Source organism: Legionella lansingensis, from assembly GCF_900187355.1.
Lineage (GTDB): Bacteria > Pseudomonadota > Gammaproteobacteria > Legionellales > Legionellaceae > Tatlockia > Tatlockia lansingensis.
The window spans coordinates 115,343-173,013 of the sequence record NZ_LT906451.1 but is presented as its reverse complement, the minus strand read 5'-3'; the positions used below and the strand labels follow the sequence as shown (position 1 = coordinate 173,013).

Below are 57,671 nucleotides of genomic sequence, written 5' to 3'. Positions count from 1 at the left end.
AGGTCAAGCGACAAAAAAAATCTTCATTCTTAATCGATTTAACCACAGAGCCTGAAAACATTCTTGAACAATGTCGTGATTGGCTGAAAAAGAATCATATTGAAATTTTGAATGTTGCTGGACCACGAGAATCCAGCTGGCCAGGAATCTATCAAAGAAGCTATTCTTATCTGCATGCTCTTTTACAACATATGGATTTTAAAAGAGATTCAACCTAGTTCAAAACAACACAAGATCTGTCAACGCATCGCCGCAAGGGCAAAATTTCTATCACGCGCGCAAGCCAGCGGTGACTCACTTTATTCATTAGAATATTTGTTCGCCCATACAGTTTATCTTTTGCTTTGCAAGCAAGTAATTGTCTGAGTTTAGCCGTGCAATTTATCCTGAAGTAGGATTGCCCTGTTGAATAAACACTCACCTGATGATTAAGCAACAGTTTACCAAAGGGCACATCGCTATGCAGTACCCCGTGAATCACTCCTTGCGGCAACTCATTAAAATTCATGGTAATAAGACCCAACTCAACCACAACATCCTCTTTTCTAGTCTGTGCGTTTTGCACATCATTCCGAGTCTTATCTTTATCCATCAGCATCAAGATGGCACGTGAGTACGTATTCATCTTGTTATTTTTTTGACTGTATATCACTTTAATTTTTGCTTGTCGCTGGTAGTACTTCTCTAAAGTTGTTGTCATCAAAGGCTGGGTCAATAGAGAATCGTAGGGTTTTGGCAAGGAGGCTCGGTTAATTTTCTCTAAGGACTGTTTATTAAAAAACATTGGAAATTCATCCAAAGAGGGGCTTGTCATGGCAAAAACTGCCTTAAAACACATAAAGCCTAAAAAAAGAACTGCAGACAACAACTGTTTACTCAAAACCATCATGCCCTCTCCAGACCCTTTTCACTAACTTACAATCCCATTATGCCGCAGCAAGGCATCTATGTTTGCTGGTCGACCGCGGAATTCCTGATAGGCATCAGCAGCTTTTTTGGAGCCTCCCACTTCGAGGATAGCATGAAGAAAATCGCGCCCGGTTTGTTCGTTAAAAATGCCTTCCTCTTCAAAGCGTGCAAAGGCATCGCTGGAGAGAACTTCTGCCCATTTATAACTGTAATAACCTGCAGCATACCCACCACCAAAAATATGAGAAAAACTGTGTTGGAAGCGATTAAACTTAACGATTGGAACAACAGTCGTTTGCTCACGTACTTCTGCCAAAATGTTGGATACAAAATTGGGCTGCTTAGTAAACTCTTCATGGATACGAAAATCAAACAGAGAGAATTCCAATTGTCGCATCATCGCCATCGCTGATTGGAAATTTTTTGCTGCTATCAACTTTGCAAATAAATCATAAGGCAACGCTTCTCCCGTCGTCACATGTTCAGACAAAGGAATTAACGCCTCCTCTTCCCAGCACCAATTCTCAAAAAACTGGCTCGGTAACTCAACGGCATCCCACTCCACACCATTAATTCCCGAAGCACTTAAATAATTCACTTGCGTTAAAATATGATGCAAGCAATGGCCAAACTCATGGAATAAAGTGAGCACTTCCTCATGTGATAAGGTCGCTTTCTTATTGACAGACGGTTTCGCAAAATTACAAGTGAGGGTTGCAATGGGTAATTGCACACCGCCCCCATTGCGTTTGCGACGACTTTGCAAAGAATCCATCCAGGCACCACCGCGTTTATGAGGTCTAGCAAATAGATCCACATAGATATAACCGCGAATTTGGTCGGTCTCATCAGAAACTTGATAACATTTCACATCAGGATGCCAAACATCGACAGGTTTGATTTCCTCAAGATGCATACCATAGAGCTTCTTTACAATAGCAAATAGACCATTCATTACTTTGGGCTGAGGAAAATAAGGACGCAAATCCTCTTGGGAAATCGCATAGCGAGCTTGTCTTTTTTTCTCTGACAAATAAGCGACATCCCAAGGAGCAACGTCCTTAAGACCGTAATTTGTCAAAGCAAATTCTTTTAATTTTTCAAATTCATGTTTTGCTTGCTTATGTGCTCTAGAAGCTAAATCTTTTAAAAAATGACGAACCTCGGTCGTTGATTCTGCCATTTTAGTCGCTAAGGATAATTCAGCATAGTTGTTGAAACCGAGCAACAGCGCTTTCTCATGACGAAGTGCAAGCATCTCATCAATAACGGCTGAATTATCAAATTTATCAGCAAAAGGTCCTTCATCTGAAGCGCGAGTAACATAAGCTCGATACATTTCCTCTCTAAAGGCGCGATCTTCGGCATAAGTAACAACAGCTAAATAACATGGGAATTCGAGATTAAAGACCCAACCCGTCAAATCCTTCTCGGCAGCCAACTCAGCCGCAGTATTGACGGCATGTTCGGGCAATCCGTTTAAAGCACTATCATCGGTGATATGAATACTAAACGCTTGTGTAGCATCCAGCACATTATTCTCAAATTGATTGGATAATGCTGATAACCGCGTTTGAATCGCTTCAAAACGCTCTTTTTTTTCTTTAGATAAAGCAACACCGGATAGCTCGAAATCGCGAATGGTGTCATCCACTATCTTTTGTTGAACATTATCCAAGGCATTATTATCCAAGGACTTGATAGCATCATAAAGGGCCTGGTTATGACCAATCGCTGCCTCATACGCGGATAACTTAGGTAAGCAGGCTTGGTAGCAGGTGCGTAACTCATTTGAATTAACGACAGCGTGCAAATGGGACAATGGCGACCAAAAACGCTCTAAAGCATCATCCATGTCCTCCATGGGTTGCATGAGATTATCCCAGGTAAATTCATGGTGTTGCTTAAGTAATGCGTTAATCTGGTCCAGGTTCGACTGTAGCAAGCTATCCAGCTGATTCACAAAATTTTTAGGATCAATAGTGCTAAATGAAGGTAAATGATTTGTCATGGTTCTCAGCCTGCAAAATCATTTAGAATATCATTGAATATGATGATGCTCCAGATTAGTCCTTTATTAAGGAGCTGGGGCTTAACCCTACAATCGTTCCTTGTGTGGGCTCTAAGGTCGTCCCCTCTTTAATTCCATTTTCTTTAAACATACCTGTTTTTTCTAATAAAAGTGCGTATTGAGGTTGGCGCAACTCCATAATTCTGTTCACGGGTCTTTTCGTTTCAAGGCTCTGAACCTTATTATAAATAATACAGGTAGTCGCTAAAACAAGAACAGCGCCAATAAGAGCAAAGAGAGGATTTGTGAGTAGCGGGAGCGCAAAACACATACCAAAAAATAAAACCGTTGTATTGACTACACTGAGCATTAACCTTTCATGTTCGAATTGCATTCGTTGTTGTAAATACTCTTGCAGCGATTGTAACTCTGCAAGGTCCGCAGCTGATGTGCCATCTTGCTCCATATAGCTTAAGAGGTTGGCATATTCAACTTCAAGTCCCTTTATACGACCAAGCTCAATATATGCTCGCAACCCCGCCCAAAGCACATCAAAAAGAAACAGGCTAATGGTCAAATACATGCCTACCGGAGCCAGCGGACCTGTTAATACAAAACAATTAAGTAAACCACCTGTCAACCAGGCAGTATCATTTCCTAATTCAAACCAGCACTGCTCTAATTGCGCTTGTACACGGATATACCACGGTAGATCTTTCTCATAAGAGTCTAACCAGGAGCCCGGAATGACATGCTCTAATAGCAAGAATACATTGGTTACAAATCGAGGTACAAAAAACAACCAGGACAAATGGGTAAGCACAGGGTTTACAAATCGGTCAGCAAAAATGATGAAACGACAGAAATGATCAAATTTCTTTGCTTCTGGTAATAAAATTAACGTGGTTAAAACACGCCTGATTCTTACAGTAAATAGCCTTGGCCAGTTCAAAATAACATGAGTGCTTCTCACTTTCTGTGAGAAAAATCCAGGCGATGGCATGCTATCCTGACAGCTTTCGTCGAAGTGATAGCCTCTTTTTTTTAAGACGCTGCGATAGATACTTTGTTCATCCAGCAGTCGCTTAACCTCTCTTGGGACACTAAGATAATGGCGATAAATATGAGCCAATAGTTCTGCCATCATCATTGCAGCTGCAACTTGCTCAGTAATCTCCTCTTCCCACTCAATAGACCTTGTCTCGCTTTGTGTTCCACTCTTAATTAAACGATCAGCAAGCCTGGTACAAAACACACTATACTCAAACGTAAGAATGGCATGTTTCTGAACGAAAGGTTGAAAATAGTCGAGTTTTTGTTTTGCTAAAAAATCTCTAAACCCCCATTGCGATTCACGGCCACTGCTAGCTTTAGGAGGAGGATCGTAACCAATTTTGGATTGTATGCGTTGTAGAGCTATCCCCATAGCATTTTAAAAATTAATTTTTAACGAGACAATGATCCCAAAAAATAAACAAAAAGTAAAATTTAAACTATTTTTACTGAATTTTTAAATAAGAGCATATTTTTTTGTCCATTAATATTACAATAAATATATCGCTACCTTGCCGATTATGGTCTTCTGAGCGACAATAGACCCCCTGATGAATAGCATAAGAGTACCCATGAGTGTTTCCAATGATTTAATCAATGCCATCCGCTTTTTAAGTATCGATGCCGTCGAGCAGGCACAATCTGGGCACCCTGGCATGCCTTTAGGGATGGCAGAAATTGCCACTGTGCTTTGGAAAAAGTTCCTCAAGCATAATCCCACAAATCCCAGGTGGTTTGATCGCGATCGTTTTGTGTTGTCTAATGGTCATGGGTCAATGCTCTTGTACTCTTTGCTCCATTTAACTGGGTATGATTTAAGTATCGATGAGATAAAGCATTTCAGGCAGCTAAATTCCAAAACTCCTGGGCATCCTGAGCATGATACCCCTGGTGTGGAAACCACCACTGGCCCTTTAGGTCAAGGACTTGCTAATTCTGTGGGCATGGCCATTGCCGAACGAGTATTGGCCACACAATTTAATCGTCCTGGTCTGGAATTAGTTAATCACTATACTTATGCCTTCGCTGGTGATGGCTGCATGATGGAAGGTATCTCTCATGAAGCATGTTCTCTGGCAGGAACGTTAGGTCTCGGAAAGTTGATTGTCTTCTACGATGACAACGGGATTTCCATCGATGGCAAAGTGGCGTCTTGGTTTATGGATGATACTGCTTCGCGCTTCAAAGCTTATCATTGGCAAGTTATTGGACCAATTGACGGCCATGATCCTCAAGCAATTGAAAATGCCATTGTACAAGCGCGACAAGAAACGGGGAAACCCAGCTTAATTATTTGCAAGACCATTATTGGTTATGGCTCACCGGCTGCAGGCAGTGAAAAATCCCATGGAGCTCCCTTAGGAGCCTCTGGAGTCAGCAAGGTTCGCGAAACCTTTAACTGGCCACATCCCGCATTTGTTATCCCCGATGCTGTGTATGCCAAATGGAACCATGTTGAGCAAGGACAGCATGACGAAGCCCGTTGGCTGACAACCTGTCATGCCTATCAGCAGCAATACTCAAATGACTACCATGAGTTCCTGCGTCGGATCAATGGGGATTTACCTGACGAGTGGGCCAACGCTGCAGCCTCATTTATTGAACAATGTCGTCTCAATGAGAAAGCACAAGCGACAAGGAAAAGCTCCCAGCAATGTATCGAAACATTCGCAAAACTTCTACCCGAAATGTTAGGAGGATCGGCTGATTTAACGGGCTCCAACAATACAGACTGGTCCGGCAGCAAAGCCATCACTCCTGGCGATTTTTCAGGTAATTATCTCTATTACGGTGTGCGTGAATTTGCTATGGCAGCAATTATGAATGGCTTGGCTTTACATGGAGGCATCATTCCCTATGGCGGCACCTTTTTAGTATTTACAGATTATGCTCGTAATGCTGTACGCCTAAGCGCTTTAATGCACCAACGGGTAATTTATGTACTGACTCATGATTCCATTGGTTTAGGAGAAGATGGTCCTACTCATCAACCCATTGAACATGCTGCTATGCTACGGATGACACCAAATATACATGTTTGGCGCCCTGCCGATCTTATGGAAACTGCGGTTGCCTGGCAACTAGCCCTTGAGCGTCACAACGGCCCTTCTGCCCTGTTATTATCACGACAAAATTTACCTGCATTACAGCATGATAAGAAGCAAACAGAATATATCAAGAAAGGGGGTTATATTCTTAAGGATTGCCAAGGTACTCCGGATGCCATTGTGTTGGCAACAGGCTCAGAAGTCCAACTTGCTTTAGCGGCGGCCCAGGAAATGAAGACCCTCGGTAAAGAAATTAGAGTTGTCTCCATGCCCTGCGCCGAACGCTTTCTTTCTCAAGATTTGGCTTATCAAGAAGAGGTTTTACCCAATGCTGTCCGTAAACGAGTTGCTATTGAAGCGGCCGCCACAAATTATTGGTACCGATTTGTAGGGTTGGATGGCACTGTTATCGGCCTTGACCGTTTTGGTGTGTCGGCGAAAGCCACCGATGCATTTGCCTATTTAGGCATCACTGTTGAACATCTGGTTTCTGCCTTAAAAAAACTATGTAACTGACTTGCACAACGCGAGTCACTGTAATTTCGGAGAAGTAGTATGACGATACGCGTCGCAATAAATGGTTACGGTCGTATTGGCCGCTGTATTTTACGCTCCATTTTTGAATATAAACGGCAACATGAATTTAATGTTGTCGCAATTAATGACTTAGCTGGCATAGAAACAACCGCTCATTTGACCCGCTATGACTCCACGCATGGGCGCTTTGCAAGTCAAGTGAGCATTGATGGTGACAAGCTTGTCATTGATGGCCACCCCATTCGCGTAATAGCAGAACGCGATCCAAATGCTTTGCCCTGGGGAGAGTTAGATATCGATTTAGTACTTGAATGCACGGGGCACTTCACCCAACGTGACGCGGCCATGCAACATGTCAAAGCAGGTGCAAAAAAGGTTCTCATATCAGCCCCAGGCAAGAATTCTGATGCAACGATTGTGTATGGGGTTAACCATCAGACCATACAAGCTACGGATATTATTGTTTCTAATGCCTCATGCACTACGAATTGTCTAGCACCTGTGGTTAAAGTTTTACATGACGCGTTAGGGATTGAATATGGATTAGTCAATACAGTTCACGCTTATACCAAAGACCAAATGCTACTGGATGGCAGCCATAGCGACCTGCGTCGTGCACGGTCTGCCACTCAATCCATCATCCCAACAAAAACCGGAGCTGCCAGCGCCGTCGGGTTGGTGATCCCTGAGTTAGCCGGTAAATTGGATGGTTTTGCCATGCGGGTGCCAACGCTCAATGTTTCTGTGGTTGATTTAACCTTCACTGCTAAACGCGAGACAGCTGTTGCTGAAGTGAATGAGATTATGCGCAAAGCAAAAAGCGATATCCTACATATTTGTGAGGAACCTTTAGTATCTTGCGATTTTAATCATTATCCTGCGTCAGCGGTTTTTGATACAACACAAACCAAAGTGTTAGGTAATTTAGTTAAAGTAGTAGCCTGGTATGATAATGAATGGGGTTTCTCCAATCGCATGCTAGACACAGCCCAATTCATGATGAATCGTTAAAGGTGGACAATGAATCCAATTAAAATGAGTGAGATAAGTCTCGATGGCAAACGCTTACTAATTCGTGAAGATTTAAATGTTCCAATTAAAGATGGCATTATTACCAGTGATCAACGTTTAAGGGCTGCACTGCCAACCATCCAGGCTGCATTAGATGCCAATGCGGCTGTCATGGTCCTATCCCATCTTGGGAGACCAGAGGAAGGTAAATTCGAGAAACGGTTTTCTCTTCAACCCATTGCGGATTATTTGGCAGCCAACTTAGATTACCCTGTCCGCTTTGTGACTGATTACTTGGATGGTGTTGAGGCCAATCCTGGCGAACTGGTCGTTTGCGAAAATGTACGATTTAATGTTGGGGAGAAAACCAATAATGATGCTCTAGCTAAACGATTGGCTAGTTTATGTGACATCTTTGTTATGGATGCCTTTGGAACTGCTCACCGTGCTCAAGCCTCCACACATGGGGTTGCAAAATTTGCTCCTCTTGCCGTAGCAGGACCTCTTTTAGTTAATGAATTAGATGCTCTGGAGCACGTGCTGAAAGCTCCTGAGAAACCCATCGTGGCTATTGTGGGTGGAGCCAAGGTTTCAAGTAAGTTAAGTTTGCTTAAGCAATTGGTGACAATGGTTGACGTTCTCATTCCGGGTGGTGGTATTGCCAATACCTTCCTCAAAGCCAGGGGTTATGAAATCGGGGTTTCCCTATGCGAAGAAGACTTACTCGATGAAGCTCGAGCCATTTTAGAATTAGCTGCTGAAAAAGGCTGCGAAATTCCTTTGCCAAGCGATGTAGTGGTTGGCAAATCGTTTTCCGACAGTTGTCCTGCCTTTAATAAGGCACTTAGCAATGTTGCCAAAGACGACATGATTATGGATATAGGTCCTAACACCGTGAGTGACTATGTAGATATCATTGATGCAGCGAAGACCATCATTTGGAATGGTCCTGTAGGCGTCTTTGAATTTCCCCAATTTGCTTACGGTACGCGAGCTCTAGCTATTGCCATTGCAAATAGTGACGCTTTTTCGATTGCTGGTGGCGGTGACACGTTAGCAGCCATTGATCAATATGACTTAACTCAGCAGATTTCCTATATATCAACAGGTGGTGGTGCTTTTTTAGAATTCCTTGAAGGGAAGAAGCTACCTGCTGTTGCCATTTTAGAAGAGCGCGCCCATGCCACTGCGTCGCACTAAAATTGTGGCAACCTTAGGTCCTGCTTGCAAGGATGCTGCAGTGCTCCATGCGATGCTAAGAACAGGCGTAAATGTTCTGCGTATTAATTTTTCGCATATCAATGGTGACATTCGAGACATGGTTAGCGAAGCTCGTGCTATCGCAAATGAGCTTAATCATCCTCTAGCCATAATGGCCGATTTGCAGGGCCCTAAACTTCGCATTGGGCGGTTTAAAGAGAATAAGATCAAGCTAATAAACGGCCAAGACTTCACTCTTAATTGTAGCAAGCAAGAATTAGGAGATGAACAATCTGTTTCTGTTGCCTATCATAATTTATGCCATGAACTCAAGGCCGGTGATCATCTATTGCTTGATGACGGCCTAATCGAACTAAACGTTGTAACTGTTTCACCTCCTCTCATTCATTGTAAAGTTATTGAAGGCGGGACCTTGTATAGCAATAAAGGGCTTAATCGCAAAGGCGGTGGTCTTGCAGCACGGGCTTTAACCAGCAAAGATAAAAAAGATTTACAAATCGCCATCGATTTAGATGTGGATTATCTTACTCTTTCTTTCGTTAAAGATGCTCAGGATATTGAAGAAGCTCGTGGCTTACTATCCAAACTTGGAGCAAGAGATATTCCTATCATTGCCAAAATCGAGCGAACCGAAGCCCTACAACATCTCACAGAAATTATCAATGCCGTCGATGCAGTGATGGTAGCACGTGGAGACTTGGGTGTTGAAATTGGACCAGCAGAGGTTCCAGCCATCCAAAAAAGAATTATTGAGCAAAGCCGACGCTTGGACAAAGTAGTGATTACCGCCACGCAGATGATGGAGTCAATGATTCACCAGCCACAACCCACTCGAGCTGAAGTATCTGATGTAGCTAATGCGATTCTGGATGGCACTGATGCAGTTATGCTCTCGGCAGAAACAGCCACAGGTAGTTATCCAGTCAAAGTGATTACAATGGTGGATAAGATATGTCGAAGCGCTGAAAAACATGCAAGTTTTTTTTATAATGCCGAGAATGAAACGTGTCATTATCAGCGAGCAGATCAAGCCATTGCGATGGCTACCATGCATGCTGCTAATCATTTTCCAATTAAAGCCATCGTTGCTTTGACAGAATCTGGGGCCACAGCCATTTGGATGTCTCGACAACATAGCCTTGTCCCCATTTATGCCGTTACAGCAAATCGACGTACAGTCGGTCGACTTAGCCTAGTAAATAATGTTTTTCCCATTTATCTTGATTATCATTCTTTCTCACAGGAACGTCTTAATGAAGAAGTGATCAAATTCCTAGTGGATAAGAGATTAGTTACACAAAATGGCTATGTCCTATTAACAAGAGGACATAAAATTGGCGAACCTGGTGGCACGAACTCCATGCAAATTGTAAAAGCGACAACATAGTCCTATCATTCAACGTAGCTTGCAGACTGCTTCCTTATCTCCTATATATCAATAAATACATAGATAAGATGATTTAAAATGGCAACCAATATAAGAAGTCAATTAACGGATCTGATCATAAAAAGATTAAATGAAACGAAGGAGCAGTTGAAACGAGAGTTCTTTTCTGAGCATCATATAAACGTTGCTCGTCATTTTGCACTTGATAATCTTCTTCCAACCGAAATTGCTGAGAGAATTTACGCTAATTTTCCCAAGCCAAGTGAAATGCATCTACTAAGAATTTCTGGAAAATTAAAGTTAAAATACAGCCACTTAAAGGATGTATCCAGCTTATTGCGAGATATTAATTCTGCCATTCAAGATCCTCGCGTTGTCGCTGTGATTGAAGAGATAACAGAGATTAAAAACCAAATTCCTGATAGATCACGGTTTGCTGGTGGAATTAGTACATTACTCAAGGGGTATTTTCTTAATCCTCATTTAGATAATTCGCATGACGTAGATAGGAAATACTATCGAACAGTTAATGTACTTTATTATGTGTCTCCTAATTGGCGGCTTGAAAATGGTGGGAATTTTGAACTATGGGACAAAGAGATCAAAAATCGCATTATTGTGCCTAGTCTTTTTAATCGCCTGGTTGTCATGGAAACAAATCGTACATCATGGCATGCTGTAAACCCAGTTCTATGTGACGCACCTCGATGTTGCGTGTTTAATTATTTTTTTTCTGAGCAATCTCCTGAAGGTGTAGAGTATTTTTTCAATAAGAATTCATTTAGAGCTCGGCCAGAACAAAAAATTCGTCGCGCCATTGAACATGTTAAGGACGCTTTCTTGAGCTGGTTTTAACGCATTGCTGAATTGCGTCAAAGCGTCAAATTATTTGTTGCCGCCGGACTTAAGAGAAGCTAAAAAGATCAAACTAATCTGCCGTTTCATGTGTCTTGCGCGATAAACCTAATTTTTCTTTTAAGCGCGCAACAGCATCCGGATCAAATTGCCGAGAGATCTTATGTTTAACAACAACAGCGGGACGGGCAGGAGTTGGCGAATTTTGCACACTGAAAGCTGGTGCACGCTCCGGGAAATAAGATACTGGTTCTAACGAACCAGAGTCGTCGGATTGTTGAGAAGATGGTTTTGAGCTAAATTGCATTTGAGTGGTTTTTCCTGGAGTGGCTTTGCGCATGTTACGAGTACTTTTTTCCACACGTTTTTTGATTTTAATAGCCGCTCTTTCTGCTTCATCCTCAGTTACCAGACTTACAGGATTGCCTTGTAAATCAATTCGCATTTCACGTGCTTTAAGACAAGTTAAATAATCAATCCGTCGCGTAAATAAAACAACGGCTTCCCGCAGTTTACTTTTTGATATACCAAACTCGGCTGCCTTATCCGCAAAGGCTAAGATATCATTCATGATGCCCATTTTTAACGGACGAATCCTTAACGTGTTGTCAAACGCTTGCGGAAAAGTAGCTGTGAGCCACAATAAAGCCTCGTTACGAGCTTTTTTGGATTTATTTTTTTGTGCTTTGTTAAGTATTGCGGTGCGGGGATGAAGTTCTTGCCTTCTCATGCTACTACCTTTGTTAAATAAATCGTAATGTTATAGCAAAGACAACGCTGAATTGAAGCAAGGTTCGGATAATGATAAGGGTTGTAGTTTGCCATACAATGGAAAAATAAAAATCTCTGAGGAAATGCGCATACAATGTACAGCGTTTACTCCCCATTTGCAAGCCTATTCCTTAGCTAAAATTTCAGAAAAAATGCGACCAAATGACTAGGCAACATCCCTAACGTTTTTCCAGAATGAAAAACGTTAGGGACGTTGCCTATAATATGAATTAGCCGGATTGATTAAACATAGGAGGTTATTATGCCCCCCCTTAAAAGAAAGGCAATAAAAAAAACAAAAGACGGTATGGAATTTGAAGGATATCAATTTCAAGATGATGCGTATGTTAACCAAATGGCTTATGTTTTTGGTGGGGAGGATGGGGAAAGGGCTGCAAAAAAAATACTGGAAGAGGCAGAAAGGAGATTCCCAAATCCAGTACAATTGGTAGAAAAAAAGAAATTCATAGAAGATGAAATTAAAAAAAGATCACAGGAGATCGACTCAAAGTTTCAGAATGGAATAGAAGATGTTTTTAGATCATTATTAAGCGATAAAAAACATCCAGCGAAGGGGAAAGAAGCTGGAAAAGATTTAATGTTTAATTTAATGAGAGGGCTTGGGTTAAATGTTGATGCTGATAATGTGCAGACACATTATGATCCTGGACCACCTGCAGTATTTCAAATTACTTGGATTAATCGTCCAACTGAAAACCTTAAAAATGAAAACTCAAACATAAACAAGCTTGCAAATATGTATTCAGATTGCTTGGCAAAAGACGAAAAAGATAGATTTAATGAAACCTGGGGAACACATAAATCACATGCAATGAACGGTGAGCCCAAAATGGAAAAGTCAGAATTCCTTAAGAAAGCTGATGAATCATTTCAAGACACTCTTAATTCTCTGAAAAGTTCTGATAAACAAAAGGATGTTCAAGAGGAACATGAGGAAGGTTTGTCACCTCCTAACTTATGACGGCTAATGTAATAACTCATCCCCAACCCGAGTCGACAAAATATGAGCTGTTGCATAAGTTGCCAATTCCGTGGGTGGTTCGCCTTTATTATGGTGGCAATCTTTTCCTGGGTTTCTAATTAAAATTAATTGTCCAAAAATTCGCTAAGCGCCAAAAAGAGATATACTGTAAATTAAATCAATATTGTATACTTCTAAATAATTCAATATAAGGTAAACTAGCAATGCTTGGTCGACTTTTTTGGATGTTTATCGCTGTTTTTTTTCCGTGGATTATTTTACTGCTAGACGATAACCCTGGCGGAGCTTTGGTTGCCTTAGTCATGCAAGCCTCCGTGATTGGCTGGATCCCTGCGAGCATATGGGCTTTACGCATCGTTCAGGAAAGTACCCCTCCTCAAGAGAACAAAAAAGACTCGCAAAAATAATCTGGGCTTTTCATCTTGGAGATAGTATGGCTATTCGTGTAATTGTTAATGGTGCACAGGGCAAAATGGGACTTTTAGCCTGTGAAACCCTGAGAAATCATCCAGACTTTGAGCTTGTTGCTGGCTTAACACGAAATGACAATCTTCGCCAAGCAATTGCCGATAAGAAAGCAGACATTGTAGTCGATCTAACCCGCGCTGATTGTGTTTATGAAAATAGCCTTTCTATTATTGAAAGCGGCGCACATCCTGTAATTGGGACGAGTGGGTTAATCAGTGACCAAATGAAAACCCTAAAATCGCTTTGTGACAGAGACAAATTAGGGGGGCTTGTTGTCCCAAATTTTTCGATTAGTGCCGTTTTAATGATGCGTTTTGCAGCAGAAGCCGCCCGATTTCTACCCCATGTTGAAGTGATTGAAATTCATCATCAGCAAAAATTTGATGCTCCTTCGGGGACCGCTATGAAAACAGCGGAGATGATAGCAGCTGCACGTGAAAAAGAAGTCCTCCTACCAGACAGCCATGAATTGCTGCCAGGGGCTCGGGGTAGTTGCCACCAAGGCATTCATATTCATTCTTTACGTCTTCCTGGGGTTGTTGCTCGTCAACAAGTTATCTTTGGTAATAGTGGGGAAACATTGACGATCAGTCATGATAGTATTGACAGAGTTTCTTTTATGCCAGGTATTATCCTGGCGTGTCAGAACGTTAAAAAATTAGACTCTCTTTACTGCGGATTGGAGCATGTATTGTAATTCATCCTTTTAATCAAGACGATTTTCTATTCCCACATATGGACATCCTAATCATTGACTATAATGTCAATATCTGATTCAACATGATTACTTTATGACCAAAGAAGATGCAACGACCAACGGGTTGCAGGGACAGCCAGGTTCCAAAAAGGAAATCTCTGCAACAAGCAATCAAACGCCGAGACTTATTTTCTATGAGGATCCAGGCAATTATGAAATTCGCCTCACCAAACAAGAATTAGCAGAGCTAAACAAAATAATTAAAGGATTGCCTTCCTCCACCCAAGCCGCCCACAAAGAAGAACATCATGTTGAGCGCATCAATTCCAAATATACGTTACTGTTTACTGAATCTGGCTATTATCTAGTCGGAGAAGGCAGGCGAAAAAATAAAAAAAATAGCTTCTTGGACTTAAGAACCGATTATGGTAGCACTGCCAAAATGTGTATAAAACTAGAAGAGAAAGACGGAGATTATATTTTATCGAATAAAGTTTACACTGCTAAAAAACATAATGCAGCGTCAGAAAATAGGGAAAAAGAAATTGCCTTAATGCAGAAAATCTATGGCTTGGGTGAAATTATATTCACTAGAGAAGAAAATCAAACCTACTTAATCATGCCCAAAATCCCAGGCCAGGAGTTAGGTAAGTTGGATTTCAAGAATCTTGATGAGACTAAATTCAAGGAGATGATCGTTAATACAATTACGGAACTTGTACGGATCAATGCTAAAAAAATACTGCACAATAATCTCAACCCATATGATATTTTTTATGACAAGGATTCCCAACGAATTTATTTTTCTGGCTTTGGTGCCGGTTCAGAAGTGGATAGAATTGATTTATATTCTGATTCGCAAGCTCTTACGTTTACTTTACAGACTGTCATAGATAATTATCTTCTTAGTCATATCACTTCCCTGGATTTAACAACCGATGCACAAGATAGACGAGTAGAGCTGACAACTTCCCTGGCTGAAAGGATAATAAGAATTGTACATGAAATAGATTCTCCTGATGATACAACGCTCCAAAAGCGCATCCAATCTGCATTGGATAATGCATTATCCATCGTTAGAGTGAGGCTCGATAGCGAAAGCCTGCAATCATTGCCCCAAGATGAGCTGGTTAATCTAATGTTTAAAGCCATCAAAATTAACGATGAAAAGAGTCTCAAAGAATTTTTGCCCTATTGTAACGAGGATACTTTAAATCAATATAGAGATAGGGAAGGCATGACCTTACTTCAATGTGCCGAGTATAATCAACGCACAGAAATGATTAATGATTTATTAGAGGCTGGGGCTAGCCCAACATACTTACAAACGCCATCTTAAACAATAAATCACCAGATCGGATGGTTATTTTTTCACTATCAAAATAACTTAGGTATAATGTTTTGCAAGCATATTACAAGTTAAAATAGGGATAACCAATGCTTGAACAGTCAGTGCGTCCACTCTATCAAAAATGTCTTGTTGATCCGTTGGCGAGAAGGATTACTCACAAAATTGGCCCTTTGCCTGTTACCCTGCTCTCAGGCGCTTGCGGCTTGCTCTTTATCCCCGCCATCATCTTAAATTATCCTTTGATTGCAATTGGTTTTTTATTAATCTCTGGCTATTGTGATACCTTGGATGGCACACTGGCTCGTTTGCAAAACAGTACCTCTTCGCTTGGCACTGTTTTTGATATTATGATGGATCGATTGGTAGAGTTTAGCGTCATTCTGGGACTATACCTTGTAGCACCCGAAGAGCGCTCCCTGGCCATTATTCTGATGTTGGGTAGCATTTTACTCTGCATAACCAGTTTTTTGGTGGTCGGTATATTTACGCCCAATGACTCCCAGAAAAGCTTCCATTACAGTCCTGGACTCATGGAACGGGCTGAGGCATTTATTTTTTTTATACTTATGACTATTCTTCCCCAGTACTTTATATTATTGGCATTCTTATTTACTTTCTTAGTTAGCTTGACAGCAGTCATTCGATTGAAGCAATTTATGAAAGCCCAAACTGCGGATAGCAAAATCACTTTATTCTGACAGAGGTAATATATGCGCCCAGGAATTATCGTTACACTATTATTGCTCAATTTAAATCCTGCCTATAGTGCCACAGCACAAGCGATCTTTGCCGGTGGATGTTTTTGGTGCGTAGAAGCGGATTTTGATAAAGTTGCCGGGGTTTTGGCAACGGAATCAGGATTTGACGGTGGAACTGAGAAAAACCCAACCTACCAATCCGTTTCATCTGGTAAAACAAATTATGCCGAGGCTGTTCGGGTAACTTTCGATCCGAATAAAGTCAGTTACCAGCAATTGGTGAACTATTTTTGGAAGCATATTGATCCTACCGTGAAGGATAGTCAATTTTGCGATCACGGACGCCAATATCGTAGTGCTATTTTTTATTTGGATGAGGGGCAAAAAAGGATTGCCTTAGCGAGTAAGCGTGAAATAGAAAAGAAATTTCCTCACGTCTATACTGAAATAGTCCCCTCGACCCATTTTTATCCAGCAGAGGAATACCATCAAAATTACTACATAAATCATCCTCTACGCTATAAATACTACCGGTACCGCTGTGGTCGAGATCAACGAGTGCAAGAGGTATGGCAACATGAGAGTCCGTAATTTTTTTCTTTTAGCCAGTTTGCTCCTTTTTGGTAATAGCATGGCAGCTACTTTTGATAAGGCAAAAAAACTCAAAGAATTGACACCGCTGCAGTACCAAGTGACTCAAGAATCTGCCACTGAAAAGCCCTTTGACAATCTTTATTGGAATAACAAAGAAGAAGGGATTTATGTCGATATTGTCTCTGGAGAACCGCTTTTCAGTTCCGCTGACAAATATGACTCAGGTACGGGCTGGCCTAGCTTTAGTAAACCCATTGATAACCAATTTATCATCCTAAAAACAGACAGAAAACTCTTCTTCATCACACGCACAGAAGTCCGTTCGAAAATCGCCGACTCTCATCTGGGACATGTTTTTAAAGATGGACCACTACCCACAGGCCTTCGTTATTGCATGAATTCAGCAGCATTAAAATTTATTCCCAAAAAAGACATGGAGAAAGAAGGTTATGGGGAATACCTTAAATTGTTTGATAAGAATCAGTGATTAGACCGGAGAACCAGGAATCCCGCGTAAGACCTGGACTCTCCAATGACGACCGATAATTCCTGGTTTAACTTAAATAGCAGTAACTTCAGGATTATGCTACGTTAGATCATACTAAACTAAAAAGGAATTGGGGTGAGTACTCTTCGAACGTTTCTTTTGATCGCATATATGATTTTCCTGTCGATGATTGCTATGGCCCATACAGCCCCAAAACAGCCTATTATTTGCAATAATACCTATGCACTTTGTAATGCCGCAAGTTGTCAGCCCATACCAGGATTGCAAGCTAAAGTACTTTGTCATTGTTCCATTTGGCAAGGAAAAAATATTGGTTTCTCAGAATGCTCAGCGAGGAAAGAACAACAAACCCCTGATGGTGAGACAGCGTTATTATCTACTTTCTCATTTGGGGGTGGTCACTACAAATATATGACCTGTCCTGCAGACATACCCTGGGCCAATTGTTTGGATCACCCTTGCCTGGTTGATAAGCTATCTCCTGATGAGCGGCGGGCTTATTGTACATGTGATTTAGTTCGTGGCCAGACTTACGTGACTTTTGCTGGGAAGTGTAATACAACAAATTGTGATAAAGCAATTTGGTCAGGAGCAACGGTAGAAGGCAATCAACAATTGATGGCCGAACTAGCAAAAATGCCTGATATTCATGTCGAACAAGCCATGTGTTCGTCAAAGATTGAACATTGATTTTAGTCAACAACAATCAAGCAAAATATGAGTCAACCGACCTATTATTAACTCTTAAAAGGAATGCATATGCAAGACAGTGGGGTTGTGGAATCTATGTTGGAGGAAGACCGCACTCAACAGACAGAGCAATCGGCTCCCCTTGGTGGTGATAAAGATGTAGGAATAGAAGGACCGGAAAAAAAACGTGTGGGATGGGATATTTCTAAAGAGAACTTAGGGAAGATATTTCAGCGTGAAGATAAGGGGCAAGTCATTATTTTTAAAAAACAAATTAGTAATAGAGATACCCCCCTACAAGACTTTATAGAGCTACTCAACACTAAACCAAATGGCTATTGGTTACTTCGTGAAAGCCGAGTAACCGGGATGATTAGTGTCAGCTATAAAGAGAAAGAACAAGTTAAACATACACGATTTGCATTTGTTGGCGATCACTGGGAAGACGTTCCAGGAAAGGACATCGAGACATTTCTAGCTAACGCTTCTTATGAACAACTTATGCGAAGCAATATAGCGGACCGATGTGACGACTTACTCGACAAGATATTTTCTCTCTTACCTCTTACCGTAGACAATATTATTGTTCCTACTAATAGCGAAGCATCTGAGGAAGCCGCTTATTTAGGATATACGAGCACCCACCAACCTTATGCCGCCCCCATTGAAGAAGAACCCAAAGTAATTTATAACAACCCCGTTGATGCTTTACAGAAAGTGGAGCTTATATTGCAACAGCTAATCTCTATTCTGAAAGAAAGCGATCCTGCAAAAAAAGAAAACATCAATCCGTCGCTTGCACATCTGAGGAAAATTAACACTGAGCTAACAATCACTCCTAAGGACTTGATGATCCAACTAAGCCATGCAAAAGCATTCGCAAAAGGACCACACGCAGAGGCGACAGCAAAATTGCGCGATTGTTTTGAAGAGTGGCTTGAACGATGCAATCTTCGTGATAATCTTTTTTGCCCTGTCACTCAAGGGTTATTTGAGGAACCTTATTACATTGTAGAGACAGGACATGTCTATGATGCAGCAGGAATTTTTGATAAAGGTGTTTTACTTAGTAAATGCCCTCTGACTCAGGTACCTATTGAGAGGTATCCTGTGCACCTCAACGGCTATCGCAGAAAATTAAGTCATTGTTTGTTGCAATTTTTTGAAGCACTACAGCTGGTCAAAAATCTTGACTGCAGTTTAGATAAAAACGATACAGAAGCACAAGCTCCTGAGGCCGGTAAAAAAGGACTTCGATCATCTTCTTTCTTTACACAAAATGAAGACGCTGAAGTAAAAAATGAAATCGGTACAAGTACAAACCATTCTCTTCCTTTGTAAAGTTTGTTGAAAAATTCATATGATCATCGGAACTAGCTCAGTGTGGCAAGGGATCTCAAGCTGAGAATAATGATTAAACTACCTACTAATATCATTAATAGATTTGTGGACAAAATGCGAACCATATAGGCAGCAATAGGAGCAGCTATTCCCCCACCAACAACTAAACTCAGAATGATTGGCCAGTGCTTAATGCCAATCGTCAGAAAGAAAGATGTAGAGATGGTAAGCGTCAACAAAAATTCCGCCAAATTAACCGAACCAATGGTATAACGAGGAGGTTCACCTTGCACAAGTAACGTCGAGCTAACGATAGACCCCCAACCTCCTCCTCCGGCTGCATCCAAAAATCCACCAGCCACACCCAATAGAATTAAGCGTGGTGTTTTTTTTGCAGGCTTTTCCCGCTTCATCAAGTCATAAGCTATGTAGTTATATATTTTTTCAGATAAATCCGTCTTACGAAGTGCTTTATAGAGAATAAAAATACCCATGAGCAACAGGTAAGACATGATAAAAGGTTTAATGATTTGAGTTGGTATACGAGTTAGTAACTGCGAACCCGCGATACCACCAAGCATCCCAGGAATGACTAAACGACGAAAAAGGCTAAGATCAATATTTTTGAACATCATGTGTGAGAGTCCAGAAACACCAGTAGTGAAGACTTCCGCTGCATGCACACCCGCGCTGGCAATAGGAGGAGCAATACCATATGCCAAAAGCACAGTCATACTGATAAGACCATAGCCCATGCCTAATCCACCATCGATTAACTGTGCCGCAAATCCAATTAAGGCAAAAATCAAATACTCACTCATTGCTGTCCTGATTTAGTAAATAAATTGTTGGGTATTGGAACGAAAAATTTCTCCTTTTATCTCATCAAGTACCCTAATTTGCTCTTCGGCAGATTTTGGATCTTTACATAAGTTTAAAAGCGCTGTGTAGACCCTCTGAATTTCTGTTGCACGTAGCCAATTATCCTTTGGTCTTTGCCCTATATCAAAATAAATTTGGGCAAGTTTATGAATTAAAGCGTTCTCATCGGTACCTGGGCAGTCAAGAATTTCTTTAATCGCTTCAAACCCAATAGGAGCCTTTGGTATTTTCGTCGCCCTAGACATTGGATTAATAGGGAATAGTGAGATACTCCAGGTTTTACTACGCAAAAAAGTCGCTTCCCCACAAAGAATAGCTAAGATACTTAATACTGTCTCTCTGTTTCTCTTAGATAAACTGAGAGCCGAAAATAGACAATTGCTATAGTTCGGAGTGATTAATGTATCAAGCGCTCCTATGCGTCCCACTTCGTTATTTGTAGCCAAAATGTCACTATTCAGAAGAGCATCCTTCCCTTGTTTTTTGCAAATAGCAGCAGCGATGTCTTTCGGCCAGTAATTTGCAGGAGTTTTTATACCGTCAGAGCCATCTGCATTTTGGCCTGCATGTTCATGTCCATGTCGTGAGACATCAAGGGTTGCAACTAGCTCAACAAACTCAGCCCTATCCGTTCCAGAATCGCTCATACTAGGCCAACGACCTTTTAGTTGACGATAAAGCTGCATGGCTATTGTGTGTGTTTCTACAACTTCTCTACGATCTTTACCACTGACACAAGAGCCGTAACTCTTTCCATTTGCATGCCCTATCAGTAAATTCTCTAAAGAACTGAGAAACAACTCTCTACCATAGTAATCAAAAATAGTCGCTGTTCCGTAAGAGGAGTTTAAAACAGCTTGATACTCCTTAGCCAAGGCCTGCAAATCCAATAAATTTTCTGCATACTCAGCAGATTTTTCCTGCTCAACTGCCTTTTTTCTTAAATTTAATTGGCTAGCAAATAACAACTGCCAATCACTTGTGCGTAATAGTAATTCATAATTTTGTCGGAACAAATCCGATAAGGCGTCTTTAATGCTTTGCTCTTCGCTATCCAGATGCTCAGGCAATGATAATGCTGAAGATATCTTATTTTTTACCAGGACATCCTGAAAAGCCTCCGCAACAATGTGTTTAATTTTGTTTGCATCCCAAGACAAGGGAATCCCAGGCAATGACTTAGTCATCAGGATAATATCAGCGACATCTAGAATAGCGAGGCAATAGGGAGCATTCGCTGGTGTGTAATGCAGATATCTATCCATATTAAGTGGATGATTCGTCGAGCGAATAAACTGACCATACTCTTTTTGAAAACTGGCTATGGTCTGTAGTCGCTGTTGATCCAAATAATAGTCCGGAATCTGCTTTTCGAGGAATTTGACTGGGCTAATTAGCGTTTGAATTAATAAAGCTTGATCAGCATCAGCAAAACTAGCAATTCTTGCCAAATTTCGTTTAGCATGAAGTTCTCTAACCTGGATAGGCAATTTCCTAACATCACGAGAAGCCAAATGACTGGAACGTAACCGTGGAGGATACGTTTTGACTTTTTTGCCTTCATCATTAAGCAAGAAAACGTTTGTCTGGCAAAGATTGGCTACTAAAGGCAGTCTACGCAACCGGCTAGGTACAAATGAAATACAATCTTCTACACGAGCGGCACTTCGTAGTACACCTCTAAGAAAACGTTGCTCATAGTCTTCTAAAACTAAAAACCAATAAGGGAGTGGTCTTAATTTTTTTAGTTTCTCGGCATTAAAAATATCAGGATTTGACTCCTTTGACCTTTCTTTCCACTCACGAACACGACTGTTAAATTCGCTGAAGCTTCCATCAATTTTTGGTACACTATACCCTGACTCACAGAAGATTTTTAACAACTGTTGATGTTCCTTCTTTAAACCAGTAAACCACTGAGGAAACTCATTCTTACTGATGGATATCAAGTCACCCTCAAGCTCTAAACCATGATCATGCTTTATCTTTGACCATTGCAGATCAAAGTCATTTAAATTCATTTTTATCTTGTTAAGCACGTCAGCATTCGATTCAGCAGCTAAAAGATAAGCAGGGATACAAGAATGAAGATACAATTGCCATACAGAAGGTAATTTACGAAACCAGCCAGGTGGAGTTGATAAAGAACTTTCTTTTATAGTTCTAAATTCTTGCAAAGTTGTTTCAGAATAAGGAGGCAGTTGCTCTTCCCACCGCAAAACAAATTCTATGGAATCATTCAACTTTATGGGGATTAACGTGGCTAAATCCGGCCGCCCTTTCTTCATAATCACGTATTGTTCAGCTTTGTTTAAAAGCTCAATAGCAGCATGAATTTTGCCTCCTTCCTTGTCTTCATAAGGATAGTTATCCACGAGAGCATTGAGGAGTAGAGCTGTATATCTTGTCAGAGTATCTTGGTAAGCTTGGATGGGAATCACCTCTCCTACGGGCAAAGAACAAAATTGGCGACACCAAGCCGCATAGCTCAGCAAAGCTTCTTTTTTTTCTGTCAAGACAGGAATGGTATCCAATATAAATGTAAAGGCTTGCTCAAGACTGTCTATCCGACGTTGATAACTACGCTTTAGATCTGGTACAGCAGGGTAATTCTCAATTTCAAACTCCCCAAGAATTTCCCTTAAATTCGCTTTTAGTTGACCGGGAAGCTCCATCCCTACTGCTAGACGCAAAATTGTTTTGTGTACCATATCCACTATCCCTTGCCTGCATCGGTTGTTTATTATTAAATAAATCAGCGTACTTAACAATTTCTTGTAAACCATTTTTACAAGATATTCAATGCTGTTTCATGTTAGACTAATCTTTCTTGCAGCTGAAGGACAAAAAGGAATGAAAAAAAAAACAGGGGAATACACTGGTTCTTCTGACTTAGGCCTTAGTGACGCCATTCAAGATGCCTTACAAAAAGCGGGTGAACATACTAGGATAGAAATAATAGAAACTATCAGTTCTTGGATCAACGATGACAAACGTTATTATCAAGTCATCATTAATACATTTACAAATTAATATGATGTGAAACTTTTCGAATCCTCGTGGTTTGACCAGGACCCATGCTAGCTAATGGATACCACGGTAATTCATGGTTTTAGAAAACGTTGTACATCGGGTAATTAACATGTCCTAAAAGGAGTTTAAAGATGGGCTACACGGTACCTCATTACATCGGGGGTAAAACATTTACTGCTACAACCTCTACTTCGCATACGATATACAATCCAGCCCTCGGTGAAGCCATAGGGCAAGTTTATTTTGCTGATAAGTCCCTTTGTGATAAAGCCGTTGCGACCGCAAAGGCAGCCTGGCCCGCATGGGCTGAGACTACTCCAATAAAACGATCACGCATTTTATTTAAATTTAGAGAACTCCTGGAAAAGCATCAACTTGAATTGGCCCGCATTGTGACGAGGGAACATGGAAAAACACTTGAGGATGCCAAAGGATCTGTGGCGCGTGCCATTGAGGTTGTAGAGTTTCATTGCGGCCTCGTCAATCAATTACAGGGAGATTTTTCAGCCGATGTATCTACCCATATTGACTGCCATACCTTGCGACAACCTTTAGGCGTTTGCGCAGGTGTGTCGCCTTTTAATTTTCCCGTCATGGTACCTGTTTGGATGATGATTCCAGCCATTGCCTGTGGAAATACCTTCATTTTAAAACCATCTGAGCAGGATCCATCTGCACCGGTGCGCTTGTTGGAGTTACTATCTGAAGCGGGGTTACCGGATGGCGTTGCTAACTGTGTGCAGGGGGACAAGAATACCGTTGAACAATTGTTAACGCATCCAGATATCTGCGCCTTTACAGCAGTTGCTTCAACGCCTGTAGCTGAGGCCATTTACAAAAAAGCAACCGCACATGGAAAACGCGCTCATACGTTTGGCGGTGCTAAAAATCATTGTGTTGTGATGCCAGATGCTGATCTCGATCAAGCTGCTAATGCGATTGTCGGTGCTGCTTTTGGATCGGCTGGTGAACGATGCATGGCTATTTCTGCGGTGGTCGCGGTTGGTGATCAAACGGCAGATAAATTGCTAGATAAATTAATCCCTCTGGTAAAAGCGATTCGAGTTGAGGCTGGAGATACGCAGGCTAGTGATATGGGCCCTTTAATTAGCAGCACTCACAAGCAAAACGTTATCGCTGCCGTTGACCAAGGGGTTACTGAAGGTGCTGAATTGTTAATAGATGGTCGCTCCTTTAAACATAAAGAACACCCTGAAGGCTATTTCCTTGGACCTTCATTATTTGATCATGTTAAGGAAACCATGTCGATTTATGAAAATGAAATTTTTGGTCCTGTGTTGGTTATATTAAGAGTACCTACTTTCGAGGAAGCATTGTCTTTGGTAAATCGCAATCAATATGGGAATGGAACAGCTATTTTTACTCGCGATGGTTATACTGCTCGGGAGTACAGTCAACGAGTACAAGTAGGCATGGTTGGTGTTAATATTCCCATCCCAGTACCCATAGCCAGCCATCCTTTTGGGGGCTGGAAGCACTCGTCCTTTGGTGATACCAATATGCATGGAATGGAAAGCATTAATTTTTATACTCGCCGAAAAACGGTTACCAGTAAATGGCCCGTCACCGACCTTGGCGAAAGCACATTCGTCATGCCAGCGAATAAGTAATGTCAGGGTCTGTTGACATTTCGCTAGCTTGAGCCAAAAAGGCTTGATTTTCGAGCACCGCAGCGCAGCATACATAAGAGTATGTGAGTAGCGGAGCACAGAAAATCAACCATTTTGGCCAAGATAGTAGAAATGTCAACAGACCCTATTTTAGGAGAGAGGAATGGCACGAATTGGTTTTGTTGGTTTAGGACATATGGGTTTACCGATGGCTCTTAATTTGCTAAAAACTGGTCATGTAGTAACCGGCTTTGACTTACAAAAAGAGGCGGTCGCAAAGCTGATTAGCGCCGGCGGCAAGGAGGCTCAAACTTTACAAGATGCTGCTTTAAATCAAGATATTATCATTACCATGTTGCAAACCGGGGAACAGGTAACCCAGGTTTGCTTAAGCGAAGATGGTCTTTTTAGCAAAGCGGCCCCCAAAATATTATACATTGACTGTTCTTCCATCGACGTTGCAAGCAGCAGGAAAGTTCAATTGCAAGCAAAACATAAGGACATCTTAGCAGTGGATGCACCAGTTTCTGGAGGTGTAGCCGGCGCTCAAGCAGGAAGTTTAACCTTTATGGTTGGTGGTCTTAATGAAGCCTTTGAAGCAGCGAAGCCTATTTTGGCAGCCATGGGTAAAAAAATAATTCACACAGGGGCAGCAGGGAGCGGACAAGCAGCAAAAATCTGCAATAACATGATTCTCGGAGTATCCATGATCGCCATCTCGGAAGCGTTTGTTTTGGCAGAGCATTTGGGTTTGTCCCCGCAAAAATTATTTGAGGTGGTAACAAACTCATCAGGTCAATGTTGGGCAATGAGCCAATATGCACCAGTGCCTGATGTATTACCCAATACCCCCGCAAACAACAATTATCAACCGGGTTTTACTGCTGCCATGATGCTGAAAGATTTAAATTTAAGTCAAAATTCCGCAGATATCGTTGGCTTAAAAACACCAATAGCAGCACGAGCAACTGCGATTTATCAACAATTTAATGATGAGGGTTTAGGTCATCTGGACTTCTCGGCAATTATTAAAGCCATCGCAAAAGAGCAGGTGTCTCATGACTAAACAATCCTTCGACTACAAGGAAAATGCTTTAGAGAGCTTCTGGGCCGACATCGCCCATAAATATGTAAACTGGCTTGAACCTTGGGAGAGTGTTATTCAAGGCCGCTTTGACCACGGCACTGTTCGGTGGTTTAGTGGCGCAAAACTTAATGTTTCAGAAAACTGTCTAGACAGACACTTACCAACCAAAGCCAAGCAAACTGCTCTTATCTGGGAAGGGGATGAAAGCCAACAGCAGCGAAAGCTAACTTATGGCCAATTGCATGAAGAAGTGTGCCTGATGGCAAATGCACTGAAAGCTTTGGGTATTGGTAAAAGCGATCGCGTAGGCATCTATTTGCCCATGATACCAGAGGCAGTGATTGCCATGCTTGCCTGTACGAGAATAGGAGCAGTACATACCGTTGTATTTGCAGGATTTTCTCCTACTGCCTTAAGGCAGCGCTTGCAGGCTGCAAATTGCAAATTACTTATCATTGCAGATGGTTATTATCGTGGAGGTAAGCATTTTGCTCTAAAAAAACAAGGCGATGAAGCATCTAAAGATCTCCCGCTACAGACTTTAGTCGTCAAACATAGCGGCGAACCTATTCCTTTCGACCATCAAAGAGATCATTGGTGGCATGATTTGCAATTGCGAGTCAAGGCTGATTGTCCTCCAGAGGCAATGAGTGCTGAGGATCCTCTTTTTATTCTTTATACCTCTGGAAGTACCGGTAAACCAAAAGGCCTGGTTCATACCACTGCTGGTTATCTCGTGCAGGTCAGTTACAGTTACGACCATATTTTTCAATCGTCTACGAACAAAATATTCTGGTGCACTGCAGATGTAGGGTGGATAACAGGTCATAGCTATTTGGTATATGGACCCTTAGCCAACGGGGTTACTTCAGTAATTTTTGGCGGGATCCCGACATGGCCAAATCCTGCGCGCTGTTGGGAAATGATTGATAGGTATCAGGTTAACGTGTTCTACACAGCACCGACTGCTATTCGAGCTCTAAAGCGGGCAGGTGATACATGGTTAGAGACAACAAGCCGTAAATCCTTACATTTGCTGGGAACAGTCGGCGAACCTATTAATCCCGAAGTATGGCAATGGTACCACCAGCAAGTAGGTAGAAGACAATGTTCTATAGTAGATACTTGGTGGCAAACCGAAACAGGGGCCATTATGATTTGTCCTCAGGAGGATCCAAGTAAAGCGAAGCCTGGCGCCGCAAGCCAACCTCTGCCTGGGATTTTCCCAGTACTTCTTGATGATCAGGGGAATGAGATTAAAGGTGTAGGGGAAGGATCATTAGCCATTAAATACCCCTGGCCTTCGATAGCAAGAACCATTGCAGACGATCATGATCGTTATCTTAAAACCTACTTCAAGAATGGCTATTACATCACCGGAGATGGCGCACGCCGTGATGAGGATGGTGATTATTGGATCACAGGGCGTATGGATGATGTTCTTAATGTTTCTGGACATCGCCTAGGAACAGCTGAAATTGAAAGTGCACTTGTTTCTCATCCTAAAATTGCCGAGGCAGCTGTGGTTGGCATGCCCCATGAGATCAAAGGACAAGGGATTCATGCCTTCGTGAGTTTGCAAGAGGGAGAGGAACCTTCTGAGCAGCTTTATGAGGAGCTGATAGCTATGGTGAAAACTGACATAGGTGCTATCGCTAAACCCGATGCGATTAGCTGGGTCACCGATTTACCCAAGACTCGCTCTGGCAAAATCATGCGGCGTATTTTACGAGAAATAGCCTGCAAAAAAGTAACAGAACTCTCAGATTTGGGTGATTTATCCACCTTGGCTAATCCTCAAGTTGTTAAAGAACTGATACAACAAGAGATATAGTTTTCCCCTCACCCTACCCTCTCCCACAAGGGAAGAGGGAAAAATTTGTATCTGGGAGCTCTACCAAGCAAACCATTCATTGAGTTTTAAAATCAACTCCTCAAGCCCCTCTTTTTTAAGTGCTGAAAAAGCTTGCACACTAATTAGACTATCCATCAATTCATAATATTTACGCACCTTAAGCACAGTATTCTTCACTTCGCTGCGACTTAATTTATCGGCTTTTGTTAGAAGAATATGAACAGGCAATTGGCGTGACAAACACCAGTCAATCATCGTCTGATCAAGTTCTTTCAAAGGATGTCGGCAATCCATCAACAATACCAGGCCTTGCAAACATTGTCGTACCTCTAAATAGTGGGCTAAATGTTTTTGCCAATCCTGCTTTATTTCTTGAGCAACTTTGGCATAACCGTAACCGGGTAAATCAACTAAACGGCGGGAATCATCCAGAGTAAAGAGGTTAATTAATTGTGTACGTCCAGGTGTTTTACTGGTTCTTGCTAGTTGTTTAATCCCGGTCAAGCAATTAAGCGCACTTGACTTGCCTGCATTAGAGCGACCGGCAAAGGCAACCTCAAAGCCTTCATCCTCAGGTAGTTGACTAACGCGAGCAGCACTCTTTAAAAAATTTGCACGCGCGTAGGGATTGATTAACATCGTCTTAATTTCATTTTGGGATTTTGAGCAAGCAGTGTACCATTAAATAATCAGAACCCTTGGGAAAAGCATGAAAAAAATTTTGTTCGCAGTTGTATTATGCTGGGCATCTGCAATCAATGCTGCTGCCGAGCAAACTAACACCGTAGTCGAAAAAACTGCTCTTTGCGTTGCCTGTCATGGACAACAAGGCATAAGTGTCAATCCACAATGGCCTAACCTTGCAGGACAACATGCGAGTTATCTTCTCAAGCAATTAAAAGACTACAAGAATATTACTACACGCAATGTACCAGTAATGACAGCGATCGTTGCTAATTTAAGTGATGCGGATATGGCTGCCTTGGCAGAATACTATGCCAAACAACCTTTAGGTGAAGGGGCCACCCCTGAGAAATACTTAAAGAGAGGAGAGCAGTTATATCGTGGAGGGGATTTTAAAAAACATATCACCGCTTGTATAGCTTGTCATGGTCCGAGAGGAACAGGTAATGGTCAAGCTGGTTTTCCGCTATTGTCAGGTCAACACGCACCTTATACCATACAACAGTTACAAGCGTTTAAGGATAAAAAGCGTTCAAATGATTTGAATGCTATTATGCGAGACATCAGCGAGCGCATGAGTCAGGAAGATATGGAAGCCGTAGCTTATTACATTCAAGGTTTGCACTAGAGAGAGATTAGATATGTTAAAACGTTTGCTTTTTATCGTTTTATTTATTCCTGTGGTGGCTTTTGCCGAAGAATTTATTGCTGGCAAAGACTATGAGTTGCTTAAAGGAGATGCCCCCACTCAAGCATCAGCTAAAGTTAGCATCACGGAATTTTTTAGTTATGGTTGTCCATGGTGTTACCGGCTCGAACCAGCATTAAACACTTGGCTTACACAACAAGGAAATAAAGTACGGTTTTCGCGTGTCCCGGTCGTTTTTAATAAGGATTGGAAATTTTATGCAAAAGCCTATTACACTGCTCATCTCCTTGGTTTGGAAGCAAAATTGAATCCAGCCTTATTTAAAGCCATACAGCACGATAAGCTGCGCTTGACCAATAATAAAGCCATGATTAATTTTTTTGCTGCTGAAGGTGTTGATACAGCTACAGTAAAAAGCGCATTTGAAAATTCAACTACGGTCGATTTGCAACTTGCCGAAGGACTTGCAATGATGTCCCGCTTCCACATTAATGGTGTTCCTGCCGTGGTTATCAATAACCAATACAAAACTGACTTGCAAATGGCACAAAATCAGGAAAGATTTTTTAAAATTCTTGATTTTCTAGTAGAAAAGGCTAGTAAAGCTTAGATATAGATTGTATATGACGAAAGCTAAATTTGAAGGATTCTTAGCCAATGAACTCATAGCGCATATCAGCACCTTTTTTCACCCGCCATGGCAACGAAACAAAGCAAAAGCTGTGTGCAGACAATGGGATGAAGCTATTGTTCCTTGCTATCATTTTTTTATTTTAGGTGGACCAATCTCAGTGCAAACTGCAGAAGCCGGAGCTGGACAAGAGAGGCAATGGAAACAGCAATTTTCGGAAGAAGACATAAAACAATCACTTGCTGCTGTACCGAATGATGGTTTCATGATTTTTTCAAAATATCGCGATGCTTATCTATACGCTCATAACTCCTTCACCCGTACCATGGACAATCCTAATTTTAACAATGGGATTCATGGCACAGGCTGTTTAAAAGAAGTTTTCTTTGTGAAACGAACATCTGATAAGTTGCTCTACCATCCTGTTATTTTTGAAGTTATTTTTGACAATCATAAAACACTGGATCTGACATGGCATGATTTTACTTTTAGAAATCTAGGTAATGAGAACATGAAAATCTCAGTTAGTGCGATTCGTGAACCAGGATGTAAAAATCATCTTGAGATCATTGCCTCTAAAATAGCTATAGGATTTGTGAATAATGAACCAATCTCACCTGTCACTCTATATACTTCAAAAGTAAATCAACATAAGGAGGAAGCTTCAGCTGAGCAGAAAGAAGAATATTAGGAAGAAAAACGTTGTTTGGTGATGTAGATCTTCTGGCATTCTTATTTTTATCAAATCCTAGTATGAGCTTTGATCAGAATCAGAAATCCCTGGATTTTCCAGGCTTAAAAATCCAGTGCTAAAGTCATAGGCAAAGAGTTCGGCATAGCGTCCCCAATCAATCATAGTACGCAAGACCCGATCGGCTTCTTTGTCACTTAAATAGTCTTCCAACTTGCTTAAAAAGCGTTCTTCTGAGACTCGATGCCCAACTTTTTCATCGAGTACGCGACGAATATAGCGAGCCAAAGGAACTTTTTCTAGTAGACATTTAGCAAATATCTGTTTGCGGGCTTGCAAATCAGCTTCAGAAAACTGCTTACCCAAGTCGCTCAGTTGAATATCCCCATCAGAAACTCTTGCAAAACCCAGAATCTCCAAGGTTTCAAGAATAGGAAATAAGTCATCGATATTCATCATCAATTCATCTGCCAATTCCGGCAAATCAATCCGTTCTTCAAACGACTTCATTGTTTCAATAAGACCAGATAATTCTGAAGGTTCAACGTCCGGCAAACGATAACCTAAGCTTATTTGCCACTCCCTTCGGGCACGCTTAGCTCTTTCTTTGAGACCTGTGGTCATCAGCTTATAGATTTTATCCACCAGCTCTCTAAATTCAGGAGTCTCTGGGTTTCGCGGCTGTGGCATGGTCACTTGTAATTCAGCACGAATATAACCAGGATCACTACCAAAAATGACAATTCGATCAGCAAGTGTAGCTGCCTCTTCGATATTATGAGTTACAAGTAAGATACCGTTTGTATTGGTTTTCTTCTCCTGCCACAACTCGAGTAAATCGGATTTTAAATTTTCCGCAGTTAACACATCTAAAGCAGAAAAGGGTTCATCCATCAATAGCACATCCGGGTTTATGACCAAAGCACGCGCAAATCCCACCCGCTGCCGCATGCCTCCAGACAACTCCTTTGGGAAAGCTGATTCGAAGCCATCCAAGCCGATAGTGTCTATTGCCTCAATGGCTCTGCGTCGGCGCTCTTCTCGGCTAACTCCTTGGGCTTCAAGACCTAATTCAACATTTTCAAGTACAGTAAGCCAAGGCATAAGGGCAAACGATTGAAAAACCATGGCTATCCCAGGCACAGGACCAGTGACTCTTTGACCACGATAGGTCACCTTGCCAGCAGAAGGAGGCACAAGGCCTGCGATGATCCGCAATAAAGTTGATTTACCAGAACCTGACTTACCCAATATGGCAACAATTTCCCCTTCCTTTAATTGAAAATTGACATCCTCAAGCACCAATAAATCCTGCTGCGAATCTTTCTTAAACGATTTACGACAATCTTCAATAGCAATAATAGTTTCTGACATAACTCGTACTCAATTAAAGTGAAAGCGCTCTTCCGCCAAACGATATAAAGGACGCCAAATTAAATGATTAAATGTCAATACATATAGACACATCATGGCTGTACCTAAAGCAATTTTTGGGAAATCCCCTGCTATCGTACTCGCCTGGATATATTCTCCTAACCCCGTGGCTTTTAATGTGGTGCTTCCCCAGCTAACCCATTCAGCCACAATACTGGCGTTCCACGCACCGCCAGCGGCCGTAATGGCGCCAGTGATATAAAAAGGAAAAATCCCAGGCAACGCCAAGCGCTTCCACCACTGCCAACCTCTAACCCCAAAATTATCTGCAGCAAGATAGAGATCCCGGGGAATATTTGAAGCACCAGCGATGATATTGAATAAAATATACCACTGGGTACCAAGAATCATTAAAGGAGTAACCCAGATCTCAACATTTAAATTAAAACGCACAATCGCTATTACAAATAAAGGATAAAACAAATTCGCTGGAAATGCCGCGACAAACTGCACAACAGGTTGAATTTTTTGCGCCAAACGAGGCCTCAACCCAACCCATACTCCCACAGGAATCCAAATGAGAGAGCTTACAATAATTAAAACAACAACCCTAGTCGCCGTCGCCGCTCCCAAAAGAAAGACATGGAAAATTTCACTCGCTTTTAGCTGAGCAAGAATAAAATTTAATAATAGCCAACCCCCACTAATAATGGCTAACAATACGATTGTATTCCATATCCAATCCATACGCTTTTGCTGCCGGAAATCAATCTCCTTTATCAGTTTAGGTTTTTTCCTGCTTAACGAGCGAGCATTTATAAACCGATCCTTTAATATGGCGGAACGTTTACTAAAACGATTCATTAAGCGACTACTTCTTAGAAGATCAATTAACCAGGACTGGTACTCCTCTTCTTCAGGCGATTGCTCCATCTTGAATTTTTCTGACCAGGCAATTAAGGGACGAAATAGAATTTGATCATAGAGAAAAATGACAATCACCATCGTTAGAATGGCATAACCAACAGCATGTAAATCATGCTGTTGTATTGCCAAAGCAATGTAAGACCCTACACCTGGAAGACGAATGTTCTGATGAGAAACAGAAATCGCTTCTGACAGCACCACAAAAAACCAACTAGCAGACATGGACATCATCATATTCCACAGCAAACTAGACATGGAAAAAGGCACCTCAACCTTCCAGAAACGCTGCCAAGCTGATAATTGAAACATGGCTGCTGCTTCTTTTAAATCATGGGGTAAGGTCTTTAGCGACTGGTAAAAAGCAAAAGTAATATTCCATACCTGAGCGGTAAAAATAGCAAAAATAGAAGCACATTCAGGTCCTAGTAAACTTCCTGGAAATAGGTGAATGAATCCAGTTACTGTGATGGATAAGAAACTGAGTACTGGGACCGATTGCAGGATATCGATAGCCGGAATGATGATCTGTTCTGCTCGGCGATGCTTTGCAGCTAAAGCACCCACAATAAAGGTAAATACAATAGATAAGGCAAGCGCGATAAACATCCGCAAAACTGTACGCGAAGCATAAAAAGGAAGTATTGCTGGATCTAATGAGATAGGTAATTGTTCCCCTAATTGATAGGGGACAGCCATTTGCTTGCCAGCCCAACCAAGAAAAAAGATCACAGAAAAGATAAGGATAAGCAACAAAATATCCCAGCGATTAATGTATCTGCTGACATTTTCACGGTTGGCAAAGTAAAAACGATTGTTGCGCACCACAACCCTCCCTTCTATTTTTATCAAAACAACACTCAACCAAATACCCCTCACCCCTAGCTTCTCCCACAAGGGGAGAGGTCGGCGCGTAGCAGCGGGTGAGGGGTATTTTTATGCAACAACCTCTAAAGGGCGGGGATTTTTTAACCTAGAAAAAAGCACCCGATTGGGGTAGCGAAGACCCCAAACCATATAAAATAGCATAAATATGAACTTATCGATATAAGACTATTTTCTGGGAAAAAGTATGGGAGCATAAAGAGGTTTTTTTGTTTTTAAAACCCATTTAGAATAAAAATAAATTCAAGGGGATTTTTCATGCAATTAAATAAACTTTACAGCGTGTTGACCTTCCTTCTGTTATCAGTGACAGCCTGGGCAGAAGACAATACTCAATTAACTGTTTGGGCAAATGAAGCCATTGTCGCTACCTATACATATGATTATAAAAATTTTTTGCCACGTCAGAAAGAAATTGCCAAATATTTTACAGCAGAAGGGTGGACAGCTTACAGTAACGCTTTAAATGCGGCCAAGCTACCCGAGGTGATTCAAAAAAATTCTTATTTTGTTAGCGCAGTGGCTACTCTTCCACCCGTCGTTAAAGCCATTACGGATTCACGTTGGGAAGCAACCATGCCGCTCCTTGTTCTCTATAAAAATCCGCAATATCAACAAACACAAAATTTGCTTGTAACGATTAACTTCATTCGAGCACCCTCAGGGCAAGGGGTTCGTGGCTTGGCCATTGCCAGTTTACAATCAAAGGTTATTGCGCCTCCCTGTAAATGTCAGCCAATAGAGGATGAGTCAGTTAAAGCAAACGAGAAATCACAACAATTAAATGCACCACAACAAGAGCAATGAGTAAGACAATAATGAAGTTAAGTCTAGAAGGTATGGTGATATCGAGCACAGCTTCTTGCGGATTACTCGGGTTGTAATAAACATCAATATCCTCATCTTTTTCGTACGCGACGGCTGCACGATACGCCACTTGGCGAGCATGTTTGCTGTTTGGATTATTATGAGCAGTATCTAGGAAAAGATGCTCCCCTTGATATTCTCTGTCAAAAACATTGTAGGAATATTCGATTTTAGGTCGAAGCGTATACCCTTCTCTTGTCCAGAGAAACTCCGTGATTCGTCCTTTGGTCAAAAACCAAAATCGAGTTTTTTTAAGTCGCTGTCTATCGCGCCAGAAGTGATAGAGCAATATCAATAAAAAAGATAGCCATAGCAAATCCAGCAACCAACGCCAAGCCATCATCCAATTCGTCACAAGTATTCCCTGGTTTAAGTTAATTTACGTGAGTTCGACATGAAAGGCATAAAATGCCTTTTGTGTCGCTAAACGAACGTTATCCCGTAAAATGCGCAGCATTTATACGGGATCCAGTTCTAAAATATCTAAGGTTCGATAAGAAAATAATTTATTTTTCTTATCGAACTTACGTTATGCAACCACTTTTGAGCTATATAAAACCCTATTGCGCTACTTCTCGTCAACCTTGGGTATGGCAGCTAGTTCTTGTTTACGCTTTCTCCGTTTATATAAGAAATAAATTATCACAGCAGTAATCAATAATACGCCCAAAGACCATAGAGGTCTTATTGCAAACCAAGCGATTGCAGTGACGACAGCCCAAAGCACTAAACCACAGATGAAAGCCACTAAACCGGTGCCAAAACCCGCAATGCTACCCAAAATGGGAATAACATCTGCAAGGACAACAATAGGGTTTAATATTAATGCAAACCCTAGGCACATCAAGATGAGAGATACCGCTCGCAGAATCCAAGTGATTAACCTATTTTCTGTCAATGCGTCTTGAATCATTTGCTCAGGAGAAACTTGCCCAGAAGACAATAACAATACTGGCTGCCCAGCTTTGGCCATATACTCTTGTAGAGTATCTCCAGTTTGCTGGGCAATGATACTCACTGTTTGTGGCAAAATAGCAAAAACCTTAATACGAATATCCCCTATTTGTGGATTTTGATAATCCTGGCCACCGTAAAGTTGATCACTCACATAATGTATGGGTTTATTTAACTTGGCTTGTAGAGTGCTCTTATTGACACGCTCGAGATCCACGGGCTGGGTTTCACTGATTTGGGTAATTAAACTATAGGGTAATAAAAAGTCACCTACATTAACTGTTTGCGCATATTGCTGCAAGGATTCGATAGGCAAAGCAGCTGGATTTTGATGACCAGCTTGTTCTTTAAAGCTGTTGCTATCAATCAACCGTGACGACCAAACTTTTTTGTAAGAATAGGTCGTGATCTGCTTTTCTGAACCACCCAACTGCGATTCCGTTCTTGTCTCCTTATTTTCTTTCCATTGATACATCTCTACTTTTCGCTGTAAGCCGATTGCATTTTTGGAAATACCAAGCAATGGATCTTTAAGAATATCTTTTGTTGTAGCTAATCCACTTAAATAAACAACATGCAAATTATTTTTTGGGTCAATGGGCGCATTGGGTACAGATATTAAAATACGTTGAGCCTCTACCAAAGATTGCGCAGTGTGAAGTCCATGACGCTCATTCCAGAAGGTGAGGATAATTGCAACAACAATCATCACAATACCAATCAAAATACCAACAAAAGCATCCTTTATGCGGCTGCCCCAGGATTTCGTAGTAATTTCTTCTGCCATCTAGATACTCCTTGCGCCCACAAATCTCTACCCTGAATTATAGATTGCAGTCGCAAAAACCATGCCTATATGCTCATCCTCTAGTTTCAATTAGGTTAAGGAGTGTCCAAATTTCACACCGATCCGTTCAGGCTGAGGAGGCGTTTACGCCGTCTCGAAGTCTGGCCTGAGGCTCTCGAAGGACTCAGCCCGAACGGGTTAGAAATTAGAATGAATCAATGGCAGAAACCCCATTGATTCCAATGGATTGTTACATGGTGACGCGCGTGTAGGTATTATGACCAATAAAACGTGCACTTAGATCTTTCCTGGTTGCAGGAGCTTGGTGAGCAACAACCCAAGTCGTGTCTAACGTTTTATTATCTTGGCTTAAATTGCCAATAATACTTAGTGCTGAACCGCAATCAGGGTAATCAATACTAATAGTAAAAGCGTTACCCGTTAAGTAACCCACGATAGGGCGTTTTTGACCTACTGCTTGTTGGCATTCTTTAGAAGCCACTGCGGTAGTAAAGGACCCAGTCAATGCGCCTTCTTGCGATTTGACAAGCTCTAAAACAGATCCCTTTTCATTTTTGAACACCATTTTATCTTCGGCTGCCAAACCACTTTGGCTTAACACAATCAGTCCACCAAGAGCTAAGTAGCGGCTTACTGTTCTTACACCCATTTCTTACTCCTTTTATTCACGCTTCCCAGCGAAGCGCTGCGCAATAATAATTCGTTTTTAAACCGTTTACCACTAGAAGTCTACTATGGGTTTGTTAACAAATAGGCCCTTGAAGCTTTGCATCTTAGCTTTATTTATGTTTTGATTTTTTAAAAGGGACTTCACCGGTGAGTAATATGATTTACTATTTCTATATTTTGCTCATTTTGCTAGCCCTTGTGGTGGTCCATCAGTGCACTACCTTTTTTATCCCTGATCTTTGGGATAAGTTGCTTGATTTTGATGATAAAACCAAACTTAGTCATGATGACTTGCTCACCTTGCTCGATCGTTTTAAGTATACCCATGATGACGGTATCTGCTTTGGTTTTACGCTCACCTGGGCTCAGGATGTAACACTCGAAAACGAACGTTTATTTTATCAACGACTCAATGTGATCCGACAAGAGAAGCATTACCTACCGCGAAAAGTAAATCGAGTCACGCAGAAAATAAAAAATCAGGAAAACATAAGTTCATATGAAGATCAATTAATAGAAACAAAGCCCTTCATTGAAGCTGTGTGCCTGGCACAGTCACCTGAAGATTACTCTGATGTTTATGCTAAACGGCTGCATCAGATCGATATTAACTCTATTCTTGCCATGATTCGCTATAAGCTTGCAGGCAATACGTCCGCCAAGCGCATTTTTGGAAAAACATTTGCCTTCGAAGCAGAAAGGAACGTCATAGACTTTTTGCAGCATTTAAATGACCTGTTGAAACTGAATGATAAATTAGCCATGTTGATTAGCAGCGAAGAACATACTGTGGGGCTAAAAAAACATCCTGAGGGTTGGCTTTTTCTTGACATCAACTATCTCTATGAACAATCCCCAGATTATCCTTACATGATTTTAAATCATCAGGAGCTTTGCAAGCAGTTATATCTTAGTTTAGAAGAAAATAATCATATGATTTTTCATTTGGATTTTATCGCCAAGCTACCCTCAACCAGTATACAAGCCCGTTTGCAACAACTGAACTACAGCTATCCGGTTTTCCCAAAGCAGCTCTCTTATGTTAATAACCGAGAGCTAGGTATGCTACCTATTGCCGCCCAAAATGGGGATGAATGCACTGTCCGAGAAATAGTTAGACTAAGTCATCACTGCAATTGCATTGACAATGATCAAGTCGCTGCGGGCATGAGGATGACTTTAAATAATAACCACACCCATATTTTGGATGTCTTGGTCAAAATACGCGGATTTAATATCAATGGCCCTTGTCAAACCGATGGCTCAACAGCCCTCGCGATCGCCTGTAATTTAGGCTATGTGAAGTTAGTAAAACGATTGCTGGCTTGTCATGAAATCCATGTTAATGAAATTAATAACAAAAAATTAACCCCCTTAATGATTGCCTGTGAGTCAGAATATACTCAGCAAAGTCCCGAACTATTTAAGCTCCTTTTGCATGCGGGTGCCCGTTTAGATTTGCAAAATGCAGCCGGTGAGAGTGCGCTAGCAATTGCCCAAAGAAACAAGAATCTCGCAGCTATGGAGGCCATACAAGCCTTTAACGTCCCGAGGTCGCATCCGAAAGCCACGGGAAGTTCCAGTCATAGATATATTCCCAAACATCATCTAACCCCAGCAGGAAAGAATCACCCTTCTTTATTTTTTTCAAAGAAATCTGCTCTTCAGAATCCCGCCAGCCCTTCCCTCTTAAGTGATTTTTCCCTAACCCAGCAACAAGGTGAACATTTGGGTAGCTCAAGCACTTATTCTTGAGGTAGTTCAGGCTAAACTGATATCGTGGATCTCCACACCAACAGACTATTTCTGGTTTAGGAGGCAATTAAAGCAACTCCCTCATCTGCTGCTAGCGCCAATCGCAAACACATTGCTATGGGCATTGATTCTTATGAAGCATTTTTAAAGACGATTGCAACCTGGAATACGAGCCTTGAGATGGAGCCTCTTATAATAAGTCAGGTTTCGTCATTAAAAAGCTGGATTAACACTTATGGCGCACTACGCTCATGCATCACGACACTAGGGTCTAGTCATTTTCAGATAGCCAAAGATTTTCACCACTTAATTACATCGAAACAACAATTGTTGTCGATTTTAGAGTGGCTACCCAAGGACAAGCGCGGTTCATTCTTGGAGTTATTCCCTATTCAAGACATGATTGAGAACCTGCAAGACTTCAAGAATTTCCTGCCCTTACTTAATCGTCCTGACCAAGCTAAAATAATTGCCCAATTTGATGCGGATAAATTGCAATGCTCACAAGAAGAGTTTTTCAAAGTAACTCAAGGTGAGATGATCGCGGCAGGAAGTGGCATCCGCAGACAGAGAGAATAGTCTATCTGCTTTTTATTCCTTCATTCTTTCGCAGTAAAATTTATTAACCTCCTATTTCGATACTGTTCATTTAACTATGCCATTCCCGCGTAGGCTCTGCTCTCCGACGTCCCGCGGCTTGTCCGCGGGATCCAGAAGCACTGCGCTAAAACACTGGACCCCGCGGTTGATCCCGGATCGAGTCCGGGAGCTGGGCGTAGGCAGAGATGTGATGAAGAGACAGGCCTACGCGGGGATAACACAGTTCAGTTAATGCTCTCCTTATTTTAAATCAGAACATACCATTACTATTTGCAGACTCCTCAGGAATAGCTTGAATAACATCCCAATGCTCAACAATCTTGTGATTTTCCAAACGAAAAACATCGATAATCGCTTGACCACGCGTTCCAGGTTCCTTGATTGAATGAACGTGCAAAATAACATAATCGCCTTCTGCAAAAACACGTTTGATTTCGCTATGTGACTGAGGATAAGTGGCTTTCAGGTAATCAATGAATTTCCTAAAACCGTCTATACCATCTTGTGCTAAGGGGTTATGTTGGATATACCATGGTCCCAAGTATTCTTCAGCGGCAGCAAAATTCTTGTCGTTGATTGCTTTTTGATAAAACTCGCTAACGACTCGCTTATTAAGCGCCTGATCCTCCTCATTGGCGAAACTTACATTTGCCCCCGTCATTAATCCGTACGCAAGTATTGGCAATAATACTTTTTTCATTTATTTTCTCCTTTTTATTCAATAAAATTGATTGTAATTTGCTTTTATAAAGCAAAAAAGCGCATTTTTTTGACGAAAACAATCAGTTTTTTTGATGATTCGTTGGGAGAGATCCATTACCAAAGTAACCTTAGAGCAATGGCGCGTTTTGCAAGCCGTGGTGGATGAAGGCAGTTTTGCCAAAGCAGCAGCCAAACTACATAAAAGTCAACCGAGCATCAGCTACACCATTACCAAACTACAAGATATGTTGGGGCTGACCTTATTTACTATTGAAGGTCGTAGGGCTATTTTGACTGAACCAGGCAAACAGATTTTGCATCTTTCCCGTCAGGTTACGCGAGCAGCTAAAAATGTAGAGAATGCTGCTCATAACTTTCATTCAGAGCGCGAGAGACTATTGCGTTTGGCCATCGACGAAATTTTCCCCACCACACTATTAATGAACGTTTTGCATGCCTTTGGCTTAAAGAATACGTATACGCGTTTGATTATTCATCATGGGCTTTTATCTGGTCCCAGTGAGCTATTGATCAATGGTGATGCGGAGTTAGTCATCGTGTCAAAAATTCCTGAAAGCTATACTGGTGATAAACTGCTCGATATTGAATCACTTCCTTATGCTCACATTGATAGTCCCTTACATCAAAAAGAACTCACCATTGATGATCTTTATGATGAACGCTATATCATTGCCCAAGATTCGGGCAAACAAAATAAACGCAATGAGGGTTGGTTGGGTTCAGAATTTCACTGGAAAGTAAGTTCAATGGAGATGAAAATTCAATGCGTAGCGCATGGCATTGGTTTTTCATGGTTACCCAGACAATTGGTGGAAAATCGCAACTTACCCATTAAACCAATTAAACTCAAACAAAATAATATCAGAGCTTATCCTCTCTATTTAGTGCATCATAATCCGGAAGAAATTGGGCCATCCGCCAGTGAGTTGATTGCCCTATTTCGACACTATGCCAGCACGATTTGAGTTATTTTCCTCGTTCCATTAAATTGTCAGTAATGGATCTTTAAGAGTGTCTTTCGTTGTAGTCAACCCAGTTACATAAACAACGTGCAAATTATTTTTTTGGTCAACAGGAACGTTGGGTATAGGTATTAACGTTCGTTGAACCTCCACCAAAGATTGCATGGTATGGAGGCCATGACGCTCATTTAAGAAGATAAGAACAATTGCAGCAATAATCATAACAATACCAACCAAAATACCAATAAAAGCATCCTTTATACGGCTTCTCCTAGACTTGGTGATAATTTCTTCTGCCATCTATAAACTCCTTTAAGTCATGAACTTCCATCTCGAATCTCGGAGCAAAAACCATGCCTGATTTGCCGTACTTTTGTAAGCGCTCGGCGAAATATGCCAAGCTAAATTCGTTGCACAATTTGATGCAAACAATTGCAGTGCTCCATGAGTGGGCGGATGGATGACGATTAACTCGCCCCCTTTCTATACTTTAAAGAGAGAATGAAACCGTTCATTAGAATGCAAAAATAAGCAACTGTGCAAAAGTTATGATAAAAACGCTCTTGTCGCCGCGACGCATCCCGGTATAATCATTCGCAACCAACGCGCCAAAAGAGGGAATAATATGATCGCAAAAACTCCACTATATGCTACCCATGTAGCAATGGGTGCCAAAATGGTTGATTTCCACGGTTGGGAGATGCCATTACATTATGGTTCACAGCTTGATGAACATAATCAAGTACGTCAACATGCAGGCGTGTTTGATGTTTCGCATATGACGGTTGTCGATATCCTGGGCGCTGGTGGTCGACAATTCCTGCGAAGGCTCTTAACCAATGACGTCGATCAACTACAACACACAGGCCGTGCGCTCTACAGTTGCATGTGCAATGAGCATGGTGGCATTATCGATGATTTGATCGTTTACCAACGCGCATCTGATAACTACCGTATGGTATTAAATTCAGCCACCCGCCAACGAGACTTAGCTTGGATCCGTGAAAAAAGTGAAGGCTTTTCTGTGGGCTTACAAGAGCGCAATGACTTGGCTATGCTAGCCGTACAGGGCCCTGAGGCTATCCCAAAGACGATGACGGTTCTTACCCCAGCCCAAAGTGATGCAGTATCTACATTAACCCAATTTGAATGTGTTGATGTAGGACATTGGTTTTTTGCACGCACTGGTTATACGGGAGAAGACGGCTTGGAAATTATTCTTCCCAAAGACGAGATTGTGGATTTTTGGTCTTCGTTATTACGAGCAGGAATAGCTCCGTGCGGTTTAGGCGCACGCGATACCTTGCGATTAGAAGCTGGTCTTCTTCTTTATGGGCAAGACATGGATGAGTCCACTACACCTCTCGAATCAGGTTTGGAATGGACCGTGAAATGGCAACCTGAAGATCGAGATTTTATTGGCATGGGTGCCCTATTATCACAAAAACAACACGGCGTTAAACGTAAGTTTGTTGGGCTACTCCTGAACGATAAAGGTATTATGCGTTCTGGTCAGCGGGTTGTTGTCGAAGGACAAGCAGAGGGGATTATCACCAGTGGCAGTTATTCACCCACCCTGGGACAATCCATTGCTCTGGCTCGGGTCCCAGTAACTACAGGAGATGAAGTTTTCGTTGAAATTCGTGGGAAGTTGATTCCTGCGAAAGTTAGAAAACCAAGATTTGTTAAGCAGGGAAAGATCCTTTAGGAGCGAAAAGGACGTATTCCAAGTGACAGAATGAAGCAGTTTTCTAGGGTCCGTTGACATTTGCTCTACAAGCCCTACGTGACCCTCCCGGATCAAGTCCGGGAGCGTAGGAGAGTAAACGAATTATCAACAGATCCTAAGCAGTTTAAGAATAAAAAGAGAGGAAATACCATGGCAGAATTAAAATTTACAAAAACTCACGAATGGCTGAGAACGGATGATAACGAATTTACTGTTGGCATAACCGAGCATGCTCAAGAATTGCTTGGCGACATGGTCTTTGTTGAGTTGCCCGAAGAAGGGGACGAAGTCAACGCTGGGGACGAAATTGGGGTAGTTGAATCCGTCAAAGCAGCCTCTGACTTTTACGCTCCAGTAAGTGGGGTCATTGTCGCTGTTAACCAGTCAGTCAGCGAAAATCCTGCCTTAGTAAATAAAGAACCTTATGGTGCAGGCTGGTTAGTTAAAATTAAACCAAGCAACACGACTGAATTGAATGATTTGTTAGATAATGAACAATATCAAAACGAAATTAAAGAGGACCATTAACAATGCCTTACATTCCACATACCGATGCAGACACGGAAGCGATGCTGGCAAGCATAGGGATAAAAAGCATCGAAGAATTGTTCGATGAAATTCCTCCCTCCTTGCTTTATAACGATCTCAAAAATATTCCAGAGGGCCTCTCTGAAATGCTCGTGGTTAAAAAGGCAAGAGAACAGGCTTGCAAAAATCAGTCTGGTATTTGTTTCATGGGCGCGGGAAGTTACGAACATCATATTCCTGCCGCTGTTTGGGACATTGCATCACGTGGAGAATTCTTAACAGCCTATACCCCCTACCAAGCGGAAGCAAGCCAAGGAACGTTGCAATTACTGTATGAATTCCAAACAATGATAGCTGAATTGACAGGTTTGGATGTCGCCAATGCGTCTATGTATGATGGTGCTTCCGCTCTTGCTGAGGCGGTGTTAATGGCAGTAAGGCTTAATAAGCGCAGTAAAAGCAATCGTGTACTCGTAGCCGGGACTGTTCATCCTTTTTATCGTGAAACGTTAGAAACCATTGTCCGCACCCAGCATATTGAAGTCATCACGTTGCCTTTTGACCTAAGTGAAGGAATCACAGCGCTTTCGGCATTAGATAAATACCGAGATGAAGACATTACGGCGCTGGTCATTGCTCAACCTAACTTTTTTGGTTGTCTCGAGCAGGTTGATGAACTCACGGATTGGGCGCATGCCAACAATAGCATTAGTATTGCCTGCGTTAACCCAATTTCTTTAGCCCTTTTGAAACCACCAGGGCAATGGGGTCAGCATGGCGTAGACATCGCCTGTGGGGAAGGACAACCATTAGGCTCACCCATGGCTTCAGGCGGTCCTTATTTTGGTTTTTTTAGTACTCGCATCGAACACGTGCGCCAAATGCCAGGTCGATTAATAGGACGAACGCTAGACCAAGATGGTAAAACAGGTTTCACCCTAACTTTGCAAGCACGGGAGCAGCATATAAGAAGAGGCAAGGCAACATCTAACATTTGCACCAACCAAGGTTTGCTTGTAACCGCAGCCACCATCTATATGAGTCTCTTAGGAGCAGAAGGATTACAGCAGGTTGCCCATACCTGCCATACCAACACACAAAAATTGGTTAGTTTGCTCACTGAAATAGAAGGGGTAGAGAGTGTTTTTTTAGCCTCTTATTTCCACGAAGCATTAATCAAGTTAACGCAACCCGTGGATGAAGTACTAGCAAAACTGCGTGAATTTGGGATCATCGGTGGTTACTCCGTAGAGTCCCACTACCCTCAATTAGCAAATAGCCTTTTGATTTGCGCAACAGAAATGCGTACAGCTGAAGACATTGAGCATTATGCTAATTCACTTAAACAAATTATGACGAAGCGAGGCTACTGATGTTTATTGTAAAACTCACTTATAAAGTCCCTTTAAGCGAGGTAGATAAATATCTACAACAACATCGCGAATTTCTTGATGTTTACTATAAACAAGGCTTATTACTCGCATCAGGACCTATGAAGCCAAGAACTGGGGGCATCATTATTGCCATCACGAATGATAAGGTCTATTTGGAATCAGTTCTTAATCAAGATCCTTTTTGCATGGCTGAAATTGCCGCTTACGAAATCATTGAGTTTACACCCGTTAAACATCGCGATGAACTTAAGGATCTTATTCAGAAAACGGAAGGCAAATTATGTTAATTTTTGAACGCTCAAAAATAAAAAGGAAAGCAATGGCCCAAATTCCTGCAACAAGGGAAAAACAGTTGGCCATTCCTAAGCATTTATTACGCAACAAATCACCACGCCTCCCCGCTTGTTCAGAATTGCAAGTGGTTCGCCATTATACGGGGCTATCGCAACTCAATTATTCTATTGACACCAACTTTTATCCCCTCGGTTCATGCACCATGAAGTACAATCCTCGTGGTGTTCATAAAGCAGCATCGAAACCCGCTTTTCTTAATCGTCATCCTCTTGCTCCTGAAAAAGCCAGTCAGGGATTTTTGCAAATTTTACATGATCTACAAGGCTATTTAGCTGAAATCACTGGGATGCCAGGTGTTTCATTGACGCCAATGGCCGGCTCGCAAGGCGAGTTTGCCGGGGTTGCCATGATTAAAGCTTATCATCAGTCAAGAGGCGATACGGCAAGAGATGAAATATTAATACCCGATGCAGCACATGGCACCAATCCAGCTTCGGCGGTCATGTGTGGTTTTAAAGTGGTTGAGCTTAAAACGGCAAAAGATGGCGATATCGATTTAGACGAAGTGAGAAGCAAGGTTGGACCGAAGACAGCCGGCATTATGCTAACTAACCCCTCAACCTTGGGGTTATTTATGCGACAAATTAAAGAGATTGCTAACATTGTTCATCAAGCGGGTGGTCTTCTTTATTATGATGGCGCCAATTTGAATGCCATTTTGGGTAAAGTCCGCCCCGGCGACATGGGCTTTGATGTCATGCACCTGAATCTACATAAAACCTTTGCCACACCTCACGGTGGCGGCGGTCCAGGCGCAGGTCCGGTCGCTGTAGGTAAACGGCTGCTGCCCTACTTACCTTTACCAATAGTGATCAAAGAGAACGACATCTATCGCTGGGCAACTCGAACAGACTATCCACAAAGCATCGGGCGTTTATCCTGTTTTATGGGCAATGCCGGTATTTTATTGCGCGCTTATTTCTATATTCGCACTCTCGGTAAAGAAGGCTTATTGCGCGTTTCCGAGTTCGCCACACTCAATGCCAATTATCTCCTTAGTGAACTTAGCAAAACAGGATTTCGACCTGCTTATCCAGGAAGACGAGCCGCCCATGAATTCATTTTAACGCTAAGCCAGGAGAAAAAACTCTACGGCATCACGGCAATGGATCTAGCCAAGCGCTTATTGGATTATGGTTTTCATGCCCCTACAACTTACTTCCCGTTGCTAGTGCCCGAATGCTTGTTAATAGAACCAACGGAAACAGAGTGCAAAGAAGAGTTGGATGGTTTTATTAGTGCTATGCAAGCCATCCGTCACGAAGCAGAAAGTAATCCCAACCTATTGAAGCAAGCACCTCACAATTTACCAGTGAGGCGTTTGGATGATGTAAAAGCGGCTAGAGAATTAGATTTAAATTACTATAGTCACCATACATCAGAGAGTGCTGAATAAAGCCACCTAGGTGGCTTTATTCATCTCATCATCTGATTTAACTTAGGAAACGCCCCTAATTCTTCAGTTGAATCATGGAAGTAAATTTGCAATGATCAGGGCGGATTGTAAAATATTGGTTTTTCTCATTTAAAAAATAAGGATGTTATAGTGAATAAAAGGATATGTTTAGTAGCTTCTTTAATTTTATCATTGCCATCATATGCAGGAACCATGGGAGAAGTCGTTCCTGTTTATCCATGGTTTGGTTCCATTGGCACAGGCTATTCCTGGACCGAAAAACCAGGGATAGTCAATCCCGATCCGACCTTTTGGGATTTTGCTGCAGAAGGTTATGACTCTGATTTAGGTAACAGAGGTTTTTACACGTTCGCACTTGGTAAACAAGTTCATGATTATATTGATGTGAGCGTAAGTTATCTTGTTCACGAAGTTTTTGACTATCAAAAATTTCAATCTGCTCCTCCGGGCACCAGCGGTACGCCAGGCTTTACTGGAAGTGCGCGTACACGCTATTTTAGTCTTGATAATCGCGCCATCCTTGTGAATGGCTTTTTACACCCCATACAAGCTTGGGCTAATATTGCTAGTGTCGCGTTTACACCATTTATAGGCGGCGGGATCGGTTATGCCTACAATGAAGTTCGCGATTTTCATACTGTTGGTAGGACAGTCGTGGCGGGAGTACCTGTAGGATCCACCACAACCATTGGTGATCCAACAAGTCGAAACAGTTTCGCTTGGCAAGCATCAGCTGGAGTAAACTTCAGGCCACAGCAAAGTCATTTTAGTGTGGATGCGGGTTATCGCTATTATGATGGCGGCAAATTTAATGGCCCATCAACTGTATTTACAAACAGCGATGGTTTTCTTAGTTCTGCACCCTGGTCAGGACGATTAAAAGCAAATCAGGCTTTTGTGGAATTCAAATATACAACCTAAGAGAATTCTAAATAGTAAAAAATCAATTAAATTATAATAAGGATGTTTATGGTGAATAAAAGATTAAGTTTAATGATTTGTTCGATTTTATCATTGCCATCATACGCAGGGACCATAGGAGAAGCTGTTCCTGTTTATTCATGGTTTGGGTCCATTGGCACAGGTTATTCCTGGACCGAAGAACCAGGGATAGTCAATCCAAATCCAACCCAGTGGGCTTTTTCTGCGGAGGGTTATGACTCTGATTTAGGTGACAGAGGTTTTTACACGTTTGCACTTGGTAAACAAGTTCATGATTATGTGGATGTAAGTGTGAGTTATCTTGTTCATGAAGTTTTTGATTATCAAAAATTTCAAACGGCTCCTCCAGGCATCAGCGGCCCCGCTACCGGGGATATACGCACGCGGTATTTTAGTCTGGATAATCGCGCAATTCTTGTGAATGGCTTCTTGCACCCCATACAAGCTTGGGCCAATATCGCCAGTGTCGCGTTTACACCCTTTATAGGCGGCGGGGTTGGTTATGCCTACAATGAAGTTCGCGATTTTCATACTGTTGCCAGGCTAGTTGCGGCTGGCGTGCCTATTGGATCTACCACAAGCATTGGTAACCCAGCAAGCCGGAACAGTTTTGCTTGGCAGGCATCAGCTGGAGTCAACTTCAGGCCACAGCAAAGTCATTTTAGTGTTGATGCGGGCTATCGCTATTATGACGGCGGCAAATTTAATGGCCCATCAAGTGTATTCAGTAATGCTGATGGTTGGCTTGCTGGCCTCTCTCCTTGGGAAGGACGCTTAAAAGCGAATCAGGCTTTTGTGGAATTTAAGTACACCACTTAGATTTAATTTGAGGGTTTTCAATAACCTTATTCGTCATCCACTCTCTAACAATTGCAGCTTAGATTTTAATCAAACTGAGACGTGATTGTCAGGGAGTGGAGCATAGATATGAGTCAACCGATGATTTGTAAAGGCTACTCATCTCAGCGGTGAGTGCAAACAATTGTTCAATAAATTACAAGGCTTATTAGCCTTTGCTCAGCAGATAACTAATTGTTTTTAAAAACATGAAAAATACTTTGCGACAATAAAAAAATAAGTTATAACAGATTTTACCTGTATCAAGGATTGACGGGTAGGAAGGGGTCAGCATGGTGCTGATAGAAGATTTTTTTCATGGAGTGAAAAGTGAACAGCAAAGTATTTTCACAACGATTTAATCGGGAATTATCTTTATTGGGTTTTCCTGAAGAACTTGCAGAAAAAACCAAAGCCGTGGCTAAGGTATTTGGCGTCACACGTCATCTGGCCAATGCAATGATTTTTGGACATTTACTCCCATCTGTGGAGCAATTGGACAAGATTGCCGAGATTTTGGAGGTTTGTCCTCAATGGTTGAGTGGAGCTACGGATAGAAAAAAAGCCTATCCGGGACGAGAAGTGACTGAAAACGTGTAGTCTTAAGCAGGTTAGGTTATACTGTCTAAAAGATACCCGTGGTAAATAAATCACGAGCAGTAAACCATCAAAGGTCGCTATCATGGAATGCTTAAGTTATTGCATTGCCAATTCAATCGATTTGACGCGCTTAGATACGTATTTTAAAAACAGTCAACTCGGTTATAACTCAGTTCGAACTCGGGATGTATTAAAATTAAGCCATCGAGACACACCTCATGCCTTGGCTTTTGTTTTTAAAAATGGAACAATTGTCTCGTGGGATATTAAGCGTTATCAGATAAGTACTTATCTTGATATTATTCGCCCCTTCGGCGACAAGCTAGTCACCTTTTTAGTGCGTGATGAGTTTAGCTTTCGAATTGGTGAGAAAACAGCTATTGAGCCACACGGTTACTTTGATGTCGATTGTTTAACCATCGATGCCGACAGTGATGAACTCAAATTAAGCTTCTCATATGGTTTCTCACAGTCGGTGAAATTACAGTATTTTGAAACGATTATTGAAGCCCTAATCGAAAAATACAACCCGATGATTCAAAGCATCTCCAATAAAGGTGGGATGCCTATATCGCGCAATCGAATACGTCAAGTGATAGGTGAGATTTTGGGTGCGAAAAGTGAAATGAATTTAATTAGTAATTTTCTTTATCATCCCAAATATTTTTGGCAACATCCCACCCTTGAAGAATATTACACGATGATGGAACGTTATCTTCATATTCAACGACGAGTGAATGCTATTAATCATCGTTTAGATACCCTCAATGAGATTTTTGAGATGTTTAATAGCTATCTCGAAACTCGCCATTCCCATAATTTAGAAATCACCATTATTGTCCTCATCGCCATAGAAATCATTTTCGCCGTACTTAATATCCATTTCTAGTTCGACAAAATAAGCTGACAAGTCCTCTGTCATCCCCGCGTAAGCGGGGATGACAGAGTTCGGTGAACAGTCTGTCTTTATTGCAAGCCCAACCTAACTTTTGTAGTATCAACTTTTGCGTCTTAAGCAACTACCTATGACCTTCCTACCAATTCGTTTACTGAACGGTTCTTCCTTAAGAACAGAAGTTCTTGCGGGCATAACTACATTTTTAACCATGGCTTATATTGCCTTTGTCAATCCAACCATTTTACATGATGCTGGCATGGATACAGGGGCTGTATTTACGGCTACCTGTTTGGTCACCGCATTTGGTTGTGCCTTAATAGGACTATTAGCAAACACACCCATCGGTATAGCACCTGGGATGGCCCTGAATATTTATTTTGCTTATGGTGTTGTTCAAGGCATGGGGATCGACTGGCAGCATGCCTTGGCCATGGTCTTTATTTCAGGGATGATGTTTTTGCTTATTAGTTTGACACCGCTAAGAAGACTATTAATTGAATCCATTCCTTATAATCTGCAGATTGCCATTCTCATTGGTATCAGTTTATTAATAGCATTAATCGCTTTACGCACCAATCAACTTATTGTCGCTAATCCACATACGCTAATGAGTCTTGGGAATCTTATTACCCCACAAACTGGCTTATTTTTATTTGGTTTTTTATTGATTCTTCTTTTGGATTATTATCACATTCCCGCTGCCATCATTCTCGGCATCTTAACAACGAGTCTTTTCAGCTTATTACTAGGCTTAACGCATTGGCAGGGATTGATTGCTCTGCCGCCTTCAATGCAAGCCACTTTTCTCAAGCTTGATTTCTCTGGTCTAACCAGTATGAGTGCAATTAAAGCCATCTTCGCTTTCTTTCTTATCGCTGTTTTTGATGCTGCGGGTACTTTAATTGGTTTACTTAATAAATCTGTTTTCAGAGACTACGTCGATTACCAACAGCGATTGAGTAAAAGCTTAACAGCAGATGCTGCCGCTTCAGCATTAGCAGGGCTTTTGGGTTCGGCGAGCACATCCCCTTATATAGAATCAGCTGCTGGCATTGAGGCAGGAGGACGTACTGGTGTAACTGCCTTGATTATTTCCTTGGGCTTTATCCTGATGTTATTTTTCTTTCCTCTTGCACAGATGATTCCAAATTATGCTGTAGGCCCTGCACTACTCTATGTGGCTTGCTGTATGCTGAAACATATTGTTGATCTCAAATTGACGGATTTTACAGAAATTGCTCCTTGCATGGTTACAATCATGATGATTCCATTCACATCCTCAATCGCTGATGGTATCGGCGGCGGTATTATTCTTTATACAGTATTAAAACTAATGACGCGGCAACCAGTAAACCCCTTGCTCTTTGCTTTAACGCTATTGTTTATCGTTTTTTTTTGGATGGGTTGATTTTGATCTTACTCTTTGACGATGGCGAAAATAAATTGATGAATAAAGATATTTAAAAAAAGTCACCAAATTATGTAATACTTAATTTATTTAAGAAGAAAATCATGATCATCAGCAATACCCAACTGGATGAAAAACAACTACAGTCAGTGGAAACACTGGCTGCACTATGTCAGGATTACGATGGCGGTATACCCGCGTTGTATTATCATTTATTAACGCAAAAAAGAACGAGCGAAAATAATGTGCTCTTCCTTCAGGATGAGCAGTTAATTGGATTTTTAAGCATCTACTTCTTCTATAGTGATGCTTGTGAAGTAAGTCTTTTGGTTTCCCCCTCACATCGCAGACAAGGGATAGCCAAACAATTATTGAAAACGATTTTGCCATTATTGCGGGCTAAAGAAATTAAAAGTCTCATTTTTTCAATGCCTTCTTTAAAAGATAACACCTGGCTAACACAGCGTGGCTTTTTTTATTGCCACAGTGAATATCAGATGCAAAGAAATAGCTATGAGCCCATTCTGATTCCTGCTCCCAATTTAGAGATTCACAAAGCGGATCTTAGTGACATTCCTGCTTTATGTGCTATTGACGAAGCTTGCTTTTCAGGTCAACAGGTGGATATGACCACACGCTTTCAAATGCTTCTCAACGACAATAACTATACTTTAATGTTAGCCCTGCATGAGAAGAAGCCAGTGGGAAAAGCTCATATTCATTGGCAGGAGAAAGGGGCCATTCTGTCTGATATTGCTATCCTCCCTCAGCACCAAGGTCGTGGCTGGGGTGGTGAAATGCTTGCTTACTGTATTAATCATGCCTTGACTCAGGGAAAAACCAAATTGACGCTTGATGTGGAAACATCCAATCGTAATGCCCTTAATCTCTATACTCGCTATGGCTTTACAACAATAAACGCGAGTGACTTTTGGTTAATTCCTGTGGACAAAATGGCAGAGACATTCCAACTATAATAGACATCCTCCGACTGAGATCAATGGCGTTAAGTTAAGGAGTATTTAAATTCACACCGATCCGTTCGGGCTGAGGAGGCGTTTACGCCGTCTCGAAGCCTGTCCTGAGCTCTCTCGAAGGGCCTTTGCTAAAGAGGCTTCGAGACGGTGCTGCGCTCGCGCATCCTGAGGTTCTCGAAGGACTCATCCCGAACGGGTTAGAAATTAAGCTTAACTTAACGCCATTGCGACTGAAATGACCGCTGAAATATTTTCTTGCTCTCACAAAAATGCTGGGTTTGACTACACTTAATGTAAAAGAAGTTTACCACTTTAGAGATTGACGCACAGGATGGCAATCATGAAACAATTCAGGACCGCCTTATTGGCATTCTTTCTCTCTCTTTACCTTCCTTCTACCTATGCTGATATCAAAGTTGGTACTGTCTTTTTTGATCCTCCTTTTGTGACCTCGATGAATCAGGGCTTTGATGTAGAATTAATTCTTCTTTTATGTCAAAAAATTAACACACCGTGTCAATTGATGCCAATGGATTTTAATAAGTTATTTCCTGCCTTAGATAATGGCACCATTGATCTTGCCATTGGCGGCATTGTGATATCGGAGGCGAGGCTGAAAAAATACATATTTACCCTCCCTTACATGTTAAGCAAAGGACAATTCTTGATTTCGAACAAAAGCACTTTGCAAACGCTAAACGACTTAGCCAGAGAGAAAGTGGGGGTGCTCAAGGGAGAGCAAGATAGCAGTGTTTTTGCTAATTATTTAAACCAAAATTTTCCTGGCCAATTTACCATTATCGACTTCGATGATATCGAAGATCTAGTCAACGCTTTAAGTACAGGGAATATCGCAGCGGCATTTATTCATGAATCCACTGCACTTTATTGGCAACAAAACGGCGGGGGACAATTTAAATTACTAGGAACACCTACTATCGTTGGCGAGGGAATAGCCATCATGACCTTGCCGCAGAACAATCAGCTCGTGCAACAACTTAACGCCCAGCTACAAGCGATTGAAAAGGATGGTTCCTACCTCAATTTATATCAAACTTATTTTGGCCAAGAGCAGTAAGCTGGAAGCGTTTACCGAACTGTGTCATTCCCGCCTACGCAGGAATAACACAGTTAAATAAACAGTCTCGTTTGAGGTTTCTTAATATTCCATTTTGCTTATTAATATGGCACTCTCATCGATTTTTATTTCAGGTTGCCGTCATGACTATTATTTATGAAGAAATTGAATTAACAAAAATCGATGATAAAACCGCAGGTAAAAATAAAGGTGGTTTTTATCGTGGGACCGATGGTAAAGAATATTTCATCAAACTACCCAAAGAGAAGAAGGAATTATTTACTGAATTATTTGCAGGTCTTTTACTTACAGAATTCAAAGCGCGCTTAATAGAGCCATTAGTACGTGCAGGAAAATTCCCACCAGGCTATGCAAATTCTCTTATTTGTGCCGACGTTATTCGTTTCGAAGATGGTTCCTACGGTATAATTCAACCTAGAATGTCCTTCACCGAATTATGGAAAATTATTGGAACTGGCTATAGAGATGGTTCTGATCGTAATCTTTTCCTAGAAATGCTGAATGGTCCTGCTTACTATCCTATGCTAACCAAAGATGGGCAGTATTATGGTCTTTCCTTCGCTCTATTCTTCTCTATTGTATTGAGCGCCTTTAGTGTCCATAGCGGCAACATCGTTCGCTTGCATTCACAAAAATCCGATTCTTCACAAACAACAGCCAACCAATTTGCTCGTATTGATTGGGGTGATGCATTTCGCCATTTTGCCTCACCCGATAATAATAAGGATATTCTCTCTCCCGCAGAATATGAAGGCCTTCTGAATATCAAAAAATGGACTAAAGGTTATATTGATAACTATCGCAATATACGTGGTCTTCCTACAGCCATCGCTGCAAAAGGGCGAGTTGTACTCGAAGCCATGGGAGAAAAACCAGAGGATGTAATGCTTGAGATCGTGCAAATAGCACTTGGTAAAATTCCCGTTGATTTAGTGGATCAAGAAACAAAAACAGAGCTAGCAGATTACCTTGGCATTGATGCATTTCGTGATGTGACTTTTGGAAAAGATGGCAATTATGCTGATGTCGCAAAAATCTTTGCACAGCATCTACTCAATAGAATAAATATGACGACAATATTGCAAGAAAAAGAGCAAAAGCAAAATGTCAAACCAGATGAAGATATGTACTTCAGTGTTATTTTTACTTCTTCTCCTTCTGACTCAAAGAGCGCTTCTAACTCTATGCACATCTCCTCGATTGCTGAGGAGGGTGTCTTAACCGTCGACAGCGAAATTCCTTTTCCTGCTTTAGTAAATAACTGGATGACGTATTTATCTAGAGCAAAAGAAGGCAAGATTGATTATCAGCAACTAGATATCGACAAATTAGCGGAGCTATTTAATCATTATATTGATGTTATCGCACAACAAGCAGAGATATGTAATTTTTGGCAACATGATCCTCTTACCTCCGACAACATGCTGGTTAAATATTACGCAGGAGACAATGAACTAGATATGGGGCATGCTTTCGTTCCCCAATATCGCGAAAGTACGATTTTGCGATACTTATTTATGTTTAATCCTAAAACCTGGTCTACTAACCGACTAAGAGCCTATGAGAAGGCTGTGGCAGAATATAACCATCAGAATGCAGACTCTTTCTGGAAAACAATGATGCAGTTTTCCGTTCAGAGCGTTGCTGTTATGCAAGCCCTGAAAGCATTAAAAAATCAACAAGCCGTGCAAAAAAAGCATCCCGAGTTAAGCAGCGAAGAACAGATGGGGGCTTTACTCGATGGTTTGGAAAAAGGACTGCGGGAGTTCACTCAAGCGAATGAACAATTATCGAAGTTATTAAAGCCATCAACAGGCGAAACCCTAACGTTTGATAGTCATGCCTTTTATCCGATCAGTGATGAAACTCTACAAAAAATGAATGGTGTACAACTGGCTACCATCTGCTTGGAAGAAATAGACGATGCAGACAGCAGTTTTCTACTGTTTCGAATTCTTAAAGATAACGACTTACGCAAACGTATGAAGGAAGCTCTTACCGAAAAAGCAAGTGAATTTCATAGGCGCGAAGATAATCCCAAGGGAAAAATCGCCAAGTTAGCAGAACTAGAACAGCAAGTTGAACTCTTTTTAAGTACCACAGAGGAATTCAGAACCACGCCTGCACTTAAGGAAAAAGAGCAGGCTTTAATTCGTCTACAAGACACTGCCTCAACCCTGCCTGCTTTTCAAACCGCCATTGCTAAGCAAATTGCGACCGCGGAAGAGGAAATAGAGGAATTAAAAGCGTCCATTGATTATGAAAGCAAACAAAAAGTATTTAGCGAAACCCCTGACTTGGAACAGTTTGCCATCCTGCAAACCACCTATGAGAAGTTATCCAAAAATTTGCAGGCAAAACATGCTGCCACTTTTGGCGGGGCATTGCAGAAAGCCTGGCAATTGCATATTCGTCAATATGACACTGCAGCTGCTAAAGACAAGACAAAAGCATTTAATAATCTGCAGGCATTCTTTGATAAATTGCCTAAGGAATTCAGTGCAAAGTTTGAAACAGAGTTCGCAAAAAGAAGCAAAGAAAATCAATTTTATATTACTGTTGAAGGTTGGGCAGCACGGCAAACCATAGGTGAAGCGATTTACAATCTACCAAGCAAAGATCCCAGGCTTTGGCAGGCGCTCCAAAACAGACCTGAAACTAAACTCTCTCACGAGTTGGTGGAAGATTTGCTGACATTGGAAACGTTTCGTCAACAGAAGGTTGCTCTTAATCAGGACAATAAACTAGGCAAAGAATACACGAGTTCACTAGAGAGCTTTTATAGCAAAGCAGTAGACATACGTCTCTCAGACCTTCCTGTCAGCAAGCAGGCCGATGCCATTGTTGAAGCAGCACAACATGAATTTGGCCATCGCCATAGTACACGCCGTCTGGTTGCTGATGTCTTTATGATGGTCTCTGTTTTATTTGGCGGTTTAGGACTATTTATCGGTGCAGCTCGAAAATATGTAGCGAAGACAACCTTCTTTTTTAGTACTGCACCCACTGATAGAGAAACGGATCTAACTGCCTGGATTCAAAAACCAGAGGCTGAGGTTACTGAAGCTAGATTAATCGTTTCTCCTGCTGCTTAATCCTAGGGATGTTCCCTAGTGAAGGGGTAAATTTTTTTCCTTTTATCCTTCATTGCATCGCTTCTTCAATTCATGTTAGCTTTAATCACTCAGTTTCTAGAGTCTATTACTAGCAACTTTTTACTAACGTTATTCGAAGGGCAAATCAATGAAATGGTTATTTCCAGTTTTGTTGGCAATCTCCACCACAACAATGGCCGCTATAGCAACGCCACAAAGCCAACAACAACCTAACCGTAAAAACACCATTAACACAATTATCCAGGAGCACTTACAAAAATATGGTAAAACGGAGTTGTTTTCAGCCATTCAGGTTTCTATCAAAACAAGAGGTAAAATAGATACTTATGCGGCTGGTCATCACGACTTGGATGCCGATAGCTCACCTATTACCAGCACTGATCTTTTTAACATCGGTAGCATTACCAAATCATTTACCGCCGCTCTAGCTGTACTTGCCGAAAGTGAAGGCAAGCTTCAGCTCCAGAGAAGCTTGAGTCATTATCTCTCTGATTATTCTCATTGGGGTGAAATAAATTTAACCAGCTTACTCAATATGAGTAGTGGGATTCCCAACTACTCGGAGTCCCCCAAAATGAATTATTTAATGAGTAAAAACTTAAAGCACTACTGGAGGCAACAAGATTTAATTAATCTGGTTTACTCAGAGCAATTCAATCCACCGCGTAAATCAGGTTATTTCTATAGCAATACCGGCTATGTGTTAGTGGAGTTAATTCTTACCCAAGCCTACAACACTCCTTTCCAAAATCTCATCGTTGATAAGATCATTAAACCACTTAACTTACAAAACACCTTTTATCCGGTGCCTGATTATCCTGGTAATATAAAGAAACGCTTGGTCAAAGGATACTCTTATAACGTTTATGAGAATCCGGAATTGCTAGGTCAGGATGTTAGCCAAAATAACTTGAGCTGGGCTGGTGCTGCTGGTGCTCTTATTGCCAATAGTGAAGATGTTGTTCATTGGGTAGAAGAATTGTTTCTTGGCGATAAGTTACTGAACAGCGCTCAGAAGGAAAAAATGCAAACGTTGATCTCTATATCTTCTGGTTTACCTCTTCGACACACCAATGCAAACGACCCTTATGGATTTGGTCTCGGGATCTCACAAAGATATCAAGCCGACATTGGTCGTTACTGGTTTTATGAAGGCGAGACACTAGGGTATAGGGCGCTCTATATGTATGTGCCGTGTAACAAAGTCATCATCAGTGCTTTATTTAACAGCGCAACCAATGAAGAGAACGATCATGCCGGAGAGCTGGTGCAAAAACTCTATAAACATCTTCTCCAACAAAATCAGATGCTAATTTGTGGGAAAAAACAGGCTTGAATAGCAAGTACAGTGTTCCAGATGAAGAATTGCGCTTGACAGATTTTCCAAAGCACCTTTAGTATTTGGCTTTAAAATTTTGCGACGGGAAAGCGCCAAAGGGGAAGGAATGAAAAAAAGGGTTGTAATCACTGGGATGGAGATAGTTTCTTCCATTGGTAATGGACTGGAAGCCTTCTGGGAAGCAGCAATTAATGGTCAATGTGGAATTGAGCGTAT

The 57,671-nt window shown here is 41.5% G+C and carries 55 protein-coding genes (2 of these 55 running past the window's edge); 41 read left to right on the top strand and 14 right to left on the bottom strand.

The window, feature by feature from the left end:
- On the top strand, nt 1-218 hold the 3' portion of the coding sequence (locus CKV79_RS00770) for a putative molybdenum carrier protein (RefSeq protein WP_028372300.1). Its footprint begins 301 nt before the window's first position; the window shows 218 of its 519 coding nt (coding positions 302-519); its start codon lies beyond the left edge, outside the window; the stop codon is at nt 216-218.
- On the opposite strand, the gene CKV79_RS00765 is transcribed toward CKV79_RS00770, so the two are convergent.
- The 3 genes from CKV79_RS00765 to CKV79_RS00755 are packed head-to-tail and all read right to left on the bottom strand — an operon-like array spanning nt 215 to nt 4,346.
- Entirely contained in the window at nt 215-889 is a 675-nt protein-coding gene (locus tag CKV79_RS00765) for a hypothetical protein (protein ID WP_028372301.1), read from the bottom strand. The genes CKV79_RS00770 and CKV79_RS00765 overlap by 4 nt on opposite strands.
- A 21-nt stretch (nt 890-910) precedes the next feature.
- Entirely contained in the window at nt 911-2,920 is a 2,010-nt protein-coding gene (locus CKV79_RS00760; RefSeq protein ID WP_035914863.1) for a M3 family metallopeptidase, read from the bottom strand.
- A gap of 55 nt (nt 2,921-2,975) precedes the next feature.
- Nucleotides 2,976-4,346 (bottom strand): hypothetical protein, encoded by a 1,371-nt coding sequence (locus CKV79_RS00755; protein WP_051546054.1) that lies wholly within the window; start codon nt 4,344-4,346, stop codon nt 2,976-2,978.
- 199 nt (nt 4,347-4,545) lie between these two features.
- Here CKV79_RS00755 and tkt point away from each other — a divergent pair, with 199 nt between their 5' ends.
- The 5 genes from tkt to CKV79_RS00730 all read left to right on the top strand — a co-directional run bounded on the left by tkt (nt 4,546) and on the right by CKV79_RS00730 (nt 11,032).
- Entirely contained in the window at nt 4,546-6,537 is a 1,992-nt protein-coding gene (tkt, locus tag CKV79_RS00750) for a transketolase (RefSeq protein WP_028372303.1), read from the top strand.
- 39 nt (nt 6,538-6,576) lie between these two features.
- Nucleotides 6,577-7,569, top strand: coding sequence for a type I glyceraldehyde-3-phosphate dehydrogenase (gene gap, locus CKV79_RS00745; protein ID WP_028372304.1), 993 nt, complete (start codon nt 6,577-6,579; stop codon nt 7,567-7,569).
- 9 nt (nt 7,570-7,578) lie between these two features.
- Nucleotides 7,579-8,769: a phosphoglycerate kinase gene (locus CKV79_RS00740; RefSeq protein WP_028372305.1), complete on the top strand. Its 1,191-nt coding sequence runs from the start codon at nt 7,579-7,581 to the stop codon at nt 8,767-8,769.
- The gene (pyk, locus tag CKV79_RS00735) at nt 8,750-10,177 is read left to right on the top strand and encodes a pyruvate kinase (RefSeq protein WP_035914867.1); all 1,428 of its coding nucleotides are present in this window, start codon (nt 8,750-8,752) and stop codon (nt 10,175-10,177) included. The genes CKV79_RS00740 and pyk overlap by 20 nt, the downstream gene beginning before the upstream one ends.
- A gap of 78 nt (nt 10,178-10,255) precedes the next feature.
- Nucleotides 10,256-11,032, top strand: coding sequence for a 2OG-Fe(II) oxygenase (locus CKV79_RS00730; RefSeq protein WP_028372307.1), 777 nt, complete (start codon nt 10,256-10,258; stop codon nt 11,030-11,032).
- A 73-nt stretch (nt 11,033-11,105) separates the two neighbouring features.
- Here the strand turns inward: CKV79_RS00730 and CKV79_RS00725 are convergent, their stop codons facing one another.
- Complete coding sequence (locus CKV79_RS00725) at nt 11,106-11,762, bottom strand: ProQ/FinO family protein (RefSeq protein WP_028372308.1); 657 nt, start codon at nt 11,760-11,762, stop codon at nt 11,106-11,108.
- A 303-nt stretch (nt 11,763-12,065) separates the two neighbouring features.
- Between CKV79_RS00725 and CKV79_RS00720 the strand changes: the two genes are divergently transcribed.
- The 9 genes from CKV79_RS00720 to CKV79_RS00680 all read left to right on the top strand — a co-directional run bounded on the left by CKV79_RS00720 (nt 12,066) and on the right by CKV79_RS00680 (nt 19,153).
- Nucleotides 12,066-12,785: a hypothetical protein gene (locus CKV79_RS00720; RefSeq protein WP_028372309.1), complete on the top strand. Its 720-nt coding sequence runs from the start codon at nt 12,066-12,068 to the stop codon at nt 12,783-12,785.
- A 224-nt stretch (nt 12,786-13,009) separates the two neighbouring features.
- Nucleotides 13,010-13,213, top strand: coding sequence for a hypothetical protein (locus CKV79_RS00715; protein WP_028372310.1), 204 nt, complete (start codon nt 13,010-13,012; stop codon nt 13,211-13,213).
- Nucleotides 13,214-13,239: 26 nt separating this feature from the next.
- Entirely contained in the window at nt 13,240-13,971 is a 732-nt protein-coding gene (dapB, locus tag CKV79_RS00710) for a 4-hydroxy-tetrahydrodipicolinate reductase (protein ID WP_028372311.1), read from the top strand.
- Between the two features lie 94 nt (nt 13,972-14,065).
- Nucleotides 14,066-15,310 carry a serine/threonine protein kinase gene (locus CKV79_RS00705; protein WP_028372312.1) on the top strand — a complete coding sequence of 415 codons (1,245 nt, stop codon included), beginning with the start codon at nt 14,066-14,068 and terminating at the stop codon, nt 15,308-15,310.
- A 98-nt stretch (nt 15,311-15,408) separates the two neighbouring features.
- Complete coding sequence (locus CKV79_RS00700; protein WP_028372313.1) at nt 15,409-16,020, top strand: CDP-alcohol phosphatidyltransferase family protein; 612 nt, start codon at nt 15,409-15,411, stop codon at nt 16,018-16,020.
- 12 nt (nt 16,021-16,032) lie between these two features.
- A complete protein-coding gene (gene msrA / locus CKV79_RS00695; protein ID WP_028372314.1) occupies nt 16,033-16,611 on the top strand; it encodes a peptide-methionine (S)-S-oxide reductase MsrA in 579 nt (192 codons plus the stop codon).
- Between the two features lie 40 nt (nt 16,612-16,651).
- Nucleotides 16,652-17,101, top strand: a complete 450-nt coding sequence (msrB, locus tag CKV79_RS00690; RefSeq protein ID WP_095141830.1) for a peptide-methionine (R)-S-oxide reductase MsrB — start codon at nt 16,652-16,654, stop codon at nt 17,099-17,101.
- 135 nt (nt 17,102-17,236) lie between these two features.
- Nucleotides 17,237-17,812 carry a hypothetical protein gene (locus CKV79_RS00685; protein WP_131796049.1) on the top strand — a complete coding sequence of 192 codons (576 nt, stop codon included), beginning with the start codon at nt 17,237-17,239 and terminating at the stop codon, nt 17,810-17,812.
- 69 nt (nt 17,813-17,881) lie between these two features.
- Complete coding sequence (locus CKV79_RS00680; RefSeq protein WP_028372316.1) at nt 17,882-19,153, top strand: SH2 domain-containing protein; 1,272 nt, start codon at nt 17,882-17,884, stop codon at nt 19,151-19,153.
- A gap of 32 nt (nt 19,154-19,185) precedes the next feature.
- On the opposite strand, the gene CKV79_RS00675 is transcribed toward CKV79_RS00680, so the two are convergent.
- Nucleotides 19,186-19,974, bottom strand: a complete 789-nt coding sequence (locus CKV79_RS00675) for a sulfite exporter TauE/SafE family protein (RefSeq protein WP_028372317.1) — start codon at nt 19,972-19,974, stop codon at nt 19,186-19,188.
- A 12-nt stretch (nt 19,975-19,986) separates the two neighbouring features.
- Entirely contained in the window at nt 19,987-22,746 is a 2,760-nt protein-coding gene (gene sidP / locus CKV79_RS00670; RefSeq protein WP_028372318.1) for a Dot/Icm T4SS effector PI-3-phosphatase SidP, read from the bottom strand.
- Between the two features lie 142 nt (nt 22,747-22,888).
- Here sidP and CKV79_RS00665 point away from each other — a divergent pair, with 142 nt between their 5' ends.
- The 4 genes from CKV79_RS00665 to acs all read left to right on the top strand — a co-directional run bounded on the left by CKV79_RS00665 (nt 22,889) and on the right by acs (nt 27,620).
- Nucleotides 22,889-23,068 carry a hypothetical protein gene (locus tag CKV79_RS00665; RefSeq protein ID WP_028372319.1) on the top strand — a complete coding sequence of 60 codons (180 nt, stop codon included), beginning with the start codon at nt 22,889-22,891 and terminating at the stop codon, nt 23,066-23,068.
- A 131-nt stretch (nt 23,069-23,199) separates the two neighbouring features.
- A complete protein-coding gene (locus tag CKV79_RS00660) occupies nt 23,200-24,699 on the top strand; it encodes a CoA-acylating methylmalonate-semialdehyde dehydrogenase (protein WP_028372320.1) in 1,500 nt (499 codons plus the stop codon).
- 163 nt (nt 24,700-24,862) lie between these two features.
- The gene (gene mmsB / locus CKV79_RS00655; RefSeq protein WP_028372321.1) at nt 24,863-25,765 is read left to right on the top strand and encodes a 3-hydroxyisobutyrate dehydrogenase; all 903 of its coding nucleotides are present in this window, start codon (nt 24,863-24,865) and stop codon (nt 25,763-25,765) included.
- Nucleotides 25,758-27,620, top strand: a complete 1,863-nt coding sequence (acs, locus tag CKV79_RS00650) for an acetate--CoA ligase (protein ID WP_028372322.1) — start codon at nt 25,758-25,760, stop codon at nt 27,618-27,620. Before mmsB ends, acs begins: the two co-directional genes overlap by 8 nt.
- A gap of 60 nt (nt 27,621-27,680) precedes the next feature.
- Here the strand turns inward: acs and yihA are convergent, their stop codons facing one another.
- Complete coding sequence (yihA, locus tag CKV79_RS00645) at nt 27,681-28,280, bottom strand: ribosome biogenesis GTP-binding protein YihA/YsxC (RefSeq protein ID WP_028372323.1); 600 nt, start codon at nt 28,278-28,280, stop codon at nt 27,681-27,683.
- A 70-nt stretch (nt 28,281-28,350) separates the two neighbouring features.
- Between yihA and CKV79_RS00640 the strand changes: the two genes are divergently transcribed.
- The 3 genes from CKV79_RS00640 to CKV79_RS00630 are packed head-to-tail and all read left to right on the top strand — an operon-like array spanning nt 28,351 to nt 30,296.
- A complete protein-coding gene (locus tag CKV79_RS00640; RefSeq protein ID WP_028372324.1) occupies nt 28,351-28,953 on the top strand; it encodes a c-type cytochrome in 603 nt (200 codons plus the stop codon).
- Nucleotides 28,954-28,966: 13 nt separating this feature from the next.
- Nucleotides 28,967-29,584 carry a thiol:disulfide interchange protein DsbA/DsbL gene (locus CKV79_RS00635; RefSeq protein ID WP_028372325.1) on the top strand — a complete coding sequence of 206 codons (618 nt, stop codon included), beginning with the start codon at nt 28,967-28,969 and terminating at the stop codon, nt 29,582-29,584.
- 13 nt (nt 29,585-29,597) lie between these two features.
- Entirely contained in the window at nt 29,598-30,296 is a 699-nt protein-coding gene (locus CKV79_RS00630) for a hypothetical protein (protein ID WP_028372326.1), read from the top strand.
- Nucleotides 30,297-30,353: 57 nt separating this feature from the next.
- Here CKV79_RS00630 and CKV79_RS00625 read toward each other — a convergent pair whose 3' ends face one another.
- The gene (locus CKV79_RS00625) at nt 30,354-31,670 is read right to left on the bottom strand and encodes an ABC transporter ATP-binding protein (protein ID WP_028372327.1); all 1,317 of its coding nucleotides are present in this window, start codon (nt 31,668-31,670) and stop codon (nt 30,354-30,356) included.
- Between the two features lie 9 nt (nt 31,671-31,679).
- The gene (locus CKV79_RS00620) at nt 31,680-33,419 is read right to left on the bottom strand and encodes an ABC transporter permease (protein ID WP_028372328.1); all 1,740 of its coding nucleotides are present in this window, start codon (nt 33,417-33,419) and stop codon (nt 31,680-31,682) included.
- Between the two features lie 318 nt (nt 33,420-33,737).
- Between CKV79_RS00620 and CKV79_RS00615 the strand changes: the two genes are divergently transcribed.
- Complete coding sequence (locus tag CKV79_RS00615) at nt 33,738-34,286, top strand: DotI/IcmL family type IV secretion protein (RefSeq protein WP_051546057.1); 549 nt, start codon at nt 33,738-33,740, stop codon at nt 34,284-34,286.
- Here CKV79_RS00615 and CKV79_RS00610 read toward each other — a convergent pair.
- The 3 genes from CKV79_RS00610 to CKV79_RS00600 form a co-directional block, all read right to left on the bottom strand.
- Nucleotides 34,234-34,701 (bottom strand): DUF3592 domain-containing protein, encoded by a 468-nt coding sequence (locus CKV79_RS00610; protein ID WP_231950163.1) that lies wholly within the window; start codon nt 34,699-34,701, stop codon nt 34,234-34,236. The two genes, CKV79_RS00615 and CKV79_RS00610, sit on opposite strands and share 53 nt — an antisense overlap.
- 213 nt (nt 34,702-34,914) lie before the next feature.
- Nucleotides 34,915-36,087 (bottom strand): TMEM43 family protein, encoded by a 1,173-nt coding sequence (locus CKV79_RS00605; protein ID WP_051546058.1) that lies wholly within the window; start codon nt 36,085-36,087, stop codon nt 34,915-34,917.
- A 250-nt stretch (nt 36,088-36,337) separates the two neighbouring features.
- Nucleotides 36,338-36,757, bottom strand: coding sequence for an avidin/streptavidin family protein (locus CKV79_RS00600; RefSeq protein WP_028372330.1), 420 nt, complete (start codon nt 36,755-36,757; stop codon nt 36,338-36,340).
- A 176-nt stretch (nt 36,758-36,933) separates the two neighbouring features.
- On the opposite strand from CKV79_RS00600, the gene CKV79_RS00595 reads away from it, so the two are divergent.
- On the top strand, nt 36,934-38,532 hold the full coding sequence (locus CKV79_RS00595; RefSeq protein ID WP_051546059.1) for an ankyrin repeat domain-containing protein: 1,599 nt from the start codon (nt 36,934-36,936) through the stop codon (nt 38,530-38,532).
- 117 nt (nt 38,533-38,649) lie between these two features.
- Nucleotides 38,650-39,111, top strand: a complete 462-nt coding sequence (locus CKV79_RS00590; RefSeq protein WP_028372331.1) for a hypothetical protein — start codon at nt 38,650-38,652, stop codon at nt 39,109-39,111.
- A gap of 271 nt (nt 39,112-39,382) precedes the next feature.
- Here CKV79_RS00590 and CKV79_RS00585 read toward each other — a convergent pair whose 3' ends face one another.
- On the bottom strand, nt 39,383-39,832 hold the full coding sequence (locus CKV79_RS00585) for a nuclear transport factor 2 family protein (RefSeq protein ID WP_028372332.1): 450 nt from the start codon (nt 39,830-39,832) through the stop codon (nt 39,383-39,385).
- Between the two features lie 94 nt (nt 39,833-39,926).
- On the opposite strand from CKV79_RS00585, the gene CKV79_RS00580 reads away from it, so the two are divergent.
- Nucleotides 39,927-40,820 (top strand): LysR family transcriptional regulator, encoded by an 894-nt coding sequence (locus CKV79_RS00580; protein WP_065236362.1) that lies wholly within the window; start codon nt 39,927-39,929, stop codon nt 40,818-40,820.
- A gap of 18 nt (nt 40,821-40,838) precedes the next feature.
- Here CKV79_RS00580 and CKV79_RS00575 read toward each other — a convergent pair whose 3' ends face one another.
- Complete coding sequence (locus tag CKV79_RS00575; RefSeq protein WP_028372334.1) at nt 40,839-41,117, bottom strand: hypothetical protein; 279 nt, start codon at nt 41,115-41,117, stop codon at nt 40,839-40,841.
- Nucleotides 41,118-41,442: 325 nt separating this feature from the next.
- Here CKV79_RS00575 and gcvT point away from each other — a divergent pair, with 325 nt between their 5' ends.
- The 15 genes from gcvT to CKV79_RS00500 form a co-directional block, all read left to right on the top strand.
- On the top strand, nt 41,443-42,525 hold the full coding sequence (gene gcvT, locus CKV79_RS00570) for a glycine cleavage system aminomethyltransferase GcvT (RefSeq protein WP_028372335.1): 1,083 nt from the start codon (nt 41,443-41,445) through the stop codon (nt 42,523-42,525).
- 171 nt (nt 42,526-42,696) lie between these two features.
- A complete protein-coding gene (gcvH, locus tag CKV79_RS00565) occupies nt 42,697-43,074 on the top strand; it encodes a glycine cleavage system protein GcvH (protein ID WP_028372336.1) in 378 nt (125 codons plus the stop codon).
- Nucleotides 43,075-43,076: 2 nt separating this feature from the next.
- Nucleotides 43,077-44,447: an aminomethyl-transferring glycine dehydrogenase subunit GcvPA gene (gene gcvPA / locus CKV79_RS00560; RefSeq protein WP_028372337.1), complete on the top strand. Its 1,371-nt coding sequence runs from the start codon at nt 43,077-43,079 to the stop codon at nt 44,445-44,447.
- Nucleotides 44,447-44,755: a YciI family protein gene (locus CKV79_RS00555; protein ID WP_028372338.1), complete on the top strand. Its 309-nt coding sequence runs from the start codon at nt 44,447-44,449 to the stop codon at nt 44,753-44,755. Before gcvPA ends, CKV79_RS00555 begins: the two co-directional genes overlap by 1 nt.
- Complete coding sequence (gene gcvPB / locus CKV79_RS00550) at nt 44,749-46,218, top strand: aminomethyl-transferring glycine dehydrogenase subunit GcvPB (RefSeq protein WP_028372339.1); 1,470 nt, start codon at nt 44,749-44,751, stop codon at nt 46,216-46,218. The genes CKV79_RS00555 and gcvPB overlap by 7 nt, the downstream gene beginning before the upstream one ends.
- Nucleotides 46,219-46,368: 150 nt before the next feature.
- Nucleotides 46,369-47,160, top strand: coding sequence for an outer membrane protein (locus tag CKV79_RS00545; protein ID WP_028372340.1), 792 nt, complete (start codon nt 46,369-46,371; stop codon nt 47,158-47,160).
- A 48-nt stretch (nt 47,161-47,208) separates the two neighbouring features.
- Nucleotides 47,209-48,000: an outer membrane protein gene (locus CKV79_RS00540; protein ID WP_231950157.1), complete on the top strand. Its 792-nt coding sequence runs from the start codon at nt 47,209-47,211 to the stop codon at nt 47,998-48,000.
- Nucleotides 48,001-48,348: 348 nt separating this feature from the next.
- Complete coding sequence (locus CKV79_RS00535; RefSeq protein ID WP_028372342.1) at nt 48,349-48,618, top strand: hypothetical protein; 270 nt, start codon at nt 48,349-48,351, stop codon at nt 48,616-48,618.
- A gap of 82 nt (nt 48,619-48,700) precedes the next feature.
- On the top strand, nt 48,701-49,507 hold the full coding sequence (locus CKV79_RS00530) for an RMD1 family protein (RefSeq protein ID WP_028372343.1): 807 nt from the start codon (nt 48,701-48,703) through the stop codon (nt 49,505-49,507).
- Between the two features lie 136 nt (nt 49,508-49,643).
- The gene (locus CKV79_RS00525; protein ID WP_028372344.1) at nt 49,644-50,924 is read left to right on the top strand and encodes an NCS2 family permease; all 1,281 of its coding nucleotides are present in this window, start codon (nt 49,644-49,646) and stop codon (nt 50,922-50,924) included.
- A gap of 104 nt (nt 50,925-51,028) precedes the next feature.
- Nucleotides 51,029-51,901 (top strand): GNAT family N-acetyltransferase, encoded by an 873-nt coding sequence (locus CKV79_RS00520; RefSeq protein WP_028372345.1) that lies wholly within the window; start codon nt 51,029-51,031, stop codon nt 51,899-51,901.
- Nucleotides 51,902-52,241: 340 nt separating this feature from the next.
- Nucleotides 52,242-52,979: a transporter substrate-binding domain-containing protein gene (locus tag CKV79_RS00515; RefSeq protein ID WP_035914877.1), complete on the top strand. Its 738-nt coding sequence runs from the start codon at nt 52,242-52,244 to the stop codon at nt 52,977-52,979.
- Nucleotides 52,980-53,122: 143 nt separating this feature from the next.
- Nucleotides 53,123-56,095, top strand: a complete 2,973-nt coding sequence (locus CKV79_RS00510) for a LepB GTPase-activating domain-containing protein (RefSeq protein ID WP_028372347.1) — start codon at nt 53,123-53,125, stop codon at nt 56,093-56,095.
- A gap of 148 nt (nt 56,096-56,243) precedes the next feature.
- Complete coding sequence (locus tag CKV79_RS00505; RefSeq protein WP_197697232.1) at nt 56,244-57,452, top strand: serine hydrolase domain-containing protein; 1,209 nt, start codon at nt 56,244-56,246, stop codon at nt 57,450-57,452.
- 109 nt (nt 57,453-57,561) lie between these two features.
- On the top strand, nt 57,562-57,671 hold the start of the coding sequence (locus CKV79_RS00500; RefSeq protein ID WP_028372349.1) for a beta-ketoacyl-[acyl-carrier-protein] synthase family protein. Its footprint extends 1,114 nt past the window's final position; the window shows 110 of its 1,224 coding nt (coding positions 1-110); the start codon lies at nt 57,562-57,564; the stop codon falls past the right edge of the window.

Bases quoted from the DNA above. Each gene is read 5' to 3' on its own strand.
- CKV79_RS00765 (WP_028372301.1), bottom strand. From the start codon at position 889: ATGATGGTTTTGAGTAAACAGTTGTTGTCTGCAGTTCTTTTTTTAGGC.
- CKV79_RS00760 (WP_035914863.1), bottom strand. From the start codon at position 2,920: ATGACAAATCATTTACCTTCATTTAGCACTATTGATCCTAAAAATTTT.
- CKV79_RS00755 (WP_051546054.1), bottom strand. From the start codon at position 4,346: ATGGGGATAGCTCTACAACGCATACAATCCAAAATTGGTTACGATCCT.
- tkt (WP_028372303.1), top strand. From the start codon at position 4,546: ATGAGTGTTTCCAATGATTTAATCAATGCCATCCGCTTTTTAAGTATC.
- gap (WP_028372304.1), top strand. From the start codon at position 6,577: ATGACGATACGCGTCGCAATAAATGGTTACGGTCGTATTGGCCGCTGT.
- CKV79_RS00740 (WP_028372305.1), top strand. From the start codon at position 7,579: ATGAATCCAATTAAAATGAGTGAGATAAGTCTCGATGGCAAACGCTTA.
- pyk (WP_035914867.1), top strand. From the start codon at position 8,750: ATGCCACTGCGTCGCACTAAAATTGTGGCAACCTTAGGTCCTGCTTGC.
- CKV79_RS00730 (WP_028372307.1), top strand. From the start codon at position 10,256: ATGGCAACCAATATAAGAAGTCAATTAACGGATCTGATCATAAAAAGA.
- CKV79_RS00725 (WP_028372308.1), bottom strand. From the start codon at position 11,762: ATGAGAAGGCAAGAACTTCATCCCCGCACCGCAATACTTAACAAAGCA.
- CKV79_RS00720 (WP_028372309.1), top strand. From the start codon at position 12,066: ATGCCCCCCCTTAAAAGAAAGGCAATAAAAAAAACAAAAGACGGTATG.
- CKV79_RS00715 (WP_028372310.1), top strand. From the start codon at position 13,010: ATGCTTGGTCGACTTTTTTGGATGTTTATCGCTGTTTTTTTTCCGTGG.
- dapB (WP_028372311.1), top strand. From the start codon at position 13,240: ATGGCTATTCGTGTAATTGTTAATGGTGCACAGGGCAAAATGGGACTT.
- CKV79_RS00705 (WP_028372312.1), top strand. From the start codon at position 14,066: ATGACCAAAGAAGATGCAACGACCAACGGGTTGCAGGGACAGCCAGGT.
- CKV79_RS00700 (WP_028372313.1), top strand. From the start codon at position 15,409: ATGCTTGAACAGTCAGTGCGTCCACTCTATCAAAAATGTCTTGTTGAT.
- msrA (WP_028372314.1), top strand. From the start codon at position 16,033: ATGCGCCCAGGAATTATCGTTACACTATTATTGCTCAATTTAAATCCT.
- msrB (WP_095141830.1), top strand. From the start codon at position 16,652: ATGGCAGCTACTTTTGATAAGGCAAAAAAACTCAAAGAATTGACACCG.
- CKV79_RS00680 (WP_028372316.1), top strand. From the start codon at position 17,882: ATGCAAGACAGTGGGGTTGTGGAATCTATGTTGGAGGAAGACCGCACT.
- CKV79_RS00675 (WP_028372317.1), bottom strand. From the start codon at position 19,974: ATGAGTGAGTATTTGATTTTTGCCTTAATTGGATTTGCGGCACAGTTA.
- sidP (WP_028372318.1), bottom strand. From the start codon at position 22,746: ATGGTACACAAAACAATTTTGCGTCTAGCAGTAGGGATGGAGCTTCCC.
- CKV79_RS00665 (WP_028372319.1), top strand. From the start codon at position 22,889: ATGAAAAAAAAAACAGGGGAATACACTGGTTCTTCTGACTTAGGCCTT.
- CKV79_RS00660 (WP_028372320.1), top strand. From the start codon at position 23,200: ATGGGCTACACGGTACCTCATTACATCGGGGGTAAAACATTTACTGCT.
- mmsB (WP_028372321.1), top strand. From the start codon at position 24,863: ATGGCACGAATTGGTTTTGTTGGTTTAGGACATATGGGTTTACCGATG.
- acs (WP_028372322.1), top strand. From the start codon at position 25,758: ATGACTAAACAATCCTTCGACTACAAGGAAAATGCTTTAGAGAGCTTC.
- yihA (WP_028372323.1), bottom strand. From the start codon at position 28,280: ATGTTAATCAATCCCTACGCGCGTGCAAATTTTTTAAAGAGTGCTGCT.
- CKV79_RS00640 (WP_028372324.1), top strand. From the start codon at position 28,351: ATGAAAAAAATTTTGTTCGCAGTTGTATTATGCTGGGCATCTGCAATC.
- CKV79_RS00635 (WP_028372325.1), top strand. From the start codon at position 28,967: ATGTTAAAACGTTTGCTTTTTATCGTTTTATTTATTCCTGTGGTGGCT.
- CKV79_RS00630 (WP_028372326.1), top strand. From the start codon at position 29,598: ATGACGAAAGCTAAATTTGAAGGATTCTTAGCCAATGAACTCATAGCG.
- CKV79_RS00625 (WP_028372327.1), bottom strand. From the start codon at position 31,670: ATGTCAGAAACTATTATTGCTATTGAAGATTGTCGTAAATCGTTTAAG.
- CKV79_RS00615 (WP_051546057.1), top strand. From the start codon at position 33,738: ATGCAATTAAATAAACTTTACAGCGTGTTGACCTTCCTTCTGTTATCA.
- CKV79_RS00605 (WP_051546058.1), bottom strand. From the start codon at position 36,087: ATGGCAGAAGAAATTACTACGAAATCCTGGGGCAGCCGCATAAAGGAT.
- CKV79_RS00600 (WP_028372330.1), bottom strand. From the start codon at position 36,757: ATGGGTGTAAGAACAGTAAGCCGCTACTTAGCTCTTGGTGGACTGATT.
- CKV79_RS00595 (WP_051546059.1), top strand. From the start codon at position 36,934: ATGATTTACTATTTCTATATTTTGCTCATTTTGCTAGCCCTTGTGGTG.
- CKV79_RS00590 (WP_028372331.1), top strand. From the start codon at position 38,650: ATGGGCATTGATTCTTATGAAGCATTTTTAAAGACGATTGCAACCTGG.
- CKV79_RS00585 (WP_028372332.1), bottom strand. From the start codon at position 39,832: ATGAAAAAAGTATTATTGCCAATACTTGCGTACGGATTAATGACGGGG.
- CKV79_RS00580 (WP_065236362.1), top strand. From the start codon at position 39,927: ATGATTCGTTGGGAGAGATCCATTACCAAAGTAACCTTAGAGCAATGG.
- CKV79_RS00575 (WP_028372334.1), bottom strand. From the start codon at position 41,117: ATGGCAGAAGAAATTATCACCAAGTCTAGGAGAAGCCGTATAAAGGAT.
- gcvT (WP_028372335.1), top strand. From the start codon at position 41,443: ATGATCGCAAAAACTCCACTATATGCTACCCATGTAGCAATGGGTGCC.
- gcvH (WP_028372336.1), top strand. From the start codon at position 42,697: ATGGCAGAATTAAAATTTACAAAAACTCACGAATGGCTGAGAACGGAT.
- gcvPA (WP_028372337.1), top strand. From the start codon at position 43,077: ATGCCTTACATTCCACATACCGATGCAGACACGGAAGCGATGCTGGCA.
- CKV79_RS00555 (WP_028372338.1), top strand. From the start codon at position 44,447: ATGTTTATTGTAAAACTCACTTATAAAGTCCCTTTAAGCGAGGTAGAT.
- gcvPB (WP_028372339.1), top strand. From the start codon at position 44,749: ATGTTAATTTTTGAACGCTCAAAAATAAAAAGGAAAGCAATGGCCCAA.
- CKV79_RS00540 (WP_231950157.1), top strand. From the start codon at position 47,209: ATGGTGAATAAAAGATTAAGTTTAATGATTTGTTCGATTTTATCATTG.
- CKV79_RS00530 (WP_028372343.1), top strand. From the start codon at position 48,701: ATGGAATGCTTAAGTTATTGCATTGCCAATTCAATCGATTTGACGCGC.
- CKV79_RS00525 (WP_028372344.1), top strand. From the start codon at position 49,644: ATGACCTTCCTACCAATTCGTTTACTGAACGGTTCTTCCTTAAGAACA.
- CKV79_RS00520 (WP_028372345.1), top strand. From the start codon at position 51,029: ATGATCATCAGCAATACCCAACTGGATGAAAAACAACTACAGTCAGTG.
- CKV79_RS00515 (WP_035914877.1), top strand. From the start codon at position 52,242: ATGAAACAATTCAGGACCGCCTTATTGGCATTCTTTCTCTCTCTTTAC.
- CKV79_RS00510 (WP_028372347.1), top strand. From the start codon at position 53,123: ATGACTATTATTTATGAAGAAATTGAATTAACAAAAATCGATGATAAA.
- CKV79_RS00505 (WP_197697232.1), top strand. From the start codon at position 56,244: ATGAAATGGTTATTTCCAGTTTTGTTGGCAATCTCCACCACAACAATG.